We start from the raw sequence: 54,387 nt of genomic DNA, 5'->3' as shown, positions 1-54,387 counted from the left end.
GGTGCCGCCGGTACCCACGCCGGCAACCAGCACGTCGACAGCGCCGTCGGTGTCGTTCCAGATCTCCGGCCCGGTGGTCTTTTCGTGGATCGCCGGGTTGGCCGGGTTGTCGAACTGGCCCGGCAGGAAGTACCGGGCAGGGTCGGACGCCACGATTTCGTTGGCCTTCTCGATGGCGCCCTTCATGCCCTTGGCCGGCTCGGTCAGCACCAGCTCTGCACCCAGCGCCTTGAGCACCTTGCGGCGTTCCAGGCTCATCGAGGCTGGCATGGTCAAGATCAGCTTGTAGCCACGGGCGGCGGCGACGAACGCCAGGCCGATACCGGTGTTGCCCGAAGTCGGCTCGACGATGGTCATGCCCGGCTTGAGTTTGCCGCTGCTCTCGGCGTCCCAGACCATGTTCGCGCCGATCCGGCACTTGACCGAGTAGCCCGGGTTGCGCCCTTCGATCTTGGCCAGGATCGTCACCCCGCGCGGGGCGATGCGGTTGATCTGTACCAGCGGCGTATTGCCGATGGAATGGGCGTTGTCTGCGTAGATACGGCTCATGGCAGGGTCCTTGACATGAAAAGAGCAGGGAAAGACTTCAAGGGTAAGCCTGCCCCGGCACCCCGTAAAGCCCGTTCGAACCAAGCCAGGCGCGGCGTGGTCAACCGCTCGACCGGCTTTGGAGAACCCTGCGATGAAAGCTCGCTATCGCTGGCCGTTGATCGGCCTGGCCAGCTTGGTCGTGCTATTGGTGGCGCTGCATGTTGCCCTGCCCTATCTGGTGCGCGACTACCTCAACGACAAACTGGCCGACATGGGCGAATACCGTGGCCAGGTCACGGATGTCGACCTGGCCTGGTGGCGCGGGGCCTATCAGATCAACGGCCTGAAAATCGTCAAGACCAGCGGCAAGGTGCCGGTTCCGTTCCTGGAGGCACCGTTGATCGACCTGTCGGTGAGCTGGCATTCGCTGATCTACGACAAAGCCGTGGTGGCCAAGGTGGCGTTCGCCCGCCCCGTGCTCAACTTCGTCGATGGCGGCAGCAAACAGGCCTCGCAGACGGGCCAGGGCACCGATTGGCGCCAGCAGCTGGACAAGCTGCTGCCGATCACCCTGAACGAGGTGCACATCGAAAACGGCACCTTGACCTTTCGCAATTTCAACTCCAAGCCACGGGTCGACCTGAAAGCCACGCAGCTGAACGCCGATATCCGCAACCTGACCAATGTGCGCGACGAAAAAGGCCGACGCGATGCCAGTTTCGACGGGACTGCGCTGATAGCCGGAGACGCCAGGGTAGAAAGCCGCGCCACCTTCGACCCGTTCAGCGACTTCGATGATTTCGAATTCCGGCTGCGTGCCACCGGCATCGAATTGCGCCGCCTGAATGACTTCGCCAGCGCCTATGGCAAGTTCGATTTCAATGCCGGGCACGGGGATGTCGTGATCGAGGCCCAGGCCGAGAATGGCAGGCTCAATGGCTACATCAAGCCGCTGCTGCGCGATGTCGATGTATTCGACTGGCAGCAGGACGTGGAGGAAAAGGACAAAGGGTTTTTCCGCTCGGTCTGGGAAGCGGTGGTAGGTGCCACCGAGACCGTGCTGAAGAACCAGCCGAAAAATCAGTTCGCCACCCGCGTCGAGCTCAGCGGCAGTGTGCACCAGCAGAACATCAGTGGTTTCGAGGCGTTCTTGCAGATACTGCGCAACGGCTTCATCGAGGCGTTCAATGCACGCTATGAACAGCCAGCGCCCAAGTCTGACTGAAGGTTCGTGACGAGCCATTCAGAGACTGAATACCGGGTCTGCGTTTCCACCTGCCTGGGCCCGCGTTATAGTCGTTGGCAAACGATAGGCACCCTGCAGAGGACAGATCCCATGAAGTTCGAAGGCACCCGCGAATACGTCGCCACAGACGACCTGAAACTGGCGGTGAACGCGGCCATCACCCTCGAACGCCCGCTGCTGGTCAAGGGCGAGCCCGGCACCGGCAAGACCATGCTCGCCGAGCAACTCGCGGCCTCGTTCGGCGCACGCCTGATCACCTGGCACATCAAGTCCACCACCAAGGCCCACCAAGGCCTGTACGAGTACGACGCGGTCAGCCGCCTGCGCGACTCGCAGCTGGGTGTGGACAAGGTCCACGACGTGCGCAACTACCTGAAGAAAGGCAAGCTGTGGGAGGCCTTCGAGGCCGACGAGCGGGTAATCCTGCTGATCGACGAGATCGACAAGGCCGACATCGAGTTCCCCAACGACCTGCTGCAGGAACTCGACAAGATGGAGTTCTACGTCTACGAAATCGACGAGACCATCAAGGCCAAGCAGCGCCCGATCATCATCATCACCTCCAACAACGAAAAAGAGCTGCCCGACGCCTTCCTGCGCCGCTGCTTCTTCCACTACATCGCCTTCCCAGACCGCAGCACCCTGCAGCAGATCGTCGACGTGCACTACCCGAACATCAGCCAGTCGCTGGTCAGCGAGGCACTGGACGTGTTCTTCGATGTACGCAAGGTGCCGGGCTTGAAGAAAAAGCCCTCCACTTCCGAACTGGTCGACTGGCTCAAGCTGCTGATGGCCGACAACATCGGCGAAGCCGTGCTGCGCGAACGCGACCCGACCAAGGCCATCCCGCCGCTGGCCGGTGCCCTGGTGAAAAACGAGCAGGACGTGCAACTGCTCGAGCGCCTGGCCTTCATGAGCCGGCGCGGCAACCGCTGACAGGAGCCGGGCCATGCTGCTCAACCTGTTCAATGAAATGCGTGCAGCCAAGGTGCCGGTTTCGGTGCGCGAACTGCTCGACCTGCACCACGCCCTGCAAAAAGGCGTGGTGTTCGCCGACATGGACGCCTTCTACTACCTGGCCCGGGCCATCCTGGTAAAGGACGAACGCCACTTCGACAAGTTCGACCGCGCGTTCGCCGCTTACTTCAAAGGCCTGGAAAACCTCGACCGGCACATAGAGGCGCTGATCCCCGATGAATGGCTGCGCAAGGAATTCGAGCGCTCGCTGACCGACGAGGAACGTGCACAGATCCAGTCCCTGGGCGGCCTGGACAAGCTGATCGAGGAGTTCAAGAAGCGCCTCGAAGAGCAGAAGGAACGCCACGCCGGTGGCAACAAGTGGATCGGCACCGGTGGCACCAGCCCGTTCGGCTCGGGCGGGTTCAACCCCGAAGGCATCCGCGTCGGCGAGGCAGGCAAGCGCCAGGGCAAGGCCGTCAAGGTCTGGGACCAGCGCGAGTACAAGAACCTCGACGACCAGGTCGAACTGGGCACGCGCAACATCAAGCTGGCCCTGCGCCGCCTGCGCAAGTTCGCCCGCGAAGGCGCCGCCGAAGAACTCGACATCGACGGCACCATCGACCATACCGCGCGTGACGCCGGGCTGCTGAACATCCAGATGCGCCCGGAACGGCGCAACACGGTGAAACTGCTGTTGCTGTTCGACATCGGCGGTTCGATGGACGCGCATATCAAGGTCTGCGAAGAGCTGTTCTCGGCCTGCAAGACCGAGTTCAAGCACCTGGAGTACTACTACTTCCACAACTTCGTGTACGAGTCGGTATGGAAGAACAACCTGCGCCGCACCTCCGAGCGCTTCTCCACCTTCGACCTGCTGCACAAGTACGGCGACGACTACAAAGTGGTGTTCGTCGGTGATGCGGCCATGGCGCCGTACGAGATCACCCAACCGGGGGGCAGCGTCGAGCACTGGAACGAAGAAGCCGGGTATGTGTGGATGCAGCGCTTCATGGAGAAATTCAAGAAGATCATCTGGATCAACCCGTATCCGAAACAGGCCTGGGACTACACCGCATCGACCCACCTGGTGCGGGATCTGATCGAGGACAAGATGTATCCGCTGACCTTGCAGGGGTTGGAGGACGGGATGCGCTATTTGTCGAAATGAAACAGGCAAGCCTGTTGAACAACAGCAGGCTTGCTCATTAGTCAGCCAAACGCAGTGCGCTTATAACCTCAGAAAGCCAGGTAAACTCGGGATCCCCGCTATCGATAACTTCTTTTCCTTGAAGTGCGCCCAAGCGCCTCTCGGCAATTACTCGAAATCTCTCCACTCCAATTTCCATAGCACGTTTAGTTTCCTGATACTCCGGAATGCGCGACATCTGCTGATGAATTTCCATCCTGCGCCGGTAAAAAACTATATTATCCGCAATAAAGTCTGCATCTGACTTTAATAGCCCAACACTTGGCAACTTAGCAGACGAGGATGTTGAAGCCAAAAACGCATTGCGGGTAACCCTCTGAAGACCATCCAATGCTAAGGGTTCGCCACTCTTCAAAAAAGAGCCCATCTGTTTATTATCCATTTCATCAAGCTTCATCAGATACTTTTGCTTCAGATTCGTACCATATAGCTCCCTGCGATGCACATCGACAAACGTATTAGACCTGTACTTATAATGTGCAGATTTAAACATTCTACCCGAGGGATCGCTACGGTTCACGGGATCGCCACCACAATAGGAGTAACTATTGATACCGCCTCTCTCAAATGGACTCAGGCTATCCGGTGATTTAAATCGCTTGAGCGTTGGACTATAGGCCCGCACTCCATTTCCCAGCATATAACCGCCTATCAGCTCACACCAACGCTCAGCATTGAATGCAAGCAACAGTCGACCCACTTGGTTACGACGATAGCCAAAAGGGCAATATGCCAAACGCACATCATCTACCGTTCTCATCCGCACTCACCGGTGAAGTAACCGCCAATTTTCATGATGAGAAAGTAGAGGCAGCCCCACAACTGACAAAATTACCAGTTTCAAGTCGCTACCTGTCCTGGGAAATTGCTTACACCTTCCTTTAGCGGGCAACGCCGCGAAGCGGCTGGCAGGTTTAACACCAACGTTTCAGATATGCCTGCTGCTCCCGCCACGCCTCCCCCTGCACCACCGCCCTAAACCGCACCACCGCCCCCGGTATGCACTGCGCCAACTGCGCCAACGCCAACGGCGTCAACGCCCCCAGCCGCGGATAACCGCCAATGGTCTGCCGGTCGTTGAGCAACACGATCGGCTGCCCGTCCGGCGGCACCTGCACCGCACCCAGCGGAATCCCTTCGGAAATCATTGGCGCGCCCTGATAGATCAGCTCTGGCCCCAGCAAACGGATACCCATGCGGTCGGCGCGACTGTCCAGCGTCCAGTCACGGTTGAACGCCTCGAACAGGCTGGTCCCGCTGAAATCACCGATCTGTGCGCCCATCACCAGGTCGAGCACGGGCTTGGCCACATAGCTCGGGCGCATGTCGACCGGGACTTCGCGCAAGGCCGGCGAACCACCGGCAAAAGAGAGCACTTGCCCTTTCCCCAGCGCTGCCCCTCGCCCATCGATCCCCCCCAGTTCCTCGCGCACGACCGTGGCACAGCTACCCAGCACATCCTCACCGACAAACCCGCCCGGAGCTGCCAGATACGCCCGCACACCTTGCTTTGGCTGCTTCAGGGTCAAGCGCTGCCCCTTAGCCAGAACGAAGCTGCGCCACGGTAGCAGCGGCTGATCATCCACCTGTGCCTCCAGGTCAGCCCCGGCCAGCGCCAGCACACAATCCTGCTCGGCCACCAGCGCAAAGCCACCCAGCGCCACCTCGACTACCGGCGCCCCCAGCGGGTTGCCCAGCAGCCAGTTGGCCCAGTGCATCGCCACCCAGTCCAGCGCCCCGCCCTGGGTCACGCCCAGGTGACGCACGCCAAAACGCCCGGCATCCTGCATCTGGCACAGGGCAGTACTGGCTTCGATCTTCAACTGCTTCATCCTTGCGCCTCCACATCGCCGCCCAAGGCCAGGAACTCTTCACGCGACACAGCCACGAAGCGCACCCGGTCGCCCGGTTGCAGCAGGCTATAACCCTCGCGTTCGCGATCGAAAAGGCGCACCGGTGTGCGCCCGATCAGGTTCCAGCCGCCGGGCGATATCGCGGGGTAAGCCGCCGTCTGGCGTTCGGCAATGCCCACGCTGCCCGCCGCCACGCGCTTGCGCGGGGTGCTCAGCCGCGGGCTGGCCAGACGTTCGTCGACCAGCCCCATGAAGCCGAAACCGGGGGCGAAGCCCAGGGCGAACACCGGGTATTCGCGCTCACTGTGCAAGCGGATCACCTCGGCTTCGCTCAGTCCGCTGCGTGCTGCCAGCACGGGCAGTTCCGGGCCGACGCTGGCGTGGTACCACACCGGGATTTCATGGCGCCGGCCAGCGCTGCCGGTGTCCGGCTGCAAGCCCTCCAGCGCCTGGGTGATCAACGCCCGCGCCTCACCCGGTGGCAGATCGAACTGCACCATCAGCGTGGTGTAGGACGGCACCAGATCGACCAAGTGCTCGCCGAACGCCGCGCTCAGGCGCTGGCTGGCGGCAAGCATCCACGGCATGTTGGCTTCGTCGATACGGTCGAACAGGCGCACCATCAGGCTGTCGATGGCCACGACTTCGATACGCAGCTTCATCGCGCCTCCAGCGCATCGAGGGCCTGGCGAATCTGCCGCACGGCCGCCACCGAGCTGGCGTTGTCGCCATGCACGCAGAGGGTGCTTGCGGCCAACTGCAACGCGCTGCCATCATCCGCCACCAGGGTTTCACCGCGGGCCAGGCGCAGGGCCTGCTCGACCACCAGCGCCGGGTCATGGTGCACCGCGCCCGGCAGACGCCGTGAGACCAGGTGACCGCTGGCGGTGTAGGCGCGGTCGGCGAAGGCTTCGAACCACAGCGGTACGCCAATTTCATCGCCCAGGGCCTGGGCCCCGCGGTTGTCGGCAGTGGCCATGAGCATCAGCGGCAGGCCGCTGCCATAGGCCGCCACGGCTTCCAGCACGGTGCGCAGCTTGAGCGGGTCGGCCATCATGTCGTTGTACAACGCGCCGTGGGGCTTCACATAGGCCACGCGGCCGCCGAGCACCTTGCAGATGCCGTCCAGGGCACCGATCTGATAATGCAGCAGGTCGCGGATTTCTTCCGGGCTGCAGGCCATGGAGCGGCGGCCAAAGCCGACCAGGTCCGGATAGGCCGGGTGAGCGCCGATGGTCACGCCGTGCTCCAGCGCCATTGCCACGGTGCGGCGCATGATGCCCGGGTCGCCGGCGTGGTAGCCGCAGGCGATGTTGGCGCAGTCGATATAGGGCATCACCTCGGCATCCAGGCCCATGTGCCAGCTGCCGTAACTTTCGCCCATGTCGCAATTGAGTAGCAGGGGTTTCACCTGACGTGCTCCCGTGTCGATGTTCATAGGCCTACCTTAGCGCGCCTGGAGTTGTTTGCCGCGGGTTTCCGGCAGGCTCAGCGCCGCCACGATCACCACGCCATAAGACACCGCAGAGAACACGCCGATACCCAGGCCCAAAGGGATCTTTTCGCCGAGCAAGCCGATCAGCAGCGGGAACAGCGCAGCGATGATCTTGCCGACGTTGTAGCAGAAGCCCTGCCCCGAACCACGTACCCGAGTCGGGAACAGCTCTGTAAGAAACGCGCCCATGCCACTGAAGATGCCCGAGGCAAAGAAGCCCAATGGGAACCCGAGCCAGAGCATCACGCTGTCACTGACCGGCATCTGCGTATACAGCAGCACGATGATGAACGAGCCCACCGCGAACAGGATGAAGTTCTTCTTGCGCCCCAGCAGGTCGGACAGGTAGGCGCTGACCACATAACCGATGTAGGACCCGACGATCACCATCGCCAGGTAGCCGCCCGTGCCCAGCACGCTCAGGCCTCGCTCGTTCTTGAGGAACGTCGGCAGCCACGAGGTGATGGCGTAGTAGCCACCCAACGCGCCGGTGGTCAGCAGCGAGGCGCGCACGGTGGTCCAGAGCATGCCAGGGGCGAAGATTTCGTAGAAATGCGACGGCGCTTCAGCGGTTTCCCCGGCCTTGGCCTGGCGATACACCTCCGGGTCCTTGACCAGGCGGCGGACGAAGATCACAAAGATCGCTGGCACCAGTCCCAGCAGGAACAGCGCACGCCAGGCCTGCTCGGCCGGCAGCCAGGAGAATAGCAGCGCATACAGGACCGCCGTCAGCCCCCAGCCCAGGGCCCAGCCCGACTGCACCATGCCCACTGCCTTGCCACGGTCCTGGGCCCGGATGACCTCACCGATCAGCACGGCGCCGGCGGTCCACTCGCCACCGAAACCGAAGCCCATCAAGGTGCGGGCGATCAGCAACTGGTCGTAGTTCTGGGCAAAGCCGCAGAGGAAGGTGAAAAAGGCGAACCACAGCACCGTCAATTGCAAGGTGCGCACCCGGCCAATGCGGTCGGAGAGGATGCCGGCGACCCAGCCACCGATGGCCGAGGCAATCAGCGTGCTGGTGTGGATCAGCCCGGCTTCGGCAGTGCTGATGCCCCACAGCATGATCAGGGTCGGGATGACGAAACTGAGCATCTGGGTGTCCATGCCGTCCAGGCCATAGCCGATCTTGCAGCTCCAGAATGTACGCCGTTGCTGGGGGTCGATATCGCGGTACCAGGCGAACGGCCCGGTCGAAGGGGGGGATTGCACCTGTTGCTGCACGCCGCTTGGGTTCATGCTTGCCTCGGCTTGTTGGTATTGTTTTACGGGCGACGTCGGGCGTCGCGGCCTGGGCCTCATGTTCAGAGGCCGTGCGGCCTGAGTCCAACGAGAAAAACCGCCGGTCTGGAACAAGAAAAACTGATCATGAACCTTCGCTTCCTCGAAACCTTCGTCTGGGTCGCTCGGCTCAAGAGCTTCCGCCTGACCGCGGAGAAGCTGTTCACCACCCAGGCTTCGGTCTCCAGCCGCATCGCCGCGCTGGAGGCCGACCTTGGCGTGAAGCTGCTGCTGCGTGACTCCCGTGGTGTCAGCCTGACACCGGAAGGCAGCAAGGTGCTGGAGTACGCCGAGCGCATGCTCGACACGGCCAAGGCGATGAAGCAGTCGCTGGACAGCGATCGGGCGAAGGTCGGGCACATTCGCATCGGGGTGATGGACACGGTGATCCACACCTGGATGAGCGCGCTGGTAGCGGAATTGACCGAGCGCTACCCGCAGGTGGAGATCGAACTGGTCGCAGACACCGCGCTGAACCTGCGCGAGCAGTTGCAGAAGGGCTTTCTCGACGTGATCGTGCAGACCGACCTGCTGCGCGAGCAATCGATCCGTAGCCAGGACCTGGCGCGCTACCCGATGGGTTGGGTGGTGGCGGCAGGCTCCGTGTACCACCGCGATTTCGCCTCGCTGGCCGAGCTGGGGCGCGAGCGGATTGTCACCTTCTCGAAGAACTCACGGCCGCACCAGGAAGTGCTCAGCCTGCTGCAGGGCGCCGGGGCCGAAGCGCCGCGGTTGAACTGCGTGAACTCGGTGGCGGCTATTACCCGGTTGTTGCGTGATGGTTTCGGGATTGGCGCCTTGCCACCGGCCTTGGTGGATGCTGAGCTGAGCCGGGGTGAGCTGGTGCTGCTGGAAGGCCTGCAGCCACCGCCGAGCCTGGAACTGGTGGTGGCGTGGCAGACCGGGGTGGCGTTGGTGGATGAGGTGGTCGGCGTGTGCCGGCAGGTGCTGGAGCGGTATGCCCGGGATGTGGGTGGGCAGCGGATTGTGCTGGTTTCTCAGGGTTCGCCTTGAGCGTTGTAGCGCCTGGGAGATCGAGCGCCGCAAAACTCAAGGCGAAAACATCAGCGCCAGCTCTCTTTCACCGCCTTGCGCCGCCCACCCAGGATCACCCAGCCAATCCCCAGCAACAGGCTCTCGACCACGAAGGCCAGCACAAACCCGGCCCCGACGCCCCAGCCGATCGCTTCGGGCACCAGCAGAATCTGGTAGCTGTAGCCCTTGAGCGTCTCTTCACGCAGCTGCGGCTCCGGCTGCACCAGCACATGCCAGGTGCGGCTCACCCACGAGCCTTGCAGCGCCTGCCACTCGTCTTCCAGCAACTGGTTGCGGATCAGCAGGCTTTCGATGCTGTTGGCATCACTGAGGAACACCGGGTCGTCACTGGTCCGGTAATGCCGCACCAGCGCCTGCAGATCACCGTTGAAGAAGCGCTCGGCAGTCTGCCTGAAGCCATCCAGCGCCTGGCGTGACTCGAACAGATGCGCCTCGGCCCGCTGGCTGTAGTCCTTGACCAGCCCGGGCACCTGGATACCGGCCAGCAGGCCGAAGGTGAACAACAGCAACCGCAGGTAACTTCTGAACATGCAGCGTCCTTAGCTCTGGCCTTGCGAAACGCACTCGCCGTGCCGCCATAGCCCCCATTGGCCGGGCTCGTAGCGCCGCCAGGTCTCGTTCTCGGTCAAGGCCTCGGTGGCGATCACCGTGACTACGTCATTGGGCGTGGTTTCGGTGTGAAAATCGACGATCAGGTCGACATCCTTCAAGCGGGCGGCGCCAAAAGGCGCACGCCGGGTAATGTGTACCAGCTTGGTCGAACAGAAACAGAACAACCAGTCGCCGTCGCTGAGCAAGCAGTTGAACACGCCCTTGCCACGGTACCCGGCACAGGCTTCGACCAGCACCGGCAGCAGCTGTTCCACCTCGACCGGCTCGGGGAACGCCGCACGAATGCGGTTGAGCAAATCGCAGAAGGCCGCCTCGCTGTCCGTGTCGCCCACCGGGCGATAGAAGGTCGCTTCGCCCCTGAAGTCGCCCAGTTGGCCGTTGTGCGCGAAGCACCAGTTGCGGCCCCACATTTCACGCACGAACGGGTGCGTGTTGGACAGGCACACCCGGCCGACGTTGGCCTGGCGGATATGGCCGATCACCACTTCGCTTTTGATCGGGTAGCGCTGCACCAGGTTGGCCACCTCCGATTCACTGCTCGCGGCCGGGTCCTGGAACAGGCGCAGGCCGCGCCCTTCGTAGAAGCCGATGCCCCAGCCATCACGGTGCGGGCCGGTACGCCCGCCGCGCTGCATGAGCCCGGTGAAGCTGAAGACGATGTCGGTCGGGACGTTGGCACTCATGCCCAAAAGTTCGCACATGATGGTGGCTCCGCTTACAGGCGTGGCTCGACCCGGCCGCGGCCGCCGCCCGGCACGGCAGGTGGCGGGGCATCGCGGTAGCGATCATTGCGCTCGGCGGCCATGGGCGCCGCCGCGATGACCGCATTGTCCTCGGCCGCACGGCGCTGGGCGGCGGCTTCGGTCTGCGCGCGGCGCTCGCGGGCGCGTTTTTCCAGCGGCCAGCGGATCAGCACGAAGACAATGTACAAGGCAAAAGCGATCATGCCGTACATGGCGAAATCGGAAATCGCCCGCCAGGCGTTGTTGCCGACCTTGAACGCAAGGTCCAGGGCGGTGATGGCAATTGCCGGGGCGAAGCTGTCCTTGACCGGGTCGACGATGGTCGGGGTCAGCAGCAGCACCGCCAGGATCACCCGCAGCGGTTCACGCAGCCAGCGCCACATCCAGCCGGTGAGTTTGAAGCCCACCAGCAGGCAACCCAGGGCGGCGACAGCGTAGAGGCCCCAGGCGAAGGTGTAGTCGTTCTCGATCATGGTGTTCGTGCAAGCCAGGCAAAGAGATGCCTATGATAAACACTTTTCAGGGCGCAGACAGCGTCTCCCTGTCCCGGCCAAGAGATCCCCGATGCCAACCAAACCTCAGCCCCCCATTGCCCGCCAGGACCAGGCCACTGATCCCTACGCCTGGCTGCAACAGCGCGACACCCAGGAAGTGCTCGATTACCTGCAGGCGGAAAACGCCTATCAGGAAGCCTGCCTGGCCGACCAGGCAGCGTTGCGCGAGCAGTTGTTCGAAGAGATCAAGGGCCGCATTCTCGAAACCGACCTGTCGCTGCCCTCGCCCTGGGGCCCCTACCTCTACTACACCCGCACCACCGCAGGCGACGAGTACCCGCGCCACTACCGCTGCCCACGCCCGGCGGACGACTCCAACACGGTCGATGAAAGCCAGGAACAACTGCTGCTCGACCCCAATGCCCTGGCCAACGGCGGCTTCCTGTCGCTGGGCGCGTTCAGCGTCAGCCCGGACCACCGCCGACTGGCCTACAGCCTCGACACCAGCGGCGATGAAATCTACACGCTGTACGTCAAGGACCTGAGCAGCGGTCACCTGACCGCCCTGCCCTTCGCCGATTGTGACGGCAGCATGACCTGGGCCAACGACAGCCAGACGCTGTTCTTCGCCGAGCTGGACGATACCCATCGGCCCTGGCGCCTGCGCCGCCATACCCTCGGCGAAGCGGGTGCGAGCACGGTCTTCGAAGAGGCCGACGGTCGCTTCTTCCTGCACTGCTACCGCACCAGCTCCGAGCGCCAGCTGGTGCTGCTGCTCAACAGCAAGACCACCAGCGAGGCCTGGGTGCTCGACGCCGAAACGCCACACGCGCCGTTCACCTGCCTGGCGCCACGGGTGGAAGGCCACGAGTACTTCCCCGACCACGGCCAACTCGACGGCCAATGGCGCTGGTTCATCCGCACCAACCAGGACGGCATCAACTTCGCACTCTGCCATGCACCGGCCACCCCGGTGCCCAGCCGCGACCAGTGGCAGGTACTGGTGGCGCACCGCGACGACATCATGCTCGAAGGCCTGAGCCTGAATGCCGAGGCACTGACCCTGAGCCTGCGCGAAGGCGGCCTGCCGATCATCGAAGTGCGCCCGCAAGGGCTGGCCCCTTACCGGGTGGAGTTGCCCGATGCGGCCTACAGCCTGTACGTGCAGGACAGCCTGGAGTTCGCCAGCCGCCGCGTACGCCTGCGCTACGAAGCGCTCAACCGCCCGGCCCAGGTGCGCCAGCTGGAGTTGGCCACGGGCGCCCAGCAGGTGCTCAAGCAGACCCCGGTGCTCGGCCAGTTCGACGCCGACGACTACGTCAGCCAGCGCCTGTGGGCCACGGCGCCGGACGGCACCCAGGTACCGATCAGCCTGGTGCGCCGCCGCGAAGACCTGGGCAAGACCGTGCCGCTCTACCTGTATGGCTATGGCGCCTACGGCGAAAGCCTCGACCCGTGGTTCTCCCACGCCCGCCTGAGCCTGCTGCAACGCGGCGTGGCCTTCGCCATCGCCCACGTGCGCGGCGGCGGCGAGCTGGGAGAAGCCTGGTACCGCGCCGGCAAGCAGGCCCACAAGCACAACACCTTCAGCGACTTCATCGCCTGTGCCGAACACTTGATCGCCGAGGGTGTGACCGCCCCGCAGCGCCTGGCGATCAGCGGCGGCAGCGCCGGCGGCCTGCTGATCGGCGCCGTGCTCAACCTGCGCCCAGAGCTGTTCCGCTGCGCCATCGCCGAGGTACCGTTCGTCGACGTGCTCAACACCATGCTCGACCCCGAACTGCCGCTGACCGTCACCGAGTACGACGAATGGGGCAACCCCGAGGAGCCCGAGGTGTATGCGCGCATCAAGGCCTATGCGCCCTATGAGAATGTCCGCGCCCAGGCCTACCCGGCCATGCTGGTGGTGGCCGGCTACAACGACAGCCGCGTGCAGTACTGGGAGGCGGCCAAGTGGGTGGCGCGCTTGCGCACGCGCAAGACCGACGGCAACCTGCTGCTGCTCAAGACCGAGATGGGCGCCGGGCATGGCGGGATGAGCGGGCGGTACCAGGGGCTGCGTGATGTGGCGCTGGAATATGCGTTCGTGTTTGGCGAGTTGGGTATTGCTTGAGATTGCCGGGGGCGCTTTGCGCCCCTTTCGCGACACAAGGTCGCTTCTACAGGAGATCGCGTTCTCTTTGTAGGAGCGGCCTTGTGTCGCGAAAGGGCTGCAAAGCAGCCCCAGGATCGTACAGCGAACGTATTCCCATCAGTCAATCATCCTGCGCCGGCGGTTTCGCCGGTTCCTGGTGCAACCCAGGCAAGTCCTGGTCCTTGGGCGGCCCTGGCACCGGCATCGGCGGCAGCAGCGGCGCGCCTGGCTTGCTGTCGTAGGCCTTGGGCGGGATGCTCGGGGTGATCTGCGGGTAAGGCGTGGGCGTTGGCGTGCCCGGCGCTCCGGGTACCGGGGTGTTCAGCCGTGGGGGCGTGCCTGCCGCTTCAGCCCGGGGCATGGCGGCCATCAGCAGCGCGGCGAGGATCGCATGAAACATCAGCAACCTCCTGTCGGGAACCTCTCTACAGGCTACGCCGATATTCGAGTTTTCGCCTGTCCGCCTGCCCTGCAAGCGCGCTAGACTCAATGGCATAACCGTCATCTGCCTGATCAGAACAAAGGAAACACCATGAGTTCGGCTTCCACCTCCGCCGCCACCGCCCGCCTCGATCGCATCCTCGCCGACGCCAAGCGCGACAAGGAGATGGGCTACCGCGACAAAGCCCTGAAAATGTACCCGCACGTGTGCGGCCGCTGCGCCCGCGAATTTTCCGGCAAGCGCCTGAGCGAGCTGACCGTGCACCACCGCGACCACAATCACGACAACAACCCGCAGGACGGCTCCAACTGGGAGCTGCTGTGCCTGTACTGCCACGACAACGAGCACTCGCGCTATACCGACCAGCAGTACTTCAGCGAAGGCTCGACCAGCACCCCAAGCATCGCCAAGGCCACCCACAACCCGTTCGCCGGGCTGGCAGGCATGTTGAAAAAAGACTGACCGTCACACCAAACCCCGCTGCTGCCGGCAAGCCCGTATAATCGCGCTCTTTTTTTCGCGAAAGGCCCCGGCACGTGGCAAACAAACGGTACAGCTGCATCGGCCTGTTCAACCCAAAGTCCGCGGAGAACGTCGGTTCGGTGATGCGTGCAGCGGGTTGCTACGGCGTCAACTCGGTGTTCTACACTGGCAAGCGCTATGAGCGCGCGCGTGACTTCGTCACCGACACCAAGCGGGTGCACTATGACATTCCGCTGATCGGCATCGACGACCTGCAACGCATCATCCCCTTGGGTTGCACGCCGGTAGCGGTGGAGCTGGTGGACGGCGCACGGCCGCTACCTGAATACACCCACCCTGATCGGGCGATCTATATCTTCGGGCCTGAGGATGGCTCGTTGAGCGAAGCCGTGCGGGGCTGGTGCGAAGAGACCATCTACATCCCCACCGAAGGCTGCATGAACCTCGCCGCGACGGTGAATGTGGTGCTGTATGACCGCATGGCCAAAGGGCTCAATACCCGCTCAGGTCCCAAGTTCAAATAGCCGACTGCGTGTGCACGCTTGCGCGAGCCCGCTGGGCAAACCAAGTGAACGGTCGTTCACGGCTGCTGGTCAGCTGTTAACACTTCACACGGAGGGTTTGCCATGCTCGATATTCATTCCAGGGCTTCACGGGAACACAATGTCCAGGGGCTGGAACGCGCCGGCTCACTGGCAGGCGGCGCCTTGATGTTCACCAAGGGCATGCGCCACGGGGGCCTGATCGGGTTGCTGCAGATGGTGGCGGGTGGCCTGGCGGTAGCCCGGGGAGTCAGCGGCCATTGCGCGACCAAGGCCTGGTGGCAACGGCACCGCCAGGAATATCACCGCCTGCGTTCGGACATCGAGCGCAGTGCCGCGCACCTGAAGGAACTCAAGACCAGTGCCGAGGCGGCTACACAGGGGGTGACAGTGACCGGCAAGGACCCTTTGACGGGCAGCTGAGTCTTGTGACGCCTGCACCGGCGGCCCCTTCGCGACGGTTCGATGCGCCCGCTCCCACAAGTACAACGCTGCCGTGAGATCTGGCACTCTGTCAGTGGGAGCGGGCATGCCCGCGAAGAGGCCGCAACAGGCTAGCGCAGTGCCTTGCTTTGCAGCACCTCGGAGCGGCGCCCAAGCACATTCTCGCTGATCTGCACAAATTCTTCGGTGCTCACACTGGGCAGGCGCATCAGTGCGCGGGTGACATCGTCCAGCGACCGCTTGGCCTGGGTATGGATACGGATTTCCTTGTCCAGTGCCTGCAGCAGCATCACCCCCCGGGCAACCTGAGCCGGGCTGGCGTGCTCGGCACGCAGTTGGGAGACCTGGCCGCCCAGTTTCTGCAAACGTGCCTGGCCTACCTCATAACGGTCATCGCTGATGCCGCCGGCACGGCGCAGCAACTCGGTGGCGTAGTATTCGGTCAGGCCCTGGCCCAGCCAGTCGCTGTTGTCACGTACACGAATCTGCGCAAACAGCTGCACCAGTTCGCGCAACAACAGGCTGCTGCCATTCTCGCTGACCATTGGCCGACTGCTGTGCAAGTAGATGGAACCCTGCGCCGCCGTCGCTCCGCGCCACATGCCATCACGGGCACCCACCAGGAGCAGCTTGGCCGGGTTGCGCGGGAACACGGCCTGCAATTGCGGCCAGACGAAGGTCATCAGGGTCAGGCTGTCCATCCGTCGCATACCCTGCCCGACCGGCGCGGCAACGGTGACGTCGGTTTCGCCGAGGCGGGCGCGGCGGCTGCCAAGGTTCCCCGCAAGCATCCAGCCGGTCGGGCGGTCGAACAGTCGGGACACGTTGTCGATCCGGAACTTGTCCTTGCCGATGCGTGGCCAGGGCGTCTCGATGCTGTTCCAGCCTTCAGGCAAGTCGACCGTCAGGCGTGCCACCAGCTCGGTACCGTCCTGCTGATCGAGGTGCGCAGGCGGCACCAACTGGTCGCCGAGGAACAGCGCCCAATGCGGGGTGATGCGGGAGGAGTAGGCACCGCTGCGCAGCTTCTGGTCCAGTTTTACCCGGTAGCTGAGGCTGGTCTTGCCGTTCGCCGGGTGCCAAACGCCACGCTCGCCCTGCTGCTGCCACTGGCCATCGGCCTGGAAACCACTGTAGGCACCGGCCGTGCCCAGGTCGAAATCCAGGCTGCGCACGGCGCTGCCTTCGGCCAGGGTCAGGCGCACTTCGGCCTGGCCATTGGCAGGCAGCAGGCGTACCTGGTAATCGAGGTCGACCTTTTTTGCCCAGGCCGGCGAGCAGGCCACAAGCCCGAGGAGCAGCAACAACAGGCAACGCATACCGAAACTCCTTGTTCCTCAGAGGCGACGCGGGTGGCGCGTTCAGCTGGCGCGGAAAATCAGATGGTCTTCCCAGTCGTCTTCGTCGACATCATGTTCACTGAGCATACGCCCCGATTGCGATATGCGCTGTTCATGCACCTGTTTGTGGTCGCCGCACACCAGGTGATGCCAGTCGGGCAAGTCCTTGCCCTCGCTGACCAGGCGATACCCACAGGTGCTCGGCAGCCATTTGAACTGGTCGGCCTTGCCAGGGGTGAGCTGGATGCAATCGGGCACATGGGCGAAGCGATTGGGGTAGTCGCTGCACTGGCAAGTATCGAGGTCGAGCAGCTTGCAGGCGATGCGCGTGTAGTAGACGCTGTTGTCGTCTTCGTCCTCGAGCTTTTGCAGGCAGCACAGGCCGCAGCCGTCACACAGCGACTCCCACTCTTGCGGGCTGAGTTGTTCGAGGGTCTTGCGCCGCCAGAACGGCGCGCTGTCAGCGATCATCACAAGGGTTTCCTGCAGTCTTGTTCGGGCCGCGGGGCGCGGCGGCGCCAGTCTAGAGCCTGGCCTTCGGCAACGCCAGACCGCTTGTCAGTGCCAGGCGGACGCAGTAGCGTGCATGCTTTGCCATCCACTTGCAGGAGCCGCCATGAGCGCCACCCCCCGCATTGCCGATTACGCCATCAACGAGCAGTTCATCAACCGCTGGTCGCCGCGTGCCTTCACCGCCGAACCGATCAGCGAAGAGACCCTGTTGAGTTTCCTCGAAGCGGCACGCTGGGCGCCGTCGGCCTACAACTCGCAACCGTGGCGCTTCCTTTATGCGCGCCGCGACACGCCGAGCTGGGAGCGTTACCTGAACCTGCTGGTCCCGTTCAACCGCAGCTGGGCGCAGCAGGCTTCGGCGCTGGTGCTGATCATCTCCAAGACCACCTTCGCGGCGCCAGGCGCCAGCGAAGAAAAGCCGGCGCTGTGGCACACCTTCGATACCGGTTCGGCCTGGGGCCACCTTGCGTTGCAGGCCAGCATCAGCGGCTGGCACACCCACGGCATGGCCGGCTTCGACCAGGCACTGGCGCGCCAGGAGCTGAAGATTCCGGAAGGTTACGAACTGCATGCCATGGTGGCGATCGGCAAGCTGGGCGACAAGGCCAGCCTGGATGAAGCGCTGCAGGCGCGTGAAGTGCCGAGCCCGCGTCGGCCGCTGAGCGAGCTGGCGGCTGAGGGTGATTTCAGCCTGTAAGGCTTGTATCGCCTGTTCCGGGCTCTTCGCGGGCATGCCCGCTCCCACAGGGATAGTGCACAGCCTGAGGGCGGCGCCATACCTGTGGGAGCGGGCGAGCCCGCGAAGAGGCCGGCAAAGGTTAAAGAGGTCAGTAACCCCGGGCGAAGTCGACTTCGCCGCGCAACCCCTGCCCCTCGGCATACGCCCGCACATTCTCGGCAAACAACCGCACCATCGCCGCCGGCGAGGTGGGCGCTGAGCTGTGCCCGGTCAGCAACAAGCCCCAGGCGGTCCAGAACGGATGCCGTTGCGGCAGCGGCTCCTGCCGGCACACGTCGATCACCGCCCCGGCCAGATGCCCCTGTTTCAGTGCCTCGACCAGGTCGGCATCGACCACCGCCGCGCCGCGTCCGGCGTTGATGAACAGCGCCGTGGGCCGGAAGCACTGGAACAGCGCCGCGTCGTACAGGTCATGGGTTGCCGGCGTATCCGGCAACAGGTTGAGCACGTAGTCCACTTGCCCGACCATGCGCGGCAAATCCGCCAGCCCCGCCACTTCGACGAACGGCGCCTGCTCGCGGGCGCGGCTGGCGATACCGTACAGGGTCACGCCAAACGGCACGAGGAACTCGGCCACCCGCTGGCCGATATCGCCGGTCCCGACAATCAATACCTTACGCCCCTCCAGGCTGCGCCCCGGACGGTCATCCCAGCGCCGCTCGACCTGGCTGACCAGGCGCGACAACACTTCGCGCTCGTGGCCGAGCATATAGGTCAGCATGTATTCGGCCATCACCTGGCCGAAAATGCCTACGGCGCGGGTCAGGCGGTAGTCACGCGGCAACCCTTCGGCCAGCAACGGCGTGATGCCGGCCCAGGTGGACTGCATCCATTGCGGCTTGTGGCCCTGGCGCAACAGGCTCGCCAGCAGATCCGGCTGGCCCAGCCAGACCGGGCACTGCGGTGCCTGGCGGGCCAGTTCGGCAGAGTCGTTGCTGGTCAGCACTTCCAGTTCCGGCATCGCTTCGCGCAACAATTGGGCATAACGAGCATGATCATGCTCAGCGATCAGTACACGCATGATCAAACCGGGTCGTTGCGGCGCAGCAGTTCTTCGGGCAGGTGCTCGATGTATTCATCGTCCGGCGGTGGCATCTGCAGGTGGTAGCCCTGGTTGTCGAGGTTCTCCAGGACCTTGGCGATGTCTTCGCGGGCCAGCTTGCGCTCGGGGCTGAGAACCAGGTCGAAAGCATGCTTGGGCGTACCGAAGAACGGTAGCAGGGCTTCGGGCACGCGCTCCAGGCCATCGGCCTTGAGCACATACAGGTACATTTCGTTCTTGCGTGGGCTCTTGTAGATCGAGCAGATACGTTTCATTGCTTGTCTCCGGCACCTGCCAGGTCGTCCAGCAGGGCCTGGCCCATCCGCTCACGGCGCCAGCCGCGCAGCGAATCGGGCAGTTGATAAGGGCCGTTCGGGTAGCCACTCTTGAGCAGGGCTTCCAGGGTTTTCTTGCGCAGCATCAGCTCGGGGGCGATACCCAAGCGCTCGCCTTCGGCCTGGCCGATCGCACGCAGGCGCTTGAGGATACCGGCGGCTTCGATCGGCAGCGGCTCGGGGAGCGGCTGTGGCCATTGCTCGGACGGCAGGTTGCCGGCGCGCTTGATCAGCTCGAGCAGCAAGGCGCCGTCCTGGCGGATGGTGCGCGGGTGCATTTCTTCAATCTTGGCCAGGGCCGACAGGTTATCCGGCTGGCTCTTGGCCATGGGCCACAGCGAGTGTTCCTTGAGGATACGGTTGCGCGGTACATCACGGCTACGTGCTTCACGCTCGCGCCAGGCGCACAGTTCGCGCAGCACCGCCAGTTGCTGGCGGCTCAGCTTCCAGGCGAGCTTGACGTCGCGATACAAAGTCTCGGGTTCGACTTCACGGCGCAGCGCAGCCACCAGCTCGGCGCCGTCTTCCAGCACCCAGGCGTACTTGTCGCCGGAAAGGCGTGGCTGCAGGGCGGCGAACAGCTCGGCCAGGTGCACGGCATCTTCGGCGGCGTAGCTGACCTGGGTTTCCGACAGCGGGCGCTGCAACCAGTCAGAGCGGGTTTCGCCCTTGGGCAGCTCGATGCCCAGCACGTCCTGCACCAGGCGCGAATAGCCCATGGAGAAGCCCAGGTTCAGGTATCCGGCGGCCAGCTGAGTGTCGAATAACGGTTGCGGTAGCTTGCCAGTCAGGCGCAGCAGCACTTCGAGGTCTTCGCTGCAGGCGTGCAGCACCTTGACCACGTTGCTGTCGTCGAGCAGTTCGCCCAGCGGCTGCCAGTCGCCGATCAGCAGCGGGTCGATGAGGAAAGCCCGCTGCCCGTCGCCAACCTGGACCAGGCCGGCTCTCGGGTAGAAGGTGTCGACCCGCATGAACTCGGTGTCGAGAGCCACGAAGGGCAGTTCGCGCCACTTGCGGCAGTGTTCGGCCAGGGTCTGGTCGTCACGGATCCAGTGTATTTCGATGGCCACAAGGCTCTCCCACAAACATTGGCGCGCAGTATATACGGCGCGGGCCCTGCTGGTGAAACCTGCGCCATCCCTGGATTAGATGAACGGCCTCAACGCTGGGCTGCCAGCCACGGCCGGCAGCTGGCAAACACGTCCAGCGACTGCTGGTAGACCTCGGTGTGCACCTGTAGCAGGCCCAGCATCGAGTGGAACAGGTTGTCCTGCGACAACGGCGCATCGCTGAGCTTGGCCAGGCAATCGGTGTCGATGCCAAAGTCTTGCTTGTAGCTGTCGGAGAACCAGGTCAGCAGCGGCACATGCTTTTGTTGTTCCGGAGCAATGGCATAGGGGGTGCCGTGCAGGAACAGGTTGTACTCGCCCAGCGACTCGCCATGGTCGGACAGGTAGATCATCGCCGTGTCGACCTTGTCCTGCTTGCTGCGCAGGGTATCGATCAGCGAAGACAGCACTTTGTCAGTGTAGGCCAGGGTGTTGTCGTAGCCGTTGATGATCTCCTGCTCGCTGCACTGGTTCAGCGCGTTGCTCTGGCACACCGGGGTGAAGCGCTCGCCGTCTTGAGGGTAGCGCTTGAAGTATTCGGGGCCGTGGCTGCCCATCTGGTGCAGTACCAGCACGGTATCCTTGTCGAGGTTGTCGATCAGCTCGCCCAGGCCTTGCAGGAGGATTTCATCATGGCATTCGCCGCTGGCGCACAGCTGCGGATCCTTGAGGTTGCTGACGTCGATGAACTGCACGCGGTCGCAGGTGCCCTTGCAGCCCGACTGGTTGTCGCGCCACTGCACGGCCAGGCCGGCACGCTGGAGGATATCCAGCAGCCCCTCGCGGTTCTTCGCCACCCGGGCGTCGTATTCCTTGCGCTTCATGCCGGAGAACATGCACGGCACCGAGACGGCGGTTTCAGTCCCGCAGGAATGCACATCGGAGAAGCTCAGCAGGCCTTGCTCCCGGGCCAGGTTCGGGGTGGTATCGCGCGGATAGCCGAGCACGCCGAAGTGGTCGGCACGGGCGCTTTCGCCGACGACCAGCACGGTCAGCGATTTGCGCTCGTGCTTCTGCCAGGCCAAGTCGCGCTTGGCATCTTCGCCATAATTCTGGAATGGGCGCGCTGCAGTACCGACGCGCTCGTTGACATAACCGATGGTCGCGCCGACGACATTGCTCGGGGTGAGCATCAGGCGCAGTTCATGGTGGTTGCGAAACAGCGACGAAAGCCCTTGATAATTGACCAGTGCCACCGAGCCCAGCGCCACCACGCAGGCGCCGCTGACCACCAGTTTGCCGAGCAATTCGCGGTGCCACGGGCGGTAGGCGATCTTCGTCTTCCACAACATGACCGACGGCAATACACCAAGCAGCAGAATATAGGCAGCGAACTTGAAAGACATCAGGTCGCGCACTTCCGTAACGTTGGTTTCGGCCATGTTGCGGAACATGCCAGCGTCAATAAGCACGCCGTATTGGTTCATGAAGTAGGCAGCACTTGCACCACTGATGAACAACACGATCAATAACGGCTTCAATACATAACGGAAGGCGAACAGCGTCAACACCAGGTTGAACGCGAACAACATCAGCACGGCGAACGCCAGGCTCAGCCAAAGCCCCGTCATCCCGGCAGGCACCACCTCTTGCAGGTGCTCCCAGAGGAACATGTTGAGACCCACCAGCAGGTAAACGCTGGCCAACAGCGTGACCCATTCAGTCCGCAGGGATTTGAAGTTGAGCATCGGCATTCGCAATCGAGAGTAATTATCACCCACAGGCCGGATGGTACTGTGGGAAAGTCGGGCGAACTCTAGAAAGCGCACCATCAATTTTTCGTGAAAAAGACGGTAACAATTTCGTAAGCCGATGCATTTTTTTACATTAAATCAACTTCATTCAGCAGCCGTTCAGCCGTGCAGACGCGCCTTGGCATAAGGTTCGCGGTCAATGTCGAGCACTTCCACGCACAACTGAGTGTCCACTCCGGCCTTGGCCGGGATCGCTTCGCGCAACACCTCGAGCAAGCCGTTCGACAGTTGCTGCTTCACCTCGGGCGAGCGCCCGCTGAGGATGGCCAGGCGCACATGGGCGAACGCTCGCTCACCCGGCGCGGTACCCACCCGGTACTGACTGAAGGCCTCGGCCCGGCTCTTGATGTCGCCCTCGTCGGCAAACTGGCCGCTGCCCACCAGGGCGTGGTTCAGGCGCAGCAACAGCACATCGACATTGAGTTCGCGCAGGTTGTCGCTGTATTCCAGGTTCAGGTGAGGCATGGCGCAGGCTCCAGGCACAAAGGAAGGATGCGACAGCCTACCCCAGTCCCCCACCTGCGCAAAGGCGGCTATCCTCAAAGGTCAGGACCTTACCGACAACCCTGACAGAGGTGAAGAAATGCCAGTTCCGCATGATCTGCTCGCTGACCTGCACATTACCGCTGACGCATTCCAGGCGCTCATAGACAAGGACCAGGACCTTCACAAGCTGCACAAGGAATACAACACCAAGGACAAAGAGGTGCTGGCCGCCGAGGCCAATGGCACCAACGACGAAGCGGTCAACCGCCTGCGCAAGGAAAGGCTGCTGATCAAGGACAAGATCGAACGGATCATTCATCCGCCCAAGTCCTGATATTTCTCTATTGAACTCACCGGCCTCTTCGCGGCTGAAGCCGCTCCCACAGGGACCGCGCATAACCTGAGGGCTGCGCTGTACCTGTGGGAGCGGCTTCAGCCGCGAAGGGGCCGGTAACCCTCACACAGCCGCTGAAGCCTTCAGCGCGCCATCCAGGTCTTCGATCAGGTCGCGATAATCCTCGATCCCCACCGACAACCGCAGCAGGTTCTCGCTGATCCCCATCTCGCCCTTCTGCGCCGGGCTCAACGAGTTGTGCGACATGCTCCACGAGTGGTTGATCATGCTTTCCACCCCGCCCAGCGAGTCGGCCAGCACGAAGATCTCCAAGGCCTCGATCAACCGGTTGAGCGCCGCCCGGTCTGCACCTTTGACTTTCATCGCCACCACCGCCCCGCCACTGCGCATCTGCCGCTGGCACAGTGCGTGTTGCGGGTGGCTTTCAAGCCCCGGGTAGAACACCTGCTCGACCTGCGGGTGGGCTTCGAGGAAGCGCGCCACCTGCAGCGCGTTGGCGCACTGGCGCTCCATGCGCACATCCAGGGTCTTCAGCCCGCGCAGGGCCAGGTAGCAGTCGAACGGCCCCTGGATCGCCCCGACCGCCATGCTGATCTTGCGCAGCCGGGCCAGCAGCTCGTCATTGGCGGCGACCACCACGCCCCCGGTGAGATCGGAGTGGCCGCCGATGTACTTGCTCGCCGAGTGCATCACCAGGTCTACGCCGAGGGTGATCGGGCGCTGGTTCCACGGCGAGCAGAAGGTGTTGTCGATGCAGGTGAGGATGCCCCGGGCACGGGCCAGGTCGCACACTGCCTTGATGTCCACCAGGTGCAGCAACGGGTTGGTCGGGGACTCGATCCAGATCAGCTGGGTTTGCGGCTTGATTGCTGCAGCCACCGCCTCGACATCATTCAGGTCGACATACGTGGTGGTCAGGCCCGAGGTGCGCCCGCGGTAGTCTTCAAGGATGCGGAAGGTGCCGCCGTAAACACCATTCATCACCACCACGTGGGCGTCCTTGGGCAGCAGCTCGAGCACGGTGGCGGTGGCATTCACACCCGATGCACAGGCCACCGCACCGACGCCTTCCTCCAGCGCGGCAACACAGCTCTCATAGACATGCCGGGTCGGGTTGCCGACACGGCTGTAGGCGTATTCGGGATTATCGTCCAGGCTGCGCTTGATGTAGGAGCTGGCGGTATAGATGGGCGGGAAAATGGCGTTTGCGGCAACGCTGGACTGCTCGCCGGCGTGGATGGTACGGGTGGCGAAATTACGCGGCTTGTCAGACATGGTCAGGCCCATTGGCAGGATTCAAGCCTGCAACTATGGCAATTACCTGGCGTGGCGGCAATGCCCGCTCGGTGCAGGAAATTTTCCTAGGCCTGGGGTAATCTGGGGAAAATTTTTCTCGGTGAAGTTTTCCCGGCCATGGACACCTTCGATCAGCACATTCTCACCCTGTTGCAGCGCGACGCCTCGATCTCGCTCAAGGACCTGGCCGAGGCGGTCAACCTGTCGACCACACCGTGCTGGAAGCGGGTCAAACGCCTTGAAGAAGACGGCTACATCCTCGGCCGCGTCGCCCTGCTGGACCCGGTGCGCCTGGGGCTGGGGCTGACCGTGTTCGTCCAGCTCAAGACCCAGCGCCACGACAGCGCCTGGCTGGAGCAGTTCGCAGCGACGGTGCAGGGGTTCGAGGAGGTGATGGAGTTCTACCGGATGTCCGGGGACTGGGACTACATGCTGCGGGTGGTGGTGGGTGACATCGCGGCGTATGACCGCTTCTACAAAAAGCTGATTACCAGCACTGAGGGGCTGTCCAACATCACCTCCAGTTTTGCCATGGAGCAGATGAAGTACACCACGGCCTTGCCGGTGCACCGATCCTGAATCGGCGCTGGATGCTTCGCGGCTGAAGCCGCTCCCACAGGTACTCCACAGTCCTTGAAATCTGTGATGACCCTGTGGAAATGGCTTTAGCCGCGAAGAGGCCGGCCCAGGCAGCCCATCAGTCCGAAGCGAGCACCGCCTCGATCCGGTTCCCGGCCTTGGCTTTCTCCAGCTTGATCGCAATGAACTTGGAAGTCGGCGTATAAGTCCCTTCGCCATAACTCTCCAGCGGCACCAGCGGATTGGTCTCGGGATAATAGGCCGCTGCCTGCCCATCCGGAATGTCATAAGGCACCAACCGGAAGCCCGACACCCGTCGCTCGACACCATCCTCCCACAGCGACACCAGGTCCACGTGCTCGCCCGGCTCGAAGCCCAGCCGGCGGATGTCCGCCTCGCTGACAAACACCACTTCACGCAGGCCGAATACCCCGCGATAACGGTCATCCAGCCCGTACAACGTGGTGTTGTACTGGTCATGCGAGCGCAGGGTCTGCAGGATCAGGTCCGGCGTGTCACCCCGCGCCAGCACCTTGGCATTGACCAGTTCCTCCGGCAGCGCGTGGGGCATGAAGCGGGCCTTGCCGGTAGCCGTGCGGAAGTTGCGATCGGCCGCGTTGTTGCCCAGGTGGAACCCGCCCGGGTGCTGCAGGCGCTCGTTGAAGTCAGCGAAGCCCGGAATCACGTCGGCGATCATGCTGCGAATGCGGTTGTAGTCGGCAACCGCGTATTCCCAGTCGATCGGCTGGTTGCCCAAGGTGGCCTTGGCCATGCCGGCGATGATCCACGGCTCCGAACGCAGGTGCGGCGAACGCGCGCGCAGCTGGCCGTTGGAGAGGTGCACCATGCTGAACGTATCCTCCACCGTCACGCCTTGCGGCCCCTCGGCCTGCATGTCGATCTCGGTACGGCCCAGGCACGGCAGAATCAGCGCATCGCGCCCGGTCACCAAGTGCGAGCGGTTGAGCTTGGTGGAGATCTGCACGGTCAGCGCGCAATTGCGCAGTGCCGCGTGGGTGCGCGGGGTGTCCGGCGTGGCTTGGGCAAAGTTGCCGCCCAGGGCGATGAACACCTTGGCCAGCCCCTCTTCCATGGCCTTGATCGCCAGCACTGCGTTGTGCCCGTGGGCCCGGGGCACTCGGAACTTGAAGCGTTTTTCGATGGCATCGAGCAGCGCCGCCCTGGGCTTTTCGTCAATGCCCATGGTGCGGTCGCCCTGCACGTTGCTGTGGCCACGCACCGGCGACAGACCGGCACCGGGCTTGCCGACGTTGCCGCGCAGCAGTTGCAGGTTGACGATTTCCTGCACGGTCGGCACCGAATGACGATGCTGCGTAACACCCATGGCCCAGCACATGATCACTCGCTCGGCCTTGCGGTATATGCGCGCAGCGAGTTCGATCTCGGCCAGGGTCAGTCCCGATTGCTTGACGATGTGCTCCCAGGAGGTGGCATCCACGGCCGCCAGGTAGTCGTCGAGGCCACTGGTGTGCTCGGCGATGAAGGCATGGTCGAACACCGCGGGCTCGCCCTTGGCCTGGGCTTCGCGCTCCCATTGCAAGAGAAACTTAGCGATACCGCGCATGGCCGCCATGTCGCCCCCCAGGGCCGGTCGGAAGTAGGCACTGGTGGTCGGCTCGGAGCCGTTGCTGAGCATCTCGAAGGGGTGCTGCGGGTGCTGGAAGCGCTCCAGGCCGCGTTCCTTGAGCGGGTTGAAGCACACCACCTGGGCACCGCGCTTGACGGCTTCGCGCAGCGGCTCGAGCATGCGCGGGTGGTTGGTGCCAGGGTTCTGGCCGATGACGAAGATCGCGTCGGCCAGCTCCAGGTCGTGAAACACCACGGTGCCCTTGCCCACCCCGAGGGTTTCGGCCATGCCGGCGCCGCTGGCTTCGTGGCACATGTTCGAGCAGTCGGGGAAGTTGTTGGTGCCGTAGGCACGGACGAACAGCTGGTAGAGAAATGCCGCCTCGTTACTCGCCCGGCCCGAGGTATAGAACTCCGCCTGATCGGGCGAGTCGAGCGCGCGCAGGTGTTGGGCGATCAGCTCGAAGGCTTCTTGCCAGCTGGTTTCCACGTAGTGATCGGTTGCCGCGTCGTAGCGCATCGGATGGGTCAGGCGCCCCTGGTATTCAAGCCAGTAGTCGCTCTGTTCGAGCAACGCACTGACGCTGTAACGGGCAAAGAACGCAGGGTCCACTGAGCGGCCGGTGGCTTCCCAGTTCACTGCCTTGGCGCCGTTTTCGCAGAACTTGACCATGTCGCTTTCCGGCGACTCGCCCCAGGCACAGCCCGGGCAGTCGAAGCCACCGTTCTGGTTGGTCTTGAGCATGGCCCGCAGGTTCTTGAAGGCGTTGTCGCTGCCCAGCCAGCTCTTGGTCACGCTCTTCAGCGCGCCCCAGCCGGCGGCGGGGCCTTTGTAGTCCCTGATGTGTTGGTCCTGGCTCATGCGGTCAATCCTCACGCTTCGATACTTTCTTCCAGCGTATGGAGCCTGCGATAGAGCCGTCCAATCGATATGTTTTACCCCTTGATAAGCAATTTCGATCAGGGGCTGGCACCGCGCCGTGGCTTTCGCGGGCACGCCCGCTCCCACAGGTACATCACCGCACTCGAAATCTGCGCAATCCCTGTGCGGGCGTGCCCGCGAAGGCCTAGACGCAGTTACAACCCTTTAAAAATCGGGCCTGCAGCCGTGATAGAGGGCATTGATGAAATGGTCAGGGAAAGCGATTTGACGGGGCTGGCCACAGGCTATAGCTTGAGTCCTGTAGCCCCCATTTCCTTTCGAGCGCCAACGTGGAACAGAACAGCCGGGCCCTGATCGACGGCTTCAACCGGAAAATCGACTACCTGCGGATGTCGGTCACTGACCGCTGCGACTTCCGTTGCGTGTACTGCATGGCCGAAGACATGCAGTTCCTGCCACGCCAGCAGATCCTCAGCCTTGAAGAACTGTTCCAGGTGGCCGAGCGCTTCGTCGCCCTCGGCACCCGCAAAATCCGCCTGACCGGTGGCGAACCGCTGGTGCGCCAAGGCATCGTCGACCTGTGTGGGCGCATCGCCGCCCTGCCCGGCCTGCGTGAACTGTGCATGACCAGCAACGGCTCGCAGCTCGGGCGCCTGGCCCAGCCGCTGTTCGACGCCGGGCTCACCCGCCTGAACATCAGCCTCGACAGCCTCGACGCCGCGCGCTTCAAGCAGTTGACCCGTACCGGCGATCTCCACCAGGTAATCGCCGGCATCGATGCCGCACGCCAGGCCGGCTTCCAGCGCACCAAGCTCAACTGCGTGGTGCTCAAGGGCCGCAACGACCACGAACTGGTCGACCTGGTGCGCTTTGCCATCGACCGCGAGCTGGACATCACCTTCATCGAAGAGATGCCACTGGGGGTGATCAACGAACACGAACGCGGCGAGTCGTTCTGCTCCAGCGATGAAGTGCGCGATCGCCTGGCCGAGCACTTCAGCCTGATCGAATCCACCGAGTCCTCCCAGGGCCCGGCGCGCTACTGGCGCCTCGCCGAAGCCGCCCATACCCGGGTCGGTTTCATTTCACCGCACAGCCACAACTTCTGCGCCACCTGCAACCGGGTGCGCCTGACCGTCGAAGGCCGCCTGCTGCTGTGCCTGGGCAACGAACACTCGATGGACCTCAAGCAGGTCCTGCGCGCCCACCCCGGCGATGCGGCGCGGCTGGAGAAGGCCATCCGCGACTCGCTGCACCTCAAGCCCTACCGCCATCATTTCGAAGTCGGTGGCGAGGTGCAGATCCTGCGCTTCATGAACATGACCGGCGGCTGATCGGCCGCCTCTGGATTGCCATGATCGTCCACCCCCGCCCCGATGTGCTGCGCGTGCTGTTCACCCTCAAAGGCTCGATCGTCAAGCGCATTGCCCCGCGCTGCCTGATGGTCACCTTGCTGGCTGCGCTGATCGTGCTGGTCGAGCGGCACTTCCCGGCGTTTTTCTACCCGGTCAGCGCCACGCCGTTCACCCTGCTTGGCCTGTCGCTGTCGATCTTCATGAGTTTTCGCAACAACGCCTGCTATGACCGTTGGTGGGAAGGGCGCAAGGCCTGGGGCAGGCTGATCATCGAAACCCGTTCGTTCGTACGGGAGAGCGTGGTGATCGCCGATGAGCACCTGCGCGCCGAGCTGTTGCGCAGCCTGTGCGGCTTTGCCCATGGGCTGAATGCTCGGTTGCGCAACGAAAGCGAAGTGAACGCCACCCGCCCATGGCTGAACCAGGCTACCCAGGTGGCCGAGCACAACGTGTGCGATGGCATCCTGCGCGACATCGGCATGCACTGTTCACGGCTGGCAGCGCAAGGGCAGATCAGCGAATGGCGCTACACCCTGCTGGAGCAGCGCCTGGCCGGGCTGACCGAGGTGCAGGCCAGTTGTGAGCGGATCAAGGGCTCGCCGCTGCCATTCCCCTACACCTTGCTGCTGCACCGTACCATCTACATCTTCTGCCTGCTGCTGCCGTTCGCCCTGGCCGAGCCGCTGGGCTGGCTGGCGCCGCTGTTCACCACCATCGTCGGCTACACCTTTTTTGGCCTGGATGCGATCGGCAACGAGCTGGAGGACCCGTTCGGGCGCGATGAGAACGACCTGCCGATGGATGCCATGGTCAGGACCGTGGAGCGGGATGTGTTGGGGGCTCTGGGGGTCGAGCCGCTGCCGCCGGTGTTGCTGCCGGTGGACTATGTACTGAGCTGATGGCCTCTTCGCGGGCACGCCCGCTCCCACAGGTAAGGCGTGATCCCTGTGTGAGCGGGCGTGCCCGCGAAGAGTCCGGTGCAGCTAACCGCGGCTTTCGCAGGCTTCGACAGGTTTCAGATGCTTGACAAAATTACAGGGCCGGTGCCGCGCATCCAGTTGCTCCACCAGGATACCTTCCCAGGCAGTTCGGCAAGCGCCAGTCGAGCCGGGCAGGCAGCACACCAGGGTGCCGTTGGAAATCCCCGCCAGCGCCCTGCTCTGTACGGTCGAGCTGCCGATATCGAGAATGGACAAGGCGCGGAACAGTTCGCCAAAGCCATCGACGGTCCGCTCCAGCAGGCATTGTACTGCCTCCGGTGTGCTGTCACGCCCGGTAAAGCCAGTGCCGCCAGTGATCAGCACCACCTGCACGTCGTCGTCGGCGATCCAGCTCGCCACCTGGGCGCGGATCTTGTACAGGTCATCCTTGAGCAGCGCGCGTGCCACCAGGCGATGGCCGACCTCCACCGAGCGGCTGGCAAGCAGCTGGCCGGAGGTGTCGTTGTCATAGGTACGGGTGTCGCTGACGGTCAGCACTGCGATATTCAGCGGTACGAAAACCGCATCGGGTTGGACGCGCACGGTGAAGCTCCTCGAATGGCATTGTCGTCACGCTAGAGGCAAGCCAGAACAGCGTCCAATCGAAATGGCGAACCGGCCGATCAATGACATCTATCGCAGACGTGGGTTAAGGTCTGCACAACCAGACGCCAGGCACTCCCATGGACATCAAGCAGCTCAAGTTCCTCATCGCCCTCGACCAGACCCGCCACTTCGGCCAGGCTGCGGCGCTGTGCCATATCACTCAGCCGACCCTGTCGATGCGCCTGCGCAACCTGGAGGACGAACTGGACCTGGTGCTGGTCAAGCGCGGCCAGCGCTTCGAAGGCTTCACCGAGGCCGGCGAGCGCATCCTGGCCTGGGCCCGTACCCTGCTCGCCGCCCATGACGGCCTGCAAGCCGAGGCCGCCAGTTGCCGCGGCCAGGTGGTCGGCAGCCTGCGCCTGGGCACCGTGCCGCTGGCCAGCTTCAACCCCATGCACCTGCTGCTGCCGCTGCGCGAGAAGTACCCCGAGCTGCAATTCCAGCTCAGTTCGCACAGCACCGAGCAGATCATGGACGGCCTGAGCCGCAACCAGCTCGACCTGGGGATCTGCTACCTCGACCAGGTCAACGCCAACTTCTTCGAAGTGATCGAACTGGGTACCACCACCATGGGCCTGCTGTTCGACACCCAGCACTTCCAGTTCGACGCCGACAGCCTGCGTTGGGAGGAACTCGGCGACACCCCCCTGGGCCTGCTGAGCAAGGGCATGCACTACCGCCAGTCACTGGACCTGAGCCTGCGCAGCCGCGGCCTTGAAGCCAATGCCGTGCTGGAAAGCGACTCGACCTTCCAACTGGTGCAGGCCATAAACACCGGCGTGTGCTGCGCGATCATGCCGCTGGGCTGCGGCCTGGAAGACCTCAGCGAACACATGCGCATCATCCCCATCGCCGACGCCAGCATCCACAGCCCGGTCGGCCTGCTGCTGCGCCGCAGCGAACCGCGTTCGGCGATTGCCGAGCAGTGCTTTGCCGAGGCGCGAGCGCTGTTCAGCCAAGGGTTGCGTCATGACTGATCATTCAGAAACTTCCTACAACATTTAGGGACTGTTGTCGGGCGACACAGCTATTCAGCCTCTTCTATCATCGCCCCGCACCTGCGTGATGCGATCACTCACGGGTGCACGGTCCAGCCTCTTATTCACATGTCCAAGGATTTGACATGACGACATCTACTCCAGTCTCGACACCATTGGTATGGAGCGCCGAAGCCCTTGCACCATTGGGTGCCATAGGTATAGCGCTACTGATTTTCTGGCTGCTTTGGTTCATCTATAGCAGAGCCGGTTCGCTTTACTTCCTGCGTGACCTGATCTGGCGAAGCTTCGGTGGTAAAACTGAATTCGACAACCACTCTCCGCTGAACACGATGCGTAAAGAACTGCGTGAGATCGAGTTCTTCCGATACGAGTTCAACATACCCGCAAAAAACCTGCAGGAAGCTGACCTCGCCTATCGCTGGATTACCGCAAATGGCTTTACGCCGAGCGATATCGGCCGCAACCGTCGGTACATGGACTGGACAGATTTCAACGCCCCGAATTTCGCCACCCAACGCTTCTCGCGCAAAAAGTTCTGGTGGGGCTTCGGTTTTCTGATCGCCCTGCTTTGTGCAATAGCCCCCGTCCCACTCGCGACACAATCGAAGTACTTGATGGTGTCTTTGAAAGACGCGCCAGATACGCCGAGCTTTTACCTTTCGCAAGATGACATCAAATTTGAAATGTGGTGGCCGGAACGCCTCCTGACTGCGGATAAGTGCCGTTCAACGGAAACCAAACAACCCTTTTTTGTTGACATGCCAGAAGACAAACTGGACACCATTTGCTCTTTCTTCATGGACCCGAATTACACCTCCCATGTCGCGAAAGGCTTGAAGGAGCAGCGGTCGATTCTGAGCGGCTTCGCCCTGTTGTGTTTTGCTGGGTTGACCTTGGTAGTCCTGAAACTTGCACGCATGGAGCGGGCAAGGGCCCTTCACCGACAGTGGCAGCGCCGTCTGGCGGGCGCCGGCTCCAGCACTACACCTGCGCCGTCGCCTGGCGATACTGCCGCGGCGTGAAGCCTGTCAGCTGCTTGAACTGGCGGCTGAACGCGCTGTGGTCGGTGTAGCCGCAGCGCAACGCCACTTCGGTGATCGGCAAATCGGAATGCAGCAACCGGTGGGCGTGCTCCAGGCGTGCCTTGTGGATCATCTGCCGCGGCGTGAGGTGGAACACTCGCTTGCAATAGCGCTCCAGCTGCGCCACGGAAATCCCGGCGATGCGGGTCAACTCGCTCATGCTGATCGGCTGGTGAAAATGCTGGCGGATGTGCTCGTCCACAGCAGCCAGGCGCTGGTAGGCGGGGTGGGTATCGGCGGCTGACTGCAGGTCGACGGAGATGCCCACCAAACCGATGATCTCCCCGGCCGGGTTGCGCAGCGGGCGCTTGTGGGTCAGGCACCAGCCCGGTTCTCGGCTGCCGTACAGGTGCAGTTCGAGCTGGTCTTCCAGCACCAGCCCATCCTTGAGCACGCGGCGGTCCTGCTCGGTGTAGCCGGGGCCCAGTTGCGCCGGGAACACTTCGGCACTGGTCTTGCCCAGCAGCGGCTGCAGGCGCTTGAGACCGCAGCGCTGGACCAGGGTGGTATTGGCCAGCACATAGCGCGCGGCCGGGTCCTTGATGAAGATCGCGGCGTTGGGGATGGCGTCGAGGATCGGTAGCAGCAAAGAGACACCCGCCAGCAGCGCTTCTAGGGTGGTCGGGCGGTGCTGGTCGACGGACTGGTACAGGGTTGCCAGGGGGATATCGGTCATCTGTCGGCTCACTGCAGTTTATAGCGTTCAGGTCTGCATACGCTTTTTTGTAGGAGCGGCCTTGTGTCGCGAAAGGGCTGCGCAGCAGCCCCGGGATCTGCGCCCTCATGCAAAATTGCCGGGGCCGCTATGCGGCCCTTTCGCGACACAAGGCCGCTCCTACAGGGACGGCGCTTGCAACTGAGACCACTTCACAAAACCTTGTCCATTATGGCTTTCAGCCTATATCTGGGCACTTTCACCCCGCCACTGCTTTTTTGAAACTGTGCCGATTTCGTCATCCCTCCTGCAGAAAACCATCAAGAACCCCTGCCCCGTTCGGGTCCACTCTATGCCCCACGCAAGCCGCCCAAGACCTACAACAGCGCGGCCGTGGAAAGCCGCAACACGTGACATCAGACCTGCCTATCCAAAACCTACAAAAAGGCGCACCCATGTCAGGCAAATTCAAGAAGCAGCTGTCGTTGCTCGACCTCACCTTCATCGGCCTCGGTGCCATCTTCGGCTCCGGCTGGCTGTTCGCCGCCAGCCATGTTTCGGCCATCGCCGGCCCGGCCGGTATCCTCTCCTGGTTCCTCGGCGGTTTCGCCGTGCTGCTGCTGGGCATCGTCTACTGCGAACTCGGCGCCGCCCTGCCGCGTGCCGGTGGCGTGGTGCGCTACCCGGTGTACTCGCACGGCCCGCTGCTCGGCTACCTGATGGGCTTCATCACCTTGATCGCGTTCTCCAGCCTGATCGCCATCGAAGTGGTCGCCTCGCGCCAATACGCCGCAGCCTGGTTCCCCGGGCTGACCAAAGCCGGTTCCAGCGACCCCACGGTGCTCGGCTGGCTGGTGCAGTTCGCCTTGCTGGGGCTGTTCTTCTTCCTCAACTACCGCAGCGTGAAGACCTTCGCCAAGGCCAACAACCTGGTCAGCGTGTTCAAGTTCATCGTGCCGCTGCTGGTGATCGGCGTGCTGTTCACCTTCTTCAAGCCGGAGAACTTCGAGGTCCAGGGCTTCGCCCCGTTCGGCCTGTCCGGCGTGGAAATGGCGGTATCGGCGGGTGGCATCATCTTCGCTTACCTGGGGCTGACGCCGATCATCTCGGTGGCCAGCGAAGTGAAGAACCCCCAACGCACCATTCCCATCGCGCTGATCCTCTCGGTGCTGCTGTCCACCGCGATCTACGCCCTGCTGCAACTGGCCTTCCTCGGCAGCGTGCCGACCGAGATGCTGGCCAACGGCTGGGCCGGCGTGACCAAAGAACTGGCCCTGCCCTACCGTGACATCGCCTTGGCCCTGGGTGTGGGCTGGCTGGCCTACCTGGTGGTGGCCGACGCGGTGATCTCGCCCAGCGGCTGCGGCAACATCTACATGAACGCCACCCCGCGCGTGGTCTATGGCTGGGCGCAGACCGGCACCTTCTTCAAGTACTTCACCCGCATCGATGCCCAGTCCGGTATCCCGCGCCCGGCGCTGTGGCTGACCTTCGGCCTGTCGGTGTTCTGGACCCTGCCGTTCCCCTCCTGGGAAGCGCTGATCAACGTGGTGTCTGCCGCGCTGGTACTGAGCTACGCCGTAGCCCCGGTCACCGTTGCCGCCTTGCGCCGCAATGCGCCGGACATGCCGCGCCCGTTCCGGGTCAAAGGCATGGGCGTGCTGGGCCCGCTGTCGTTCATCATCGCCGCGCTGATCGTCTACTGGTCGGGCTGGAACACCGTGTCCTGGTTGCTGGCCTTGCAGATCGTGATGTTCGTGCTGTACCTGCTGTGCAGCCGCTTCGTGCCGACCCAGCACCTGTCGCTGGCCCAGCAAGTGCGTTCTTCGGCCTGGCTGATCGGCTTCTACGCCATGACCATCCTGCTGTCCTGGCTGGGCAGCTTCGGCGGCCTGGGCGTGCTCGGCCACCCAGTCGACACCGTGGCCGTGGCCGCCTGCGCCCTGGGCATCTACTACTGGGGCGCGGCCACTGGCGTACCGGCTCACCTGGTACGCCTGGAAGGCGAAGACGAAAGCGAAGCCTCCACTGAAACCTACAGCGCCCAGCCCGCCGTCGCCTCCTGATCCTCATAGCAATGGACAAGCCCATGAAACAGATTCACGTCATCGACTCGCATACCGGCGGCGAACCGACCCGCCTGGTGATGAAAGGCTTCCCGCAGTTGCAGGGGCGCAGCATGGCCGAGCAGCGCGACGAACTGCGCGAGCTGCACGATCAATGGCGCCGTGCCTGCCTGCTTGAGCCACGCGGCAACGATGTGCTGGTCGGCGCGCTGTACTGCCCACCGGTGTCGGCTGATGCCACCTGCGGGGTGATTTTCTTCAACAACGCCGGATACCTGAACATGTGTGGCCACGGCACCATCGGCCTGGTCGCCTCGCTGCAGCACCTGGGCCTGGTCGAACCCGGCGAGCACAAGATCGACACCCCGGTCGGCCAGGTCAGCGCCACCCTGCACGCCGATGGCGCCGTCACCGTCGGCAATGTGCCGTCCTATCGCTACCGCCAGCAGGTGGCGGTGGATGTACCTGGGCATGGCGTCGTGCGCGGCGATATCGCCTGGGGCGGCAACTGGTTCTTCCTGGTGTCCGAGCACGGCCAGCGCATTGAACTGGACAACCGCGAGGCCCTCACGGAGTACACCTGGGCCATGCTCAAGGCCCTCGAGGCCCAAGGCATCACTGGCGAAAACGGCGCGCTGATCGACCATGTCGAGCTGTTCGCCGACGACGCCAATGCCGACAGCCGCAACTTCGTCATGTGCCCCGGCAAGGCCTACGACCGCTCCCCCTGCGGCACCGGCACCAGCGCCAAGCTGGCGTGCCTGGCCGCCGACGGCAAGCTCGAAGAAGGCCAGACCTGGGTCCAGGCCAGCATCACCGGTAGCCAGTTCCACGGCCGCTTCGAGCGCGACGGCGAACGCATTCGCCCGTTCATCACCGGCCGCGCCTACATGACCGCCGACAGCACCCTGCTGATCGACGAACAGGATCCATTCGCCTGGGGCATCTGACCCGGCTTTTCAAAACAACCGAATATCGCCAGGAGTGACAACAATGACTGACAACATCTTCACCGGCACCATGCCTGCCCTGATGACCCCGTGCACCGCCGAGCGCAAGCCGGACTTCGACGCCCTGGTGCGCAAGGGCCGGGAGCTGATCGAGGCGGGCATGAGCGCGGTGGTGTATTGCGGCTCGATGGGTGACTGGCCACTGCTGACCGAAGCCGAGCGCCAGGAAGGCGTGGCCCGCCTGGTGGCCGCCGGTATTCCGACCATTGTCGGCACCGGTGCGGTCAACACGCGCGAGGCGGTGTCCCACGCTGCCCACGCGGCCAAGGTCGGTGCCGCCGGCCTGATGGTGATCCCTCGCGTGCTCAGCCGCGGTGCTTCGCTGATCGCCCAGAAACACCACTTCTCGGCCATTCTCGCTGCGGCGCCGAAGCTGCCGGCGGTGATCTACAACAGCCCCTACTACGGCTTCGCCACCCGCGCCGACCTGTTCTTCGAACTGCGCCGCGAATTCCCCAACCTGATTGGTTTCAAGGAGTTCGGCGGCGGCGCCGACCTGCGCTACGCCGCCGAGCACATCACCTCGAAGGATGACGATGTGACCCTGATGGTCGGTGTCGATACCCAGGTCGTGCATGGCTTCGTCAACTGCGCCGCCACCGGTGCCATTACCGGCATCGGCAACGCCCTGCCGCGTGAAGTGCTGCAGCTGGTGAGCCTGAGCAAGCAGGCCGCCAAAGGCGACGCCAAGGCCCGCCGCCTGGCGCGTGAACTGGAAGCGGCGCTGGCAGTGCTGTCGTCGTTCGATGAAGGCTGCGACCTGGTGCTGTACTACAAGCACCTGATGGTGCTCAACGGCGACACCGAGTACAGCCTGCACTTCAACGAAACCGACGTGCTCACCGATGCCCAGCGCAACTATGCCGAGCAGCAGTACGCGCTGTTCCGCAAGTGGTACGCCAGCTGGTCGGCCGAGCAGAACCTGGCCTGATCCCTGGGGCTGCTGCGCAGCCCTTTCGCGACACAAGGCCGCTCCCACATTGACCGGCGTACACAGGTCTTTTGTGGGAGCGGCCTTGTGTCGCGAAAGGGGCGCAAAGCGCCCCCCGATCCAGAAACTGATTCCGAAGGAGGCCCCATGACCCTGACAGGCAACTTGCTGATCGGCCAGCGCGCCGTTCCCGGCAGCCGCGACGCGATCCACGCCATCGACCCGGCCACCAACCAGGCCCTCGAACCCGCCTACGCCGGCGGAAGCGGCGAACACGTGGCCCAGGCCTGCGCACTGGCCTGGGCGGCGTTCGACGTCTACCGCGAAACCTCGCTGGAACAACGCGCACATTTTCTTGAAACCATCGCCAGTGAAATCGAAGCCATTGGCGATGCCCTGATCGATCGCGCCGTGGCCGAAAGCGGCCTGCCCAAGGCGCGCATCCAGGGCGAGCGTGGCCGCACTTGCACGCAACTGCGCACCTTCGCCCGGGTGGTCCGCAGCGGCGAATGGCTCGATGTGCGGGTCGACAACGCCCTGCCCGAACGCCAACCACTGCCACGCGCCGACCTGCGCCAACGCCAGGTGGCGCTGGGCCCGGTGGCGGTGTTTGGCGCCAGCAACTTCCCCTTGGCCTTCTCGGTAGCGGGTGGCGACACCGCATCGGCCCTGGCCGCCGGCTGCCCGGTGGTGGTCAAGGCCCACGCCGCGCACCCCGGCACCAGCGAACTGGTCGGCCGGGCCGTGGCCCGTGCCGTCAAGCAATGCGGCCTGCCTGAAGGAGTGTTCTCGTTGCTGTATGGCGCCGGTCATGAAGTCGGTATCGCCCTGGTCAGCGACCCGCACATCAAGGCGGTCGGCTTCACCGGGTCGCGCAGCGGCGGCACAGCCCTGTGCAAGGCAGCCCAAGCTCGCCCCGAGCCGATTCCGGTGTACGCCGAGATGAGTTCGATCAACCCGGTATTTCTTTTCGATGCCGCGTTGCAAGCCCGTGGCGAAGCACTGGCGCAAGGCTTCGTTGCCTCGCTGACCCAAGGCGCCGGGCAGTTCTGCACCAACCCTGGGCTGGTGATCGCCCGCCAGGGGGCGGCGCTGCAGCGCTTCATCGAGGCGGCCAGCGCGCAGGTTCGCCAGGCCGCCGCGCAGACCATGCTCACCCCAGGCATTGCCAGCGCATACGCTGCGGGCGTCGACACCCTGGCCAGCAACGTCAACGCTACGCTTGCCGCCAGCGGCCTGACGCAACAAGGGCCGAACCAGTGCCAGGCGCAGCTGTTCGTGACCCAGGCCGAAGCGTTTCTCGGCGACCCGGCATTGCAGGCCGAAGTGTTCGGCGCCGCTTCGCTGGTAGTGGCCTGCACCAGCGACGCGCAGGTGCGCCAGGTGGCCGAACAGCTTGAAGGCCAGCTGACCGCCACGCTGCATCTGGACGATGCCGACCTCGACAGTGCCCGCGCCCTGCTGCCGACCCTGGAGCGCAAGGCCGGGCGCATCCTGGTCAACGGCTGGCCGACCGGTGTCGAGGTGTGCGACGCGATGGTTCACGGCGGGCCGTTCCCTGCCACCTCAGATGCCCGTACCACCTCGGTCGGCACCGCAGCGATCCTGCGTTTCCTGCGCCCGGTGTGCTACCAGGACTTCCCCGATGCCCTGCTGCCGCAGGCGCTCAAGCACGGCAACCCGCTGCAATTGCGACGTTTGCTCGACGGCAAACGGGAAGCTTGAGCATGGTCGATACCGCCGAAAACGATATCGCCGTGGTGGGTGCCGGCATTGTCGGCGTCGCCTGCGCCCTGCAACTGGCCCGCCAGGGCCGTCGGGTGCTGCTGCTCGATCATCAGGCGCCGGGCCACGGTGCCTCCTTCGGCAACGCCGGGCATCTGGCCACCGAGCAGGTGTTCCCGATCGCCGACCTGTCGATCCTCAAGCGCCTGCCGCGCATGCTGCTCGACCCGATGGGCCCGCTGCGCCTGGACTGGAAGTACCTGCCCAAGGCCATGCCATGGTTCACCCGCCTGCTGCTGAACCTGCGCCCGGCGCCGTTCCAGCGCAGCGTGGCCGGCATCCGCGCACTGAACGAAGGTAGCCTGGGAGCCTGGCAGCGTTTGCTGGGCTCGATCGGGCGTAGCGAGTTGTTCAAGGAGGACGGCTCGCTGCTGGTGTTCGAGCGGCCCGAGTCGCGTGTCGCGCTGCAGGCCTTGCGCGCACGCATGCAGCAGCAGGACGTGCAGGTGGACCTGTGGTCAGCCGATCACCTGCGCGAGGCCGCGCCGCAATTGAACCCATCGCTGCTCGGCGGGCTGTTCTTCCCGCGTACCGGGCACTTCATCGACCCATACCGGGTGGTCTGCGCACTGTTCGAGGCCGCCAAGGCCAACGGCGTACGCTTCGTCCAGGCGCGGGTTACGGGAGGTCAACTGCACAGTGGCGGGGTCAACCTGGCCAGTGACCGGGGGACGTTCAAGGCGCGCCAGGTCCTGCTCAGCTGCGGCGCCCATTCAGCGCCATTGACGGTGGCGCTGACCGGCAAACGCGTACCGCTGGATACCGAGCGCGGCTATCACCTGATGCTGCCACAAGAACAGCAGCGGCTGCCGTTCGCGGTCACGTCGCTGGAGCGCAAGTTCATCATGACGCCCATGGCTGATGGGCTGCGCCTGGCTGGCACAGTGGAGTTCGCCGGGCTCGATGCGCCGCCCAGCATGCAGCGGGCGTGGCAGTTGCACCGGCTGAGCAAGGGGTTGTTTCAGCATGACTTGAGCACGGAAGGAGCGACGCCGTGGATGGGCTTCAGGCCCTCGTTGCCGGACTCGTTGCCGGTGATCGACCGCGTGTGTGACGGGCGAGTGCTGCTTGCCTTCGGGCATCAGCATCTGGGATTGACCCAGGCGGCGGTGACGGCGGAATGGGTGGGGCGGTTGGCGGCGCAATCGGCCGGGCCGGAGACAGCGGCTTACCGGTTGGATCGGTTCTAGCCTGGACCGGCCTCTTCGCGGGCACGCCCGCTCCCACAGGGACAGCGTTGCCTTCAGCCTTTACGCTGTACTTGTGGGAGCGGGTTTACCCGCGAATGGGCTGCAAAGCAGCCCCCCCTTCAAGACTCAGCGATAGCGCTCAAGCCAGTGTGCATAAGGTGCCGGCAAGGTCCAGGAGGCCTTGTCCACTCCCAACTCCTTGGCCGCGAAGTACGCCCAGTGCGGATCGGCCAGGTGCGCACGCCCTACCGATACCAGGTCCAACTGCTTGGCCTGCACCGCCTCTTCAGCCAGTTGCGGCGTGCCAAAGCCCCACGCCGAAGTCACTGGCAAGCCCGCCTCGCGACGCACACGTTCGGCAATCGGCCCCATGAATGCCGGGCCCCACGGAATGTTGGTATCGGGAATGGTGAAGCCGACGCTGACGCTCAGCAGATCCAGCCCGCCAGCCTTGAACCGGCGCGCCAGTTCGATCGACTCTTCCAGGGTCTGCTCATCGCGGCCGTCATACTCCAGCACACCAAAGCGAGCGGTCAGTGGCAGGTTCTCCGGCCATACCTCACGCACCGCTGCCAGGGTTTCCAGCAGAAAGCGACTGCGGTTTTCGAAGCTGCCACCGTAGGCATCGGTACGCTGGTTGGAATGCTCGGAGAAGAAGCTCTGCCCCAGATAGCCGTGGGCGAAGTGCAGCTCGATCCACTCGAAGCCGGCGTCGCGGGCACGGCGCGCGGCGTCGACGAAATCCTGTTTGACCCGGGCAATGTCGTCCAGGGTCATTTCGCGCGGGACTTTCGGCAGGTGCGCACCAAAGGCGATGGCCGACGGGGCGATAGTGTCCCAGCCACGGGCATCGTCGGCAGCAATGTGGTCATCGCCTTCCCACGGGCGGTTGGCGCTGGCCTTGCGCCCGGCGTGGGCAATCTGGATACCCGGCACCGAGCCTGCCGCCTTGATCGCCTGCACCACCGGCACGAACGCCTGGGCGTGGGCGTCGCTCCAGATCCCGGCGCAACCGGGGGTGATGCGCCCTTCCGGTGCCACGGCGGTGGCCTCCACTACCAGCAGGCCTGCACCGCCACGGGCGAGGCCGGCCAGGTGCACGTGGTGCCAGTCGTTGATCATGCCGTCCTCAGCCATGTACTGGCACATCGGCGGGATGGCGATGCGGTTGCGCAAAGTGACATCTTTCAGGGTGTAGGGTTGGAACAGGGCAGACATGGGCAAACTCCGAGTCGTCTGAATACGATAGTTCGATCATAATCGAACTATGGCAATTAATGAAACCCCCGTTATCATGTCGGCCATGCGAGCCTACCAACACCCCAATTCTGAAGACCTGACTCTCGAGCGTGTGCTCTATGCACTGAGCGACCCGGTGCGCCTGGGCATCGTCCGCCATCTGGCCGGCGTGGCCGAGGCCAGCTGTGGCGAACTCGATGGCGGGCGGCCGAAGTCGAGCATGTCGCACCATTTTCGCGTGTTGCGTGATGCGGGGTTGGTGCATACCCGCAACGTCGGCACCACCCACATGAATTCGCTGCGCAGCGAGATGCTGGCCGGGCGCTTTCCCGGCTTGCTGGACTGCATTCTGCGGCAGGTCTGATCGCTACCGTGCCGCCCCGGCACGCCGGCAAGGTCAGGCGCTGATGGCGTCAAAGCTGCGTATGGGGGTGGGCGCCGCACAGAACAGCGGAAACTCTTCTTCGATGATCCACGGCTCTTTCATGACCAGGTACACATCGAGAAAATCAGAGAAGCCAGGCCAGATGAACAGGTCATTGGCTTCGGCAACGGCACGCGACAGCACGCCGACGCCGCCAAAGCTCTTGATCATGGAAACACTGACGATCTCGCTGCCGGAATGGAACACGGTGGCGGCGTCCAGCATACCGGGCCGGCGCTCGGCGAAGCGGGAAAAGATCGAGGAATAAGGGCACTCGGGCAACGGCTTGATCACCGCGCAGGCAGGTGCACGGTCGTTACTGGATGACGAGGCGACGACTTCGATACGCAACCCCTTGAGCGGCAGCGAATGGTAGTTCTCAGGCACGCTGTCGCCCAGCACCACCACCATGTCGGCTTCGTCCTTGGCCAGCTTGGTCAGGTTGTCGGGCGATTCCGAGCAACTGAAGATCGGGTTGTAGCCTGCAAGCTTGCTGACCACCCCGCCCATGATCTGTTGGTTGATTTCCATGGACAACGTGCTGTTCAAGGCAACGCGCAGAGGCAGGCGCTGATTGCGGCTCTGGCGCAACTGATTGATCTTCAGTTGCATGCGCTCCGAAGAACGGACGATTTCCAGAACGTGCGGCAGGATGCCCACGCCCTCCTGGGTCAGCGATACCCCTTTGTTGGTGCGGTCGAACAACTTGAAGCCGCAATGATCCTCGAGCTTTTTCAACTGAGCGGCCAAGGCCTGGACCGTAACGTGAACCTGTTCGGCCGCATCGGTGATCGACCCCGTTCGAGCCACGTTCACGATGTTCTTTAGCACCTTGATGTCCATTCAATCTCCCTCCCCGATTTGCTGACGCAGTCCGGCAACAAAAGGCCAACAGGATAACGCACAAGGCCTTGCACTGTCTGCCCGCTTATGGTGCACGCGGCCCGGGTAGCAAGCAACGGTTGAGGCACCTGAAAAAAAAGTGAAGTTTCTCCGCGCAAGCCAACTGTTAGATTTTTGCCAGCTTTTGAATAAGAAGAGATGGCCATGCTGACACTGAACAGAAACATCGAAACTGCCCTGCGACAAAACAAGACGGTCAATGTCATGGGCAGCGATTATGCCTTGACCGGCGGCTTCAAGGAGTTCGTCGAGTTTTCCAAAAGTTGGGAAACCATGGGCGTCGACCGTTATTACGGTCAGGCCGACAAGGGCACGCGCTACCGCCGTTACAGTGATTTCGACTTCAACCCGGTCACCGGCGAACTGAACCAACTCAGCCACCGCGCCTACGAACAATCCGAGGCCCACAACGCCTACGTCGGCGGCATGGCGCGTCATTTCGATGACATCGGCGCCGATGTATTCAACTCACCGATCCTGCGGGCGCTGATTCGGCTGGATTTCGACGTGTACAAGGCCGTATTGCCGGAAGACCTGCATACCGTCAACTGGCAGTGCCAGGTGCATCAGATCCGTATCGAAATCAAACCCGGGGCGCAGATCGAAATCACACCTGAAGGTATTCACTGTGACGGTTACCCGTTCAGCGGCGTGCACTTCTGGGGCCGTCATAATGTCGAAGGTGCTACCAGCAAGATTTACGATAAACAGTCCAATGTTATCGATTCCGGCACCTACCTGAATATTCTCGACACTACTTACTTCCTCGACCGCGAACTTCAGCACTATGTAACGCCGGCCATCAACCCGAGCCATTCCGAAATGGGCTACCGGCAGATCATTGCCATTTCCTTCTCTCGACCGGGTAGCGAGCATGACATTATCGACTAGTTGCATCGGCACGGCGCCAAAACTGTTCCCGGCCGAACACATCAATGGCCTGAGCATCAAGAAAGCCACGCCCTTCCATGCGCGCAAGATCGTCGACTTCTTCCGCCGCTTCGAAGAGACCTCATTCTGCGACTGGCAGGACGAAGGGCTGCTCAAAGGTTTGCTCGGCACCGAGCACACCTATTGCTACGTGGCCGAGAACCAGACCGGGGCCATCGTCGGCGCGGTCGCGGGCGGACTGATGGGCACACGAGGCACCATCAATCACATGGCCGTGGAGCCGGACTATCGCCAGAGCAGGATCGGCACTTCATTGGCCAACTCGATTCTCAGTGATTTCCGCCAGCACGGCATTCGCCGGGTGTTCCTGTTCGTTGAGAATGACAACACCCAGGCACTGAGCTTCTGGCAGAAACAAGGCTTTCTGCAGACATGTGGTGAAATCACCTGCGAGGTCGACCTGTGACCTCGTCGGTGCTGCTATCCGCCACGCGCAAGGAAAGCCTGGTCGACGCCCTGCCGATCATTACCGGCTATTTCGTCGTCAGCTTCGTGTTTGGTGTCATGTGCATCAATGCCGGCCTGCCCTTGTGGCTGCCGGCCGCCATGTGCCTGTTCGTCTATGCCGGGGCGGCGCAGTTCGCCGCACTGGCCCTGATGACCACCAGCGCGCCGCTGATCACCATTGCCTTGTCGACCTTGCTGATCAATTCGCGGCACATGCTGATGGCGATGTACATGTCCAAACGCAGCTCACAACTGCCGATCAGCAAGCCACAGAAGCTGCTGTACGCTTTCGGCCTGACCGATGAGTCCTTTGCCTTTCATAGCCAACGCCTGGAAAACGGCAGGCCGACCTCGGCGGGCTATCTGTTGCAGTTCAATACCTACTGCCATGCCAGCTGGATCGCCGGCGCGGTGTTTGGCGCGGTGGCCTCGGATGCATTGAACCGGTTCTCCCAGTTCAAGCTGGACTATGCCCTGACGGCAATGATGATCTTCGTGCTGATATCGCTGTGCAGCAACCTCACCAAAGCGCTCATCGCCCTGGTGGTGATCGTCACCACCTGCCTGTTGAACATGTACGCACCGTCGCCCTTGAACGTATTCATCGCAACCGCCGTAGGCTGTGGAGCAGGGTTATGCCTGAAAAGAACTACCTGATCGCAGCGGTGATGCTGATGGCTGCCATCACCTATCTCACCCGTGCGACACCCTTTCTGCTGAAGATGGAGAAATCTCCCAAGCTGTTCAATGACGTCATTGAATACTTGCCGATGGCAATCATCGCCAGCATCACCGTACCCGCCCTGCTGGTGGCCAAGGATGGCTCATTGCTGGGCCTGAATGCCGACCTGCTGGCAGCGATCCCGGTGGTCATCGTCGCCTACTGGTCACGCAGCCTGATCTACAGTGTGTGTGCCGGTGTCGCCGGGCATGTGGCAATCACGCTCCTGGCATGAGGTGCGGTTGTGAAAAGGAAGCAGTTATGAGCCTTGCACGCCGGAAAGTCACGCTGACCAACCTGAGTGAATTTTCCCGCCTGATGCCCAAGGTTCCTCGTGACCAGGTGATTGAGGAAATGGCTGACCTGTCGCTGGAATGCTCGCTGACCTACGCCTTGGGCAAGACGTTCCTGCGCGATGGCTGGATTGCGGAATATCGCCATCTGCATGCGGCCGCGCACTTGAGCCCATGCACCGACCTGCTGCTTTTCGCCACCTCGGGAAGCTTGAATCTGGAGCTGGCCGACGGCTCGCAAATACACGTCATGCACGGCGATCAGGTGGTACTCAGGGCTGCCACCGAGGCGAAGGTCTTTCCCGTCAGTGCCGAGGGTGATGTGAGTTTCCTGGCATTGGCAATCGACCTCAACCTGGCGGAGGTGCTGCAGGACCTCGTCGTCGACAGCGACCTGCCGAAACGCCCATAAAAAAAGCCACGGGGGTCACCCGTGGCTTTCGCGAACCCACATCGCCGCCCGATCAGAGCGCCATGTCGTTTGCTGGCTTGCTTTCAACCGGTTGGCTCGGCGCAACGCTGGTGCCGACGCTCTCGTCGATCACCGGCGGTTTCTCCAGTTGCAGCACTTCAGCGGTGTAGTTCCACTCTTTCTGGGTAGCCGCTGCCGAATCGTTCAGCTTGGTACCGTAGCTCGGTACGATCTGCTTGATCTTGGCCTGCCACTCAGGGGTAGCGACTTTTTCCTTGAACACGGTTTCCAGCACGTTGAGCATGATTGGCGCAGCAGTCGAAGCACCTGGCGAGGCGCCCAGCAGGCCGGCAATGGTGCGGTCCTGGGAAGCCACCACTTCGGTACCCAGCTTCAGCACGCCGCCCTTCTCTTCGTCACGCTTGATGATCTGCACGCGCTGACCGGCCTGCCACAGTTTCCAGTCTTCCTTCTTGGCGTTCGGGAAGTAGGTGCGCAGCGCTTCGAAGCGGTCGTCATCCGACAGCATCAGCTGGCCAGCGAGGTACTCGACCAACGGGTACTGGTCGATACCGACCTTGGTCATCGGCTACACGTTGTGGGTGGTGGTGCTGCTCAGCAGGTCCAGGTACGAGCCGTTCTTCAGGAACTTGGTCGAGAAGGTGGCGAATGGGCCAAACAGGATCACGCGCTTGCCATCCAGCACGCGGGTGTCCAGGTGCGGTACCGACATGGGTGGCGCGCCGGTCGAGGCAATGCCGTAGGCCTTGGCCATGTGCTGCATGGCCACGGTCGGGTTCTCGGTCACCAGGAACGAACCGCCCACCGGGAAGCCTGCGTACTCCTTGGCTTCTGGAATACCGGACTTCTGCAGCAGCTTCAGTGCGCCGCCGCCAGCACCGATGAACAGGAACTTGGCGTCGGTGGCCGATTCGGTACCGTCCTTGAGGTTCTTGTACTCGACGTGCCAGGAGCCGTCTTCGTTGCGGGTGATGTCCTGCACTTCGCTGGACAGCTTCAGGTCGAAGCCTTTCTGGGTCTGCAGGTGGCCAACGAACTGGCGGGTGATTTCGCCGAAGTTGACGTCGGTGCCGATTGGCGTCCAGGTGACAGCCAGCTTCTGGTTCGGGTCACGGCCTTCCATCATCAGCGGGACCCACTTGGCGATCTGCGCGTGGTCCTCGGAGTACTGCATCGGGCGGAACAGCGGGCTGGCCTGCAGCGCGTCGTAACGCTTCTTGAGGAACTTGATGTTGTCATCACCCCAGACGAAGCTCATGTGCGGGGTGGTGTTGATGAACGAATGCGGGTTCTTCAGCACGCCCTGGCGAACCTGCCACGACCAGAACTGGCGGGAGATCTGGAAGGCTTCGTTGATTTCGATGGCCTTGGCGATGTTGACGTTGCCGTCTTTGTCTTCCGGGGTGTAGTTCAGCTCGGCCAGCGCGGAGTGGCCGGTACCGGCGTTGTTCCAGCCGTTGGAGCTTTCTTCGGCGACGCCGTCCAGGCGCTCGACCATTTCCATCGACCAGCTCGGCTCCAGCTCGTGCAGCCACACGGCCAGGGTGGAGCTCATGATGCCGCCGCCGACCAGCAGCACATCGACTTTCTTGGTTTCTGCGGCGTGCGCTTGCATGAAGCTCGCAGCGACAGCCAGACCCAGCAAGGTCTTGCCAGCTTTCTTGAACATTGATCAATTCCAGTCAGTAGAACGGAGGGTGGACCTGTGGCTGGCCCAGAGTGTTCCTTGTTCTTCAGCGCAGGCTTGTTGTTAATGATTGTTCAGCAGCCAGAGAACCAGAAAACGACTCAGGCTTTTGTCGAATTGACCGACCAGGCTGAATCGTTTCGCCGATTGTAACCGAAATGCCAGCACAAACAAATTGCCGCTGGGGGGTCAACGCGACGGGTTGTCTCAGTGATTTTCGCCCACCGCAAAAGCTTTCGGGCAACAAAAACCCCCGGCCATCTGCATGACCGGGGGCGTCGGATCAGGCCACTAGCGGCGAGATCTGGAGATCACCAGGCTTACTGCGGCTGAGGCAGTTTATCGATAGGGCCGCAGCCACCGATGACCTTGGAGATGGAAACCGAAGGGTGGAACAGGTAGTCGTACGAGCAGTTTTTCTGCTGGTTGTAGACTTGGCCAGTGCAGCCCGACAGCAGGGCAACGCCGGATACGACAGCAACGGCGACAGTGGCCTTGAACAGCTTTTTCATACTAAGTCCTTTAAATGCTTCATCTTCGACCATCTTTCTGATGGCGGCGGGATGATACAGAACCCAGGCATTGGATCCAAGTCGCAATTAGCCATCGACAACGGGTGCCTTATCCGGCAAATCACTTTTATCAACAGTCAATCCGTTTTCCCCCAAACAGCAAACGCCATTTCCCCAATAACGGCGATACACCACCCAAACGTGGGCAGTCCCGATAACGACCCAGCACACTGCCAATAAAATTTTTACAATTAGTAATAGTTTTTTCGGGGTTCACTGTTGCAAACCGGCACTGGCACAACACGTGCTTTGACCGATATGGCTCAAGGAACTCTCTGGCGAACATGTCCTGAACCGGCCAGTTCATCGCCGCCCGAGACCGATGGGCATTACCCTGCTCGAGCCGTTTATTCGATATCCTTATCGCTCCGTAGTTTTTGCACAGGCACTCGTGCAACACGAGCCCTCTAACGGTGGATCGAATGCTTGCAACGTGGCTGGAAGCATTTCGGAGACCATTATGAGCATATCTGCAGGACTCAAGACTTCGGCCGCAGCCCTCGCTCAAGCGCGGCTCAATACGCTGTTCGCTCAACCGGCACTGCTGGCAGGTGCAATGTTCGCCGCACTGGCATTGACTGTTGCTTCGCCCGGCGATGCCTGGGCCAAGGGCGGGACCGACAAACCGGTCAAGGGCACGACATCACCTTTCACAACGCCCACCCTTCCTGACCCGATCTTTGCCGACCCGCTGGCCATTCATGGCTTCGATATCACCGGCTTCATTCAGGACATGACCGTCGACAGCAGCAACAGCAACTGCCCGAATACCAGCAGCCCGGACCGGTTGGGCGGTACGGTTGTGGTCAACGGCACAACTATTACCGTGCCCTGCAACTCGGTCATCCAGATGCCCGCCAATACACTCACCTGGGCGGACTTCGTACACGGCGGCCCATTGGGCCTTAAACAACTACCGGCCACTTACCCATCGTTTGAAGTGCATGTTGTCGGCAATACCGTCGCCGGCAAACAAATTGCCGGGCTGATCTTTGTCTCCCAGCAATCGGCCCAGATCGGCAGTGGTTATATCAGCAGGATTGACCAGACCACCGGCAACATAGAAGTGACGAGTACCAACTCGCCGCAACCGACCATCTTGCAGATCAATGACCCCAACGGGCGTTTCGGTCGGGCCCAGAGCCCCGATCCTCGCTTTTCGGTAGATGACGCCAACCCGACCATTCACTCGGCCACGGGTTACCCGATGTGCGTGCCACGTACCGGTGATGACCCGCTGTGCCCTCAGAAAAACCGGCCGAAAGTGGTCACTCCAACCACAACCAACAACTGCCGCAACTTTGCCCAGGCCGGCGTAGCGTTGCCTGCATCCGGTGAACTGACACCACCGAAGGCTGGCCAGCTGTATTGCAGCCAGTTCGTCATGAAGCGCTTCAGTGACCCGACACGGACCGCAACCGACCCGGACCCGACGCAACAAGTACCCTTTGAAGTCGGCGACTTCATTACCTACTCCGGCACGCTGTTCAAATCGACTACGGCCGGTGTGCCGGACTTCATTTCCGCTCACACCATCGAGGCCAACCTCGGTATCTATACCCAACCGGGCTCTCAGCCCAGCTATCTGGCCATTGGCGAATTCGGCGTCGGCACTGCAGACCCGGCTGCGGTAGCAGTCAACGGTGCAGCCCAGGAAACCCAGGACCGGATCTTCCTCGAAGCCGAGACCACCGACGTCAAGACCCCGGTGGACATCTACCTGATCGATGTCGACCCAGCCACCGGTGTACAGCGCAACCGCTGGATCACGCCGTTTGAAATGACCGGGGAATGCGACCCTGCCGCCGTCCTGGCGCCCACCTGCGCCGGCGCCTCAGGCGGGATCACCACGCAAAACGTAGGCCCACAACCACAACGCGCACGGTTGCGTGCGTCCAAGGCGCCGACCGGCCTGCTCAGCCAGCCAACCCGTACCTTGCGGGTGGTCGCTCGTTCACTGTGTGTCCCCACCAACACCCTTGCGCAACCGGGTGTCGATAGCTGCCTGCAGAACGCCAGCCGGCTGACCGTCGCCAACGGCCTGACTGCCGGGCAGTACGTGGCACCGGTGTTCGAGTTCATCTTCCCGGAGAACGTCAAGCCTGGGGACGAGATCGTGCCCAACGACTTCTGGCACCTGCCGTTCCTGCGTAATGGCGAGGGCAGTACCACCCCAACAGGGGTTGGCGCGCTGGAGCCAACGCCTTGGTGAGTGTAAGTCGGCGCTGGATTTGGCACCGCTTAGCGGGCTGTTTGGCACCGGGCAGGCATAAAAAAGCCCTGAGATGCGAACCAAACAACGCATCTCAGGGCCAAACGTAGCACGCAATCGGAGAGAAAGTGCTACTTACCACTCACAACAGCTACAACGACTGACAGCAAACTCAACCAGTGACGCCAAATTACACCTAGCTCACAGCCAGCTGTATTTCGCCAAGCTGAAATCAATAGTCGAGCCATGGGCTAACGAGTACCTCTGCGCTTCCCGCCCATGGGTTGCCATCGTTTGCGTCTTTGACCACCAGGGTGCGAGCCTTGCCCTCAAGCTCAGATGGCACTACGAGAAGGCGTGGGATGACACCCAGCGGACGACCCTCATCACTTCTGTACCCGAGCATTGTCTTGCGCGCTGCTTCGTAGTTCTCAGGCGTCAAAGGGGCTTTGGAGCAGTATGCGAATTGCCAGAAGCCAAACCCTGCGTTTACACGAGCATCAACGCCGTAGCGGAATTCCCTTCGCATCCAGACTGCCTCATCATCTGCGCGAGTCATGGCGCGCAAGTCATACTTGCGACGGGTCTGGAATAGAAGAGGCTTCAGCGAACGGCTAACGTCCAGTAGATACCAAGCCGGGCCGCCCCCATCCTGGAAGTTGCTCACCTCTCGCTGGCTCTCCCCAACAGGGCCAACAGGGTGCGCGGTATCGAAAAACTTTTTACCGTCATAGCACAATTCCGAGGTTCCCTTTTTGAGCAGGTTATAAACCAACTCGTCCGGGTGCACCGTTGCAGCCCTGCCCATTTCCTCGAACAACGCACCGAAAACACCAAACTGGTCATCTTCGATGTCGTCACGCGGCACGACGATGGAGCTTTCGTAGGCCTTGTTCTGAATCACGTAACCGTGTGCCGAAATATCTTTGAGAACACGCTCACCGATCCATTCACGAAATGACGGAAACTGTCCAAGCCAGCCATAGGTATTGCTTGCAGTCGAGGACGGAACCTCAGTAGCAATTTGCTCCCAACTGGTTTGTGCCTTTTCCTTGCCTTGATTAAAGGCAGCTTTGAAGCCAGTGAAGAGACTATGAAGAGAGCTGTCAGTGATGATCATGGTTTTTCCTGTGATGTTACTTTGAGAGTTTCTGGAGGATTTCGCGAACATAGTAAGCGCAAAGGCCAAACTCCTTACCTAATTCGCGGTAAGTCGCCCCAGCTATTCGGCCAGCCAGTAGCTTTTCATTGCGGACTTTGCGTGCTTCGCGAAGCCCTGAGTGGCTGTTTCTGTATTTATCTGACAGCCGATTGAGCAATGCATAAATTTGCTGTTGCGACACTTCAAATCGGATAGCCAGTTCGCCTATCGTGGCCAATCCGGCTTCCCATGCTTCACAAATCTTCATGTCCCGATCATGGCGCGCACCGTCGAGCCCCATTGGGATATAGAAAAGTTGACCGCCAAGCGAATGCTTAATGGCTGTAGTGGCAATATTGGCGAACTGCTCCGGGCTCAAATTTGCCAAGTCGCTGGCTGCTGCCTTGGCAAAAATAGAGCGATAGATAAGGAGCAAGGTGCCTTTAAAGCCTAAAGCGGTCTCGCCAGCGTGGTTGTATTCAACGTTGCTTTCTGCGCGGGGCGCTTTACGGTCCTTTGAAAAGTAACGCACCTGGCCTCCAAGCGAGTCTCTAATGGCGCTGGTAGCGATACTTGCGAACTGCTCTGGGCTCAAGTCTGACAAGTCGCTGACCACAGCCCTGTCAAGCGCAGCGTGGTAGATGTCAAGCAAAGCACCTTTGAATTTTACGGTCATGCTATTTTCAGCTGATATCATTTTTTTGCTCTTGAACAGTCTGCGGCAGCCGCGCTGAGCTCCGCTGAGCCCTGATGATCGAATAAAACGTCTGAGAGGATATTTTGTGTTTTTTCACAATATCCGGAATCGTCATGCCGTCCCGGTAATCCTTGAAGATCTGTCTGTCCCGCTCCATCTTCTTAAGAGCGGTAGCACGGGGTAGGTAAACTGCTGTTCCACCCAGCACACGACACAGAGCCACTACCGAAGCGTTTGCAAGAGCAGCCGGTGAGGCGTCCTTCTCCATTTCTAGATCAATGGCGTGTTCGATTATCTCAATCATTTCAATCATAGACTGAGTGAGAATGCCTTGATCTTTAGCGGGGGTAGATGATGTGGAGCCACCTTGCATTGTGTCTGCCCTTCCAGAGTCGCTTGCGCTGATAGGAAATATTTAATCATTCCCCAGTAAAGGGTGTGTTTCTCCTCTATTAAAGAAGAAGCAACAAACTGGGCTATCACACAAAGAACTTCTAGGAACCATTTCGAGCCGTAGAAACCCAAAATAGTCAGGGAATCACAACCTGGGCGAGACGGGGCGACGGACTCAACCACAAACCACCGTTAGAGGCGCGTTAGATTTGCGTAGGTTAAACGAACGAAAGCCGTCAGCCCTAGGGCCGCGGCTATGGATCAGCACGTTTCTGAGGCGCCTAGAGGCGGTCGGGTCGTTTTGGTGGTATGGCTGTTGCAGTGCGTACCTGGTCAAGAGCTTGCTTAGTAGAGCACCAAAGGCGCCAGGAGGCGCCTTGTTTGATGGTGAGATGTAAGGTCAGTCAGCAGGATAAACCACTTTCCCTAAGTTAGCATCGTATACGACACCACCACGCTTTATCGCGGGCGGCCTCGGGCCTGTGTACTTAAGTGGAAGGAGTCGGTAATAAGCTGAGCGGTCGCCAGTCCCTGTCGAAATCAGTTCAACATAGCCAGCCTTGACAAGATGGCGGAGATAAGTGCGAGCGGTCCATAGAGAAACATTGAAATTGATTGAGCAGCTTTCCGCCAAGCCTTTGGCACTTGTGCTCCCCATAATACGAAGGCTTCTCCACATGGCTTCATTTCTAAGCCCGACCACATGCTCTGAACCACTTTTTGTTACGGTTGGTGCTTCTATACCTGTGTATTTGACTAGGCATAGTGTCTGGTCTGAGAAGGCATCCGGCCAGTCGATGATCTTCACATACCCTGCTTTTAGCAGCCCCTGTATGTAAGAACGCACGGTTGTATCATGTACGCCGGACTTGCGAGAAATCTTGTATCCCGTAAACGCGTCAGGTGTTTTGCAAATCTCTTCCCAGATCCGTTGGCGGTTGGATTTGCCCTGTATGCGTTCTACCTCTATTGGCTTTCTACCTTTCTTTGCCATCTTTAGTGCTCCGCAGCTGCATGAAGACTTATGAATCGTTAGCTAGCCGATTTTCTTGGGGGCAATGAACCCAATTTGTTCTAGCTGCTTGATGATTGAGTGCTCTCGAAATCTTAGATAACCTAGCTCCGCAAGCAGTTCTTTAACAGATCGGTCGGCTAGGTTTGCCTCTGGTCTATGAGTTACTGAGGCTTTTAGTGCGTCTCTAGCTTTTAATTCCTGGGCATAGCGCCCTAAGGCCGACTTTGAAATCTTTACGTCATAGACGCTTAGCAAGTGCCCTGAAATCCTGACTAAGCTGCCGTAGTCGCTTCCGCGCAGCATTGTATCTAGCTGGCCTCTCAACTTGTCACTTAACTTATTGACCGCTTTTCTTGGTGGCATAATTAACTACCTTGTCTAATTTTCTGGCCCTAATGAATACGCCCCCATTGAGGGGGCGATGAACATACATTAGGCAGGTTCAGAACAAGCTCTCATATGGCTAGCTGTTCGCAGAACGATACGCTGCCTCATAGAGCGACGAGGCATCATCGACCAGTAGCGCGGCAGCGCGTGCAAGGGCTGAAATTCCTGTCGCGTCGGCGTCGCTAATTTCGCAACGACCTATTGCTTTGAGCAGCTCAAGTACTGCGTACTGGCGTTCGCAAGCCCCTTCAAACAGCGCTGCTGCGGGAGCATCGGAACGCATGAAGAGTACGGAGTTTGCATCTGACTTTGAATCAATGGACAAGTACTTAGCCATTATGCACCTCAACTTCCGAGCAAGTTTCAAGGGCCCGTGCTTTTGCCATAGCTGCGTTGTAGCGGCGTAGACGTACGGAAAGGGAGGAGTCAGCGTGTAGAGCGGCTATCGCCATACGGCGAAGCGCTAAGGCGCGAAGTCTGGACGGAATGAGGGCGGTCATAATGGAGCTCCGTTTACTGATGGAGCTGCCGAATCGTCGCCAAACGATTGGTGGCAGCTGTGCGCAGGTTGGCGAACCGGGGTAAACGGAACCCGGCAGACCCGAAGGTCTCCCACGCACAGCGGCCATGACATATCGCGGGCACAAAAAAAGCGCCTGCTGTCTGGTTG

Annotated in this window: 57 protein-coding genes and 1 pseudogene (1 of these 58 only partly in view); 27 read left to right on the top strand and 31 right to left on the bottom strand. The window is 61.9% G+C overall.

From position 1 onward, the window contains the following. Positions 1-549, bottom strand: partial view of a cysteine synthase A gene (cysK, locus tag ACTORR_RS21495; protein ID WP_054883960.1) — the 5' portion only. Its footprint begins 426 nt before the window's first position; 549 of the gene's 975 nt are visible here — the first part of the coding sequence; it begins with the start codon at positions 547-549; its stop codon lies beyond the left edge, outside the window. Between the two features lie 133 nt (positions 550-682). Between cysK and ACTORR_RS21490 the strand changes: the two genes are divergently transcribed. The 3 genes from ACTORR_RS21490 (at position 683) to ACTORR_RS21480 (ending at position 3,905) form a co-directional block, all read left to right on the top strand. After that, a complete protein-coding gene (locus tag ACTORR_RS21490) occupies positions 683-1,756 on the top strand; it encodes a DUF748 domain-containing protein (RefSeq protein WP_099815527.1) in 1,074 nt (357 codons plus the stop codon). A gap of 111 nt (positions 1,757-1,867) precedes the next feature. Beyond that, the gene (locus ACTORR_RS21485) at positions 1,868-2,713 is read left to right on the top strand and encodes an AAA family ATPase (protein ID WP_441343885.1); all 846 of its coding nucleotides are present in this window, start codon (positions 1,868-1,870) and stop codon (positions 2,711-2,713) included. A 13-nt stretch (positions 2,714-2,726) separates the two neighbouring features. Further along, on the top strand, positions 2,727-3,905 hold the full coding sequence (locus ACTORR_RS21480) for a vWA domain-containing protein (RefSeq protein ID WP_054883963.1): 1,179 nt from the start codon (positions 2,727-2,729) through the stop codon (positions 3,903-3,905). Positions 3,906-3,942: 37 nt separating this feature from the next. Here ACTORR_RS21480 and ACTORR_RS21475 read toward each other — a convergent pair whose 3' ends face one another. The 5 genes from ACTORR_RS21475 to ACTORR_RS21455 all read right to left on the bottom strand — a co-directional run bounded on the left by ACTORR_RS21475 (position 3,943) and on the right by ACTORR_RS21455 (position 8,531). After that, positions 3,943-4,704: an RHS repeat-associated core domain-containing protein gene (locus tag ACTORR_RS21475; RefSeq protein ID WP_441343884.1), complete on the bottom strand. Its 762-nt coding sequence runs from the start codon at positions 4,702-4,704 to the stop codon at positions 3,943-3,945. 154 nt (positions 4,705-4,858) lie between these two features. After that, positions 4,859-5,776: a biotin-dependent carboxyltransferase family protein gene (locus ACTORR_RS21470; protein ID WP_313364993.1), complete on the bottom strand. Its 918-nt coding sequence runs from the start codon at positions 5,774-5,776 to the stop codon at positions 4,859-4,861. After that, entirely contained in the window at positions 5,773-6,459 is a 687-nt protein-coding gene (gene pxpB, locus ACTORR_RS21465; protein WP_099815524.1) for a 5-oxoprolinase subunit PxpB, read from the bottom strand. The genes ACTORR_RS21470 and pxpB overlap by 4 nt, the downstream gene beginning before the upstream one ends. Continuing rightward, entirely contained in the window at positions 6,456-7,235 is a 780-nt protein-coding gene (locus ACTORR_RS21460) for a 5-oxoprolinase subunit PxpA (RefSeq protein WP_262108923.1), read from the bottom strand. The genes pxpB and ACTORR_RS21460 overlap by 4 nt, the downstream gene beginning before the upstream one ends. 9 nt (positions 7,236-7,244) lie before the next feature. After that, positions 7,245-8,531: an MFS transporter gene (locus ACTORR_RS21455; RefSeq protein ID WP_313364992.1), complete on the bottom strand. Its 1,287-nt coding sequence runs from the start codon at positions 8,529-8,531 to the stop codon at positions 7,245-7,247. 129 nt (positions 8,532-8,660) lie between these two features. On the opposite strand from ACTORR_RS21455, the gene ACTORR_RS21450 reads away from it, so the two are divergent. Then, positions 8,661-9,587, top strand: coding sequence for a LysR family transcriptional regulator (locus ACTORR_RS21450; protein WP_054883969.1), 927 nt, complete (start codon positions 8,661-8,663; stop codon positions 9,585-9,587). 50 nt (positions 9,588-9,637) lie between these two features. Here ACTORR_RS21450 and ACTORR_RS21445 read toward each other — a convergent pair whose 3' ends face one another. The 3 genes from ACTORR_RS21445 to ACTORR_RS21435 are packed head-to-tail and all read right to left on the bottom strand — an operon-like array spanning position 9,638 to position 11,457. Then, on the bottom strand, positions 9,638-10,159 hold the full coding sequence (locus ACTORR_RS21445) for a DUF2937 family protein (protein ID WP_099815522.1): 522 nt from the start codon (positions 10,157-10,159) through the stop codon (positions 9,638-9,640). A gap of 9 nt (positions 10,160-10,168) precedes the next feature. Then, positions 10,169-10,942: a class II glutamine amidotransferase gene (locus ACTORR_RS21440; protein ID WP_099815521.1), complete on the bottom strand. Its 774-nt coding sequence runs from the start codon at positions 10,940-10,942 to the stop codon at positions 10,169-10,171. A gap of 14 nt (positions 10,943-10,956) precedes the next feature. After that, positions 10,957-11,457, bottom strand: a complete 501-nt coding sequence (locus ACTORR_RS21435; protein ID WP_054883972.1) for a hypothetical protein — start codon at positions 11,455-11,457, stop codon at positions 10,957-10,959. A 91-nt stretch (positions 11,458-11,548) separates the two neighbouring features. Here ACTORR_RS21435 and ACTORR_RS21430 point away from each other — a divergent pair, with 91 nt between their 5' ends. Then, positions 11,549-13,591 (top strand): S9 family peptidase, encoded by a 2,043-nt coding sequence (locus tag ACTORR_RS21430; protein ID WP_313364991.1) that lies wholly within the window; start codon positions 11,549-11,551, stop codon positions 13,589-13,591. A 142-nt stretch (positions 13,592-13,733) separates the two neighbouring features. Here the strand turns inward: ACTORR_RS21430 and ACTORR_RS21425 are convergent, their stop codons facing one another. Beyond that, the gene (locus ACTORR_RS21425; RefSeq protein WP_054883974.1) at positions 13,734-14,012 is read right to left on the bottom strand and encodes a hypothetical protein; all 279 of its coding nucleotides are present in this window, start codon (positions 14,010-14,012) and stop codon (positions 13,734-13,736) included. Between the two features lie 132 nt (positions 14,013-14,144). On the opposite strand from ACTORR_RS21425, the gene ACTORR_RS21420 reads away from it, so the two are divergent. The 3 genes from ACTORR_RS21420 (at position 14,145) to ACTORR_RS21410 (ending at position 15,502) form a co-directional block, all read left to right on the top strand. After that, the gene (locus tag ACTORR_RS21420) at positions 14,145-14,516 is read left to right on the top strand and encodes a YajD family HNH nuclease (protein ID WP_023381762.1); all 372 of its coding nucleotides are present in this window, start codon (positions 14,145-14,147) and stop codon (positions 14,514-14,516) included. Positions 14,517-14,590: 74 nt separating this feature from the next. Then, a complete protein-coding gene (locus ACTORR_RS21415) occupies positions 14,591-15,061 on the top strand; it encodes an RNA methyltransferase (protein ID WP_027918659.1) in 471 nt (156 codons plus the stop codon). 102 nt (positions 15,062-15,163) lie between these two features. Further along, positions 15,164-15,502 (top strand): DUF2892 domain-containing protein, encoded by a 339-nt coding sequence (locus tag ACTORR_RS21410; protein ID WP_313364990.1) that lies wholly within the window; start codon positions 15,164-15,166, stop codon positions 15,500-15,502. A gap of 131 nt (positions 15,503-15,633) precedes the next feature. Here ACTORR_RS21410 and ACTORR_RS21405 read toward each other — a convergent pair whose 3' ends face one another. After that, positions 15,634-16,842 (bottom strand): hypothetical protein, encoded by a 1,209-nt coding sequence (locus ACTORR_RS21405; RefSeq protein WP_054883977.1) that lies wholly within the window; start codon positions 16,840-16,842, stop codon positions 15,634-15,636. 42 nt (positions 16,843-16,884) lie between these two features. Then, on the bottom strand, positions 16,885-17,334 hold the full coding sequence (locus tag ACTORR_RS21400; protein WP_313364989.1) for a YcgN family cysteine cluster protein: 450 nt from the start codon (positions 17,332-17,334) through the stop codon (positions 16,885-16,887). Between the two features lie 145 nt (positions 17,335-17,479). Between ACTORR_RS21400 and ACTORR_RS21395 the strand changes: the two genes are divergently transcribed. Continuing rightward, positions 17,480-18,073 (top strand): nitroreductase family protein, encoded by a 594-nt coding sequence (locus ACTORR_RS21395; protein WP_159411673.1) that lies wholly within the window; start codon positions 17,480-17,482, stop codon positions 18,071-18,073. A 130-nt stretch (positions 18,074-18,203) separates the two neighbouring features. Here ACTORR_RS21395 and ACTORR_RS21390 read toward each other — a convergent pair whose 3' ends face one another. The 5 genes from ACTORR_RS21390 to ACTORR_RS21370 all read right to left on the bottom strand — a co-directional run bounded on the left by ACTORR_RS21390 (position 18,204) and on the right by ACTORR_RS21370 (position 22,820). Next, the gene (locus ACTORR_RS21390; protein WP_054887237.1) at positions 18,204-19,136 is read right to left on the bottom strand and encodes a D-2-hydroxyacid dehydrogenase; all 933 of its coding nucleotides are present in this window, start codon (positions 19,134-19,136) and stop codon (positions 18,204-18,206) included. A 2-nt stretch (positions 19,137-19,138) separates the two neighbouring features. Next, entirely contained in the window at positions 19,139-19,432 is a 294-nt protein-coding gene (locus ACTORR_RS21385; protein ID WP_054887238.1) for a YcgL domain-containing protein, read from the bottom strand. Beyond that, complete coding sequence (gene rnd / locus ACTORR_RS21380) at positions 19,429-20,562, bottom strand: ribonuclease D (protein WP_054887239.1); 1,134 nt, start codon at positions 20,560-20,562, stop codon at positions 19,429-19,431. Before rnd ends, ACTORR_RS21385 begins: the two co-directional genes overlap by 4 nt. Positions 20,563-20,651: 89 nt before the next feature. Next, on the bottom strand, positions 20,652-22,289 hold the full coding sequence (locus ACTORR_RS21375) for a phosphoethanolamine transferase (RefSeq protein WP_054887242.1): 1,638 nt from the start codon (positions 22,287-22,289) through the stop codon (positions 20,652-20,654). 165 nt (positions 22,290-22,454) lie between these two features. Continuing rightward, positions 22,455-22,820 carry a 5-carboxymethyl-2-hydroxymuconate Delta-isomerase gene (locus ACTORR_RS21370; RefSeq protein WP_262108929.1) on the bottom strand — a complete coding sequence of 122 codons (366 nt, stop codon included), beginning with the start codon at positions 22,818-22,820 and terminating at the stop codon, positions 22,455-22,457. 118 nt (positions 22,821-22,938) lie between these two features. Between ACTORR_RS21370 and ACTORR_RS21365 the strand changes: the two genes are divergently transcribed. Beyond that, a complete protein-coding gene (locus ACTORR_RS21365; protein ID WP_262108930.1) occupies positions 22,939-23,175 on the top strand; it encodes a YdcH family protein in 237 nt (78 codons plus the stop codon). A 123-nt stretch (positions 23,176-23,298) separates the two neighbouring features. Here the strand turns inward: ACTORR_RS21365 and ACTORR_RS21360 are convergent, their stop codons facing one another. Continuing rightward, positions 23,299-24,483, bottom strand: coding sequence for a trans-sulfuration enzyme family protein (locus ACTORR_RS21360; RefSeq protein ID WP_441343877.1), 1,185 nt, complete (start codon positions 24,481-24,483; stop codon positions 23,299-23,301). Positions 24,484-24,609: 126 nt separating this feature from the next. Here ACTORR_RS21360 and ACTORR_RS21355 point away from each other — a divergent pair, with 126 nt between their 5' ends. Then, positions 24,610-25,071 (top strand): Lrp/AsnC family transcriptional regulator, encoded by a 462-nt coding sequence (locus ACTORR_RS21355; RefSeq protein WP_054887249.1) that lies wholly within the window; start codon positions 24,610-24,612, stop codon positions 25,069-25,071. Between the two features lie 118 nt (positions 25,072-25,189). On the opposite strand, the gene ACTORR_RS21350 is transcribed toward ACTORR_RS21355, so the two are convergent. Beyond that, a complete protein-coding gene (locus ACTORR_RS21350; RefSeq protein WP_313365780.1) occupies positions 25,190-27,520 on the bottom strand; it encodes an FdhF/YdeP family oxidoreductase in 2,331 nt (776 codons plus the stop codon). Between the two features lie 350 nt (positions 27,521-27,870). Here ACTORR_RS21350 and moaA point away from each other — a divergent pair, with 350 nt between their 5' ends. Continuing rightward, positions 27,871-28,875, top strand: coding sequence for a GTP 3',8-cyclase MoaA (gene moaA, locus ACTORR_RS21345; protein WP_054883354.1), 1,005 nt, complete (start codon positions 27,871-27,873; stop codon positions 28,873-28,875). Between the two features lie 20 nt (positions 28,876-28,895). Next, complete coding sequence (locus ACTORR_RS21340; protein ID WP_054883355.1) at positions 28,896-29,795, top strand: bestrophin family protein; 900 nt, start codon at positions 28,896-28,898, stop codon at positions 29,793-29,795. Between the two features lie 84 nt (positions 29,796-29,879). On the opposite strand, the gene moaB is transcribed toward ACTORR_RS21340, so the two are convergent. After that, a complete protein-coding gene (moaB, locus tag ACTORR_RS21335; RefSeq protein WP_099815445.1) occupies positions 29,880-30,419 on the bottom strand; it encodes a molybdenum cofactor biosynthesis protein B in 540 nt (179 codons plus the stop codon). Between the two features lie 140 nt (positions 30,420-30,559). On the opposite strand from moaB, the gene ACTORR_RS21330 reads away from it, so the two are divergent. Together ACTORR_RS21330 and ACTORR_RS21325 are read left to right on the top strand one after the other, a co-directional pair. Next, positions 30,560-31,459, top strand: a complete 900-nt coding sequence (locus ACTORR_RS21330) for a LysR family transcriptional regulator (RefSeq protein ID WP_313365739.1) — start codon at positions 30,560-30,562, stop codon at positions 31,457-31,459. A gap of 146 nt (positions 31,460-31,605) precedes the next feature. After that, on the top strand, positions 31,606-32,505 hold the full coding sequence (locus ACTORR_RS21325) for a DUF6216 family protein (protein WP_099815443.1): 900 nt from the start codon (positions 31,606-31,608) through the stop codon (positions 32,503-32,505). Here ACTORR_RS21325 and ACTORR_RS21320 read toward each other — a convergent pair. Then, positions 32,465-33,241: an AraC family transcriptional regulator gene (locus ACTORR_RS21320; protein WP_313365738.1), complete on the bottom strand. Its 777-nt coding sequence runs from the start codon at positions 33,239-33,241 to the stop codon at positions 32,465-32,467. The genes ACTORR_RS21325 and ACTORR_RS21320 overlap by 41 nt on opposite strands. 434 nt (positions 33,242-33,675) lie before the next feature. Between ACTORR_RS21320 and ACTORR_RS21315 the strand changes: the two genes are divergently transcribed. The 5 genes from ACTORR_RS21315 to ACTORR_RS21295 all read left to right on the top strand — a co-directional run bounded on the left by ACTORR_RS21315 (position 33,676) and on the right by ACTORR_RS21295 (position 40,202). Further along, positions 33,676-35,286, top strand: coding sequence for an APC family permease (locus tag ACTORR_RS21315; protein WP_054883359.1), 1,611 nt, complete (start codon positions 33,676-33,678; stop codon positions 35,284-35,286). 23 nt (positions 35,287-35,309) lie between these two features. Next, positions 35,310-36,236 carry a 4-hydroxyproline epimerase gene (locus ACTORR_RS21310; RefSeq protein WP_054883360.1) on the top strand — a complete coding sequence of 309 codons (927 nt, stop codon included), beginning with the start codon at positions 35,310-35,312 and terminating at the stop codon, positions 36,234-36,236. Positions 36,237-36,279: 43 nt separating this feature from the next. Further along, the gene (locus ACTORR_RS21305) at positions 36,280-37,227 is read left to right on the top strand and encodes a dihydrodipicolinate synthase family protein (protein WP_054883361.1); all 948 of its coding nucleotides are present in this window, start codon (positions 36,280-36,282) and stop codon (positions 37,225-37,227) included. Between the two features lie 147 nt (positions 37,228-37,374). Next, positions 37,375-38,952, top strand: a complete 1,578-nt coding sequence (locus tag ACTORR_RS21300) for an aldehyde dehydrogenase (NADP(+)) (RefSeq protein WP_313365009.1) — start codon at positions 37,375-37,377, stop codon at positions 38,950-38,952. A 2-nt stretch (positions 38,953-38,954) separates the two neighbouring features. Continuing rightward, on the top strand, positions 38,955-40,202 hold the full coding sequence (locus ACTORR_RS21295) for an NAD(P)/FAD-dependent oxidoreductase (RefSeq protein WP_262108938.1): 1,248 nt from the start codon (positions 38,955-38,957) through the stop codon (positions 40,200-40,202). Positions 40,203-40,328: 126 nt separating this feature from the next. Here the strand turns inward: ACTORR_RS21295 and xenA are convergent, their stop codons facing one another. Further along, complete coding sequence (gene xenA / locus ACTORR_RS21290) at positions 40,329-41,420, bottom strand: xenobiotic reductase XenA (RefSeq protein ID WP_054883364.1); 1,092 nt, start codon at positions 41,418-41,420, stop codon at positions 40,329-40,331. Between the two features lie 49 nt (positions 41,421-41,469). On the opposite strand from xenA, the gene ACTORR_RS21285 reads away from it, so the two are divergent. Further along, positions 41,470-41,805, top strand: coding sequence for an ArsR/SmtB family transcription factor (locus tag ACTORR_RS21285; protein ID WP_099815438.1), 336 nt, complete (start codon positions 41,470-41,472; stop codon positions 41,803-41,805). A 33-nt stretch (positions 41,806-41,838) separates the two neighbouring features. Here the strand turns inward: ACTORR_RS21285 and ACTORR_RS21280 are convergent, their stop codons facing one another. Further along, a complete protein-coding gene (locus tag ACTORR_RS21280; RefSeq protein WP_054883366.1) occupies positions 41,839-42,708 on the bottom strand; it encodes a LysR family transcriptional regulator in 870 nt (289 codons plus the stop codon). 204 nt (positions 42,709-42,912) lie between these two features. Between ACTORR_RS21280 and ACTORR_RS21275 the strand changes: the two genes are divergently transcribed. The 5 genes from ACTORR_RS21275 to ACTORR_RS21255 are packed head-to-tail and all read left to right on the top strand — an operon-like array spanning position 42,913 to position 45,592. Then, positions 42,913-43,659 (top strand): 2OG-Fe dioxygenase family protein, encoded by a 747-nt coding sequence (locus tag ACTORR_RS21275; RefSeq protein WP_054883367.1) that lies wholly within the window; start codon positions 42,913-42,915, stop codon positions 43,657-43,659. Next, positions 43,643-44,125 (top strand): GNAT family N-acetyltransferase, encoded by a 483-nt coding sequence (locus ACTORR_RS21270; protein ID WP_054883368.1) that lies wholly within the window; start codon positions 43,643-43,645, stop codon positions 44,123-44,125. Before ACTORR_RS21275 ends, ACTORR_RS21270 begins: the two co-directional genes overlap by 17 nt. Next, the gene (locus tag ACTORR_RS21265; RefSeq protein ID WP_313365007.1) at positions 44,122-44,823 is read left to right on the top strand and encodes an AzlC family ABC transporter permease; all 702 of its coding nucleotides are present in this window, start codon (positions 44,122-44,124) and stop codon (positions 44,821-44,823) included. The genes ACTORR_RS21270 and ACTORR_RS21265 overlap by 4 nt, the downstream gene beginning before the upstream one ends. Further along, on the top strand, positions 44,802-45,122 hold the full coding sequence (locus ACTORR_RS21260; RefSeq protein ID WP_313365006.1) for an AzlD domain-containing protein: 321 nt from the start codon (positions 44,802-44,804) through the stop codon (positions 45,120-45,122). The genes ACTORR_RS21265 and ACTORR_RS21260 overlap by 22 nt, the downstream gene beginning before the upstream one ends. 26 nt (positions 45,123-45,148) lie before the next feature. Then, positions 45,149-45,592 carry a hypothetical protein gene (locus ACTORR_RS21255; protein WP_054883370.1) on the top strand — a complete coding sequence of 148 codons (444 nt, stop codon included), beginning with the start codon at positions 45,149-45,151 and terminating at the stop codon, positions 45,590-45,592. A gap of 52 nt (positions 45,593-45,644) precedes the next feature. On the opposite strand, the pseudogene mqo reads toward ACTORR_RS21255, so the two are convergent. Both mqo and ACTORR_RS21245 read right to left on the bottom strand, forming a co-directional pair. Next, positions 45,645-47,282 (bottom strand): annotated as a pseudogene (mqo, locus tag ACTORR_RS21250) (malate dehydrogenase (quinone)). Between the two features lie 338 nt (positions 47,283-47,620). Then, positions 47,621-47,812: a DUF4223 family protein gene (locus ACTORR_RS21245; protein ID WP_008097338.1), complete on the bottom strand. Its 192-nt coding sequence runs from the start codon at positions 47,810-47,812 to the stop codon at positions 47,621-47,623. A gap of 520 nt (positions 47,813-48,332) precedes the next feature. On the opposite strand from ACTORR_RS21245, the gene ACTORR_RS21240 reads away from it, so the two are divergent. Beyond that, positions 48,333-50,084: a hypothetical protein gene (locus ACTORR_RS21240; protein ID WP_441343869.1), complete on the top strand. Its 1,752-nt coding sequence runs from the start codon at positions 48,333-48,335 to the stop codon at positions 50,082-50,084. A 232-nt stretch (positions 50,085-50,316) separates the two neighbouring features. Here ACTORR_RS21240 and ACTORR_RS21235 read toward each other — a convergent pair whose 3' ends face one another. The 6 genes from ACTORR_RS21235 to ACTORR_RS21210 form a co-directional block, all read right to left on the bottom strand. Further along, the gene (locus ACTORR_RS21235) at positions 50,317-51,204 is read right to left on the bottom strand and encodes a Mu-like prophage major head subunit gpT family protein (RefSeq protein WP_441343867.1); all 888 of its coding nucleotides are present in this window, start codon (positions 51,202-51,204) and stop codon (positions 50,317-50,319) included. Positions 51,205-51,220: 16 nt separating this feature from the next. Further along, positions 51,221-51,901: a Mor transcription activator family protein gene (locus ACTORR_RS21230; RefSeq protein ID WP_175406175.1), complete on the bottom strand. Its 681-nt coding sequence runs from the start codon at positions 51,899-51,901 to the stop codon at positions 51,221-51,223. A gap of 7 nt (positions 51,902-51,908) precedes the next feature. After that, positions 51,909-52,295, bottom strand: a complete 387-nt coding sequence (locus ACTORR_RS21225) for a Mor transcription activator family protein (RefSeq protein ID WP_083242036.1) — start codon at positions 52,293-52,295, stop codon at positions 51,909-51,911. A gap of 420 nt (positions 52,296-52,715) precedes the next feature. Next, the gene (locus tag ACTORR_RS21220; protein ID WP_139121057.1) at positions 52,716-53,309 is read right to left on the bottom strand and encodes a hypothetical protein; all 594 of its coding nucleotides are present in this window, start codon (positions 53,307-53,309) and stop codon (positions 52,716-52,718) included. 42 nt (positions 53,310-53,351) lie between these two features. Then, the gene (locus tag ACTORR_RS21215) at positions 53,352-53,693 is read right to left on the bottom strand and encodes a phage protein Gp27 family protein (RefSeq protein ID WP_441343865.1); all 342 of its coding nucleotides are present in this window, start codon (positions 53,691-53,693) and stop codon (positions 53,352-53,354) included. A 100-nt stretch (positions 53,694-53,793) separates the two neighbouring features. Next, positions 53,794-54,054 (bottom strand): hypothetical protein, encoded by a 261-nt coding sequence (locus ACTORR_RS21210; RefSeq protein ID WP_139121058.1) that lies wholly within the window; start codon positions 54,052-54,054, stop codon positions 53,794-53,796. Positions 54,055-54,387: the final 333 nt, after the last annotated feature.

This window comes from Pseudomonas sp. SAR267 (assembly GCF_052077595.1).
Lineage (GTDB): Bacteria > Pseudomonadota > Gammaproteobacteria > Pseudomonadales > Pseudomonadaceae > Aquipseudomonas > Aquipseudomonas vlassakiae.
The sequence above is the reverse complement of the archived record's forward strand: the minus strand, read 5'-3'. Positions and strand labels throughout refer to the sequence as shown.

Bases quoted from the DNA above. Each gene is read 5' to 3' on its own strand.
- ACTORR_RS21270 (WP_054883368.1), top strand. From the start codon at position 43,643: ATGACATTATCGACTAGTTGCATCGGCACGGCGCCAAAACTGTTCCCG.
- ACTORR_RS21230 (WP_175406175.1), bottom strand. From the start codon at position 51,901: ATGACCGTAAAATTCAAAGGTGCTTTGCTTGACATCTACCACGCTGCG.
- ACTORR_RS21320 (WP_313365738.1), bottom strand. From the start codon at position 33,241: ATGACCGATATCCCCCTGGCAACCCTGTACCAGTCCGTCGACCAGCAC.
- ACTORR_RS21365 (WP_262108930.1), top strand. From the start codon at position 22,939: ATGCCAGTTCCGCATGATCTGCTCGCTGACCTGCACATTACCGCTGAC.
- ACTORR_RS21285 (WP_099815438.1), top strand. From the start codon at position 41,470: ATGGCAATTAATGAAACCCCCGTTATCATGTCGGCCATGCGAGCCTAC.
- ACTORR_RS21375 (WP_054887242.1), bottom strand. From the start codon at position 22,289: ATGCTCAACTTCAAATCCCTGCGGACTGAATGGGTCACGCTGTTGGCC.
- ACTORR_RS21480 (WP_054883963.1), top strand. From the start codon at position 2,727: ATGCTGCTCAACCTGTTCAATGAAATGCGTGCAGCCAAGGTGCCGGTT.
- ACTORR_RS21430 (WP_313364991.1), top strand. From the start codon at position 11,549: ATGCCAACCAAACCTCAGCCCCCCATTGCCCGCCAGGACCAGGCCACT.
- ACTORR_RS21455 (WP_313364992.1), bottom strand. From the start codon at position 8,531: ATGAACCCAAGCGGCGTGCAGCAACAGGTGCAATCCCCCCCTTCGACC.
- ACTORR_RS21280 (WP_054883366.1), bottom strand. From the start codon at position 42,708: ATGGACATCAAGGTGCTAAAGAACATCGTGAACGTGGCTCGAACGGGG.
- ACTORR_RS21470 (WP_313364993.1), bottom strand. From the start codon at position 5,776: ATGAAGCAGTTGAAGATCGAAGCCAGTACTGCCCTGTGCCAGATGCAG.
- ACTORR_RS21490 (WP_099815527.1), top strand. From the start codon at position 683: ATGAAAGCTCGCTATCGCTGGCCGTTGATCGGCCTGGCCAGCTTGGTC.
- ACTORR_RS21305 (WP_054883361.1), top strand. From the start codon at position 36,280: ATGACTGACAACATCTTCACCGGCACCATGCCTGCCCTGATGACCCCG.
- ACTORR_RS21400 (WP_313364989.1), bottom strand. From the start codon at position 17,334: ATGATCGCTGACAGCGCGCCGTTCTGGCGGCGCAAGACCCTCGAACAA.
- ACTORR_RS21315 (WP_054883359.1), top strand. From the start codon at position 33,676: ATGTCAGGCAAATTCAAGAAGCAGCTGTCGTTGCTCGACCTCACCTTC.
- pxpB (WP_099815524.1), bottom strand. From the start codon at position 6,459: ATGAAGCTGCGTATCGAAGTCGTGGCCATCGACAGCCTGATGGTGCGC.
- ACTORR_RS21370 (WP_262108929.1), bottom strand. From the start codon at position 22,820: ATGCCTCACCTGAACCTGGAATACAGCGACAACCTGCGCGAACTCAAT.
- ACTORR_RS21235 (WP_441343867.1), bottom strand. From the start codon at position 51,204: ATGATCATCACTGACAGCTCTCTTCATAGTCTCTTCACTGGCTTCAAA.
- ACTORR_RS21450 (WP_054883969.1), top strand. From the start codon at position 8,661: ATGAACCTTCGCTTCCTCGAAACCTTCGTCTGGGTCGCTCGGCTCAAG.
- ACTORR_RS21425 (WP_054883974.1), bottom strand. From the start codon at position 14,012: ATGTTTCATGCGATCCTCGCCGCGCTGCTGATGGCCGCCATGCCCCGG.
- ACTORR_RS21390 (WP_054887237.1), bottom strand. From the start codon at position 19,136: ATGCGTGTACTGATCGCTGAGCATGATCATGCTCGTTATGCCCAATTG.
- ACTORR_RS21360 (WP_441343877.1), bottom strand. From the start codon at position 24,483: ATGGGCCTGACCATGTCTGACAAGCCGCGTAATTTCGCCACCCGTACC.
- ACTORR_RS21225 (WP_083242036.1), bottom strand. From the start codon at position 52,295: ATGCAAGGTGGCTCCACATCATCTACCCCCGCTAAAGATCAAGGCATT.
- ACTORR_RS21350 (WP_313365780.1), bottom strand. From the start codon at position 27,520: ATGAGCCAGGACCAACACATCAGGGACTACAAAGGCCCCGCCGCCGGC.
- ACTORR_RS21410 (WP_313364990.1), top strand. From the start codon at position 15,164: ATGCTCGATATTCATTCCAGGGCTTCACGGGAACACAATGTCCAGGGG.
- ACTORR_RS21275 (WP_054883367.1), top strand. From the start codon at position 42,913: ATGCTGACACTGAACAGAAACATCGAAACTGCCCTGCGACAAAACAAG.
- ACTORR_RS21295 (WP_262108938.1), top strand. From the start codon at position 38,955: ATGGTCGATACCGCCGAAAACGATATCGCCGTGGTGGGTGCCGGCATT.
- ACTORR_RS21435 (WP_054883972.1), bottom strand. From the start codon at position 11,457: ATGATCGAGAACGACTACACCTTCGCCTGGGGCCTCTACGCTGTCGCC.
- ACTORR_RS21240 (WP_441343869.1), top strand. From the start codon at position 48,333: ATGAGCATATCTGCAGGACTCAAGACTTCGGCCGCAGCCCTCGCTCAA.
- ACTORR_RS21440 (WP_099815521.1), bottom strand. From the start codon at position 10,942: ATGTGCGAACTTTTGGGCATGAGTGCCAACGTCCCGACCGACATCGTC.
- ACTORR_RS21330 (WP_313365739.1), top strand. From the start codon at position 30,560: ATGGACATCAAGCAGCTCAAGTTCCTCATCGCCCTCGACCAGACCCGC.
- ACTORR_RS21310 (WP_054883360.1), top strand. From the start codon at position 35,310: ATGAAACAGATTCACGTCATCGACTCGCATACCGGCGGCGAACCGACC.
- ACTORR_RS21325 (WP_099815443.1), top strand. From the start codon at position 31,606: ATGACGACATCTACTCCAGTCTCGACACCATTGGTATGGAGCGCCGAA.
- ACTORR_RS21220 (WP_139121057.1), bottom strand. From the start codon at position 53,309: ATGGCAAAGAAAGGTAGAAAGCCAATAGAGGTAGAACGCATACAGGGC.
- xenA (WP_054883364.1), bottom strand. From the start codon at position 41,420: ATGTCTGCCCTGTTCCAACCCTACACCCTGAAAGATGTCACTTTGCGC.
- ACTORR_RS21460 (WP_262108923.1), bottom strand. From the start codon at position 7,235: ATGAACATCGACACGGGAGCACGTCAGGTGAAACCCCTGCTACTCAAT.
- ACTORR_RS21255 (WP_054883370.1), top strand. From the start codon at position 45,149: ATGAGCCTTGCACGCCGGAAAGTCACGCTGACCAACCTGAGTGAATTT.
- ACTORR_RS21420 (WP_023381762.1), top strand. From the start codon at position 14,145: ATGAGTTCGGCTTCCACCTCCGCCGCCACCGCCCGCCTCGATCGCATC.
- ACTORR_RS21210 (WP_139121058.1), bottom strand. From the start codon at position 54,054: ATGGCTAAGTACTTGTCCATTGATTCAAAGTCAGATGCAAACTCCGTA.
- ACTORR_RS21355 (WP_054887249.1), top strand. From the start codon at position 24,610: ATGGACACCTTCGATCAGCACATTCTCACCCTGTTGCAGCGCGACGCC.
- ACTORR_RS21300 (WP_313365009.1), top strand. From the start codon at position 37,375: ATGACCCTGACAGGCAACTTGCTGATCGGCCAGCGCGCCGTTCCCGGC.
- ACTORR_RS21215 (WP_441343865.1), bottom strand. From the start codon at position 53,693: ATGCCACCAAGAAAAGCGGTCAATAAGTTAAGTGACAAGTTGAGAGGC.
- ACTORR_RS21475 (WP_441343884.1), bottom strand. From the start codon at position 4,704: ATGAGAACGGTAGATGATGTGCGTTTGGCATATTGCCCTTTTGGCTAT.
- ACTORR_RS21405 (WP_054883977.1), bottom strand. From the start codon at position 16,842: ATGCGTTGCCTGTTGTTGCTGCTCCTCGGGCTTGTGGCCTGCTCGCCG.
- ACTORR_RS21485 (WP_441343885.1), top strand. From the start codon at position 1,868: ATGAAGTTCGAAGGCACCCGCGAATACGTCGCCACAGACGACCTGAAA.
- ACTORR_RS21385 (WP_054887238.1), bottom strand. From the start codon at position 19,432: ATGAAACGTATCTGCTCGATCTACAAGAGCCCACGCAAGAACGAAATG.
- ACTORR_RS21395 (WP_159411673.1), top strand. From the start codon at position 17,480: ATGAGCGCCACCCCCCGCATTGCCGATTACGCCATCAACGAGCAGTTC.
- ACTORR_RS21340 (WP_054883355.1), top strand. From the start codon at position 28,896: ATGATCGTCCACCCCCGCCCCGATGTGCTGCGCGTGCTGTTCACCCTC.
- ACTORR_RS21445 (WP_099815522.1), bottom strand. From the start codon at position 10,159: ATGTTCAGAAGTTACCTGCGGTTGCTGTTGTTCACCTTCGGCCTGCTG.
- ACTORR_RS21245 (WP_008097338.1), bottom strand. From the start codon at position 47,812: ATGAAAAAGCTGTTCAAGGCCACTGTCGCCGTTGCTGTCGTATCCGGC.
- ACTORR_RS21260 (WP_313365006.1), top strand. From the start codon at position 44,802: ATGCCTGAAAAGAACTACCTGATCGCAGCGGTGATGCTGATGGCTGCC.